The sequence below is a fragment of the Bacillus sp. X1(2014) genome, from assembly GCF_007678255.1.
In genome coordinates, this window is record NZ_VEED01000009.1 from 1 (window position 1) to 57,671 (window position 57,671).

Sequence of the window (57,671 nt, forward strand, 5' to 3'; positions counted from 1 at the left end):
AGTACACAAAAAATAAATCAGCTGCTTAACATTGTTTTTCATCAGGAATGAATTTACACATAATAATGGGCTTGACTAATTTTTATTAAAAATGGCTTAAATAGGCGGAGAGATTCCGCCTATTTACTCGAAAAATTCGAAAATGTGAGATTTTGCTTTGCATAACCGGAAAATCTCCCCTTATTTACCCCGAAACGAGCTCCATTCTGCATTTAACCGGAAAATCTCCGCTTATTTTACTTTTGCTGGTTAAGCACCTCAAAACGGTGCCATTTGATAAAAAATCAAGAAGTTCTTTTCTCTACAGCTCTTCTCCCCGAGTCTCAATAATATGCTTATACCAATGGAAAGAAAGTTTTTTCTTTCGCTTTAAGTGATCCTTATGATCCACGAAGATAAATCCGTATTGTTTTTTATACCCGTTTAACCAGCTTAATAAATCTATCACAGACCAGGCATAATACCCTTTTAGATGGATGCCTTCACTTATCGCACGCTTAACTACTTTTAAATGTTCTTCAATATATTTAATTCGAGGCACATCGACAATTTCACCTTCGATTATCGGATCTTCATCACCCAGGCCGTTTTCAGTTACATACATTTTAATATCACCATAACGCTCTTTTAACATATGGAGCCCATCTAAAAATCCTTGCGGCGAGATTTCCCAGCCCCATTTTGTATAGGTTTTATCCTCCATCTTCACAGTCCGATAAAAATTATCAAAAGACGGATTTCCTGGAGCTAATGTAGATGTTTCTCTTGAATGTTCCAATGATGATGCAGACTCGTGATTCTTTTCAACTCTAATCGGCTGATAATAATTTAGTCCAATAAAATCATTTTTACTTGCATTTCTTTTTAACGTATCGAGTTCTTCATCCGTCCAATTTGGCGTCCAGCCATTCTCCTCTAACTGCTCAACAACATATGATGGATATTTCCCTTTTAAAATTGGGTCATAGTACCAGAAGGTTTCATATTCATTGGCGTGACGGGCAGCTGCTACATTCTCTTGCTTATCATCTACACTGTATGCAGGTAAGAACACATGGGTAATTCCAATTTCTCCGTACTGATTCAATTCTTTATAGATTTCAACCGCTTTTGCATGGGCATAAAACACATAATGTGTCGCTTGGAAGTATTTCTTTTCATCGTTTTGGATACCAGGTGGATGTGCTCCTTTTAAATAGCCTAATCCCGTAAACATAACTGTTTCATTGAACGTGATCCAATGTTTGACCCGGTCTCCGAATGCCCGAAAACAAACTTCTGCATATTTAACAAAGGCTTCAGCAGTTCGCTTATTGGTCCATCCTCCATCTTCTTCAAGTGTCATTGGCAAGTCCCAATGATATAGTGTAACAAATGGAACAATCCCAAACTTTAAACATTCGTTAATTATATTATTATAAAATTCTAAGCCATTTTTATTGACTTCCCCGTCCCCTGTTGGCAATATCCTTGCCCAAGAAATCGAAAACCGGTAGGATTCCAGACCCATTTCAGCCATTAATTTTATATCTTCTTTGTAACGATGATAATGATCAATAGCTACATCACCGTTCGTCCCCTCATACGTTTTCCCTGGAATCTTTGAAAAGACATCCCAATTGGTGACACCCTTCCCATCCTCATTCCATGCACCCTCTATTTGATACGAAGCAGACGCGGCTCCGAATAAAAAATCATGTGGAAATTTCATTTTATATCCTCCTTTCATCAAAATATGACTACACAAATCTTATAAAACATAAGGATAGTATCTACAGTAATGGAGTACTTTCATGCTATTTCATCCTCATTAATTGCTGTGAAACATTAATTTTCCTTCTACTGTTGTATCGCAAAGTCTAATTAGGAAATATTAAGTTTAAATTATTAACACTAAGTGGAGGTCATACTATGGCAAGAAAAAAAGACAAATTTGCCGTTTATTTGGGTGATATTGCAACTAATTTAAAAGAGAGTGCAAACTATTTCGCTGATTATAAACTAAAAAATGTAAGCGACCTGAAGATTTTTTCCGAAAAAATGAAGGAATATGAGAACAAGGGAGATTCGTTAGTTCATGATGTGACCAAAGATTTACATAATGCCTTTATCACTTATATTGAACGTGAGGATATTTTAACCCTGACGATGAGCATGGATGATGTTTTAGATGGGTTAGAACATACTGCGGCCTTGTTTGAAATGTATTCGATTATAAATGCCGATGATTATATGCTTAGGTTTGTGGAAGCAATCCGAAGCTGTACAGTTGAAATTGAAACAGCAGTTGAAATGCTGGCATCAAAAAAATTACTAAATATGAGGGAGCATGCAATTACCATAAAAGATTTAGAATCAAAATGTGATGCTATCTTACGTGAATCCATTACACATCTGTTTGCGAACGAAAAAGACCCTATTCGTATCATTCAATATAAAGAAATCTATGAAGAACTTGAAAACATTGCAGACTTCTGTCAAGTGGTCGCAAATACACTGGAAAGTATTATCATGAAAAATGCGTAATCACTTTCCTGATAAAACCTAGATAACTTCAAGTCAGTACATTTTGGAGGTACAAATGACGATTATCGTTATCATCCTTATTCTTGCGTTAATCTTCGAATTCATCAATGGTTTCCACGATACCGCTAACGCAATTGCAATGTCAGTTTCTACAAAGGCCTTATCACCGCGATTTGCTGTTTTTTATGCTGGCGCCTTAAACTTTGTTGGTGCTTTAACTTCACAAGCGGTTGCGAAATCAATAGGCGGAAAGATTGCCGATCCTTTTCAAATTGATAATGGATTGTTAATCGTCATTGCAGCACTGATTGCTGCAATCTTTTGGAACCTTTTAACCTGGTACTATGGGATTCCTTCTTCATCCTCCCATACCTTAATCGGTTCAGTAGCAGGTGCGGTTATCTTTGGATCCGGTTTTGATTCTATAAACTGGGAAGGTTTCACCGATATTATTAAAGCCCTAATCATTTCGCCCTTTTTAGCATTTGGTGTCGGATTTGTTATCATGAAAATATTAGCGATAGTCTTTAAGAATGCAAATCCATACCGGGCAACGCGCGGTTTTCGGAGCTTCCAAATCATTGCCTCTGGGTTAGCAGCTTTTTCTCACGGAGGAAATGATGGCCAAAAAACGATGGGGATCATTGTCTTCGCCTTGGTGGCAGGTGGTTTTCAATCGACATTAGATGTGCCATTTTGGGTACAAGTACTTTGTGCTGCAACGATAGGGCTTGGTACCATGATTGGTGGAATGCGGATTATAAAAACCGTTGCTAAAAGAATCTTCAAAGTAAAACCGATCAATGGATTTGCCGCAGATTTAACCTCATTTGCCGTTTTACAAGGGGCAACCATGTTTGGACTCCCCGTATCAACGACCCATGTGTCGTCATCTGCGATATTAGGTGTCGGATCATCTAAGCGGTTTAAGGGTGTGAATTGGGGAGTGGCGATTAGAATTGTTACCACGTGGGTAATTACACTGCCTATATCAGCATTGATAGCTGGATTGATCATGATGGTTTTGAAGATTTTTATGTAGAAGGTATATAATAATTATCCTTCGCATAATTTTGTAAACATGAAAAGAGAAGTAAAAAACACTTGAAAATCAGTTGTTTTTGACTTCTCTTTTTTAAATTGTAAATACTTAAGGAACCTGTCCCTAAATAGCTATAGTGTTTCCGTTTCTAGTCGAAATCCTTCCACGATCACATCTTCATCAATCTCTAATAATAGGCATCGTTTTCCTTGGTACATAATATATTTTATGTTTTTGAGATCTTTCGGATCGATAGATAGATTTGCTACATTTGTATCAATTTTTATCTTTTTAGGAATTAAATTGCTTGCTTTGAACTCATGGGTTTCGTCAGCTAGAACATCTTTAAAGGCGTGTTCCACTTTGGCAGTATCTACGTTTTCGACCCCGCTTACTTCTAAGATGCGTCCAATGTCTTTATAATCCAACATGGGAGCTTCACTTTCTTCGTTTTCTTCATTCTCTTGGATCACTTTATCAATTTCCTCATAGACATTGGAAATGATTTTGGAATCCACTTGATCCCCAATTACTTTCTTTAAAATCAGTTCAAAACCATCTTTATCTTCGTCAGCCGTGATGATTTCTTCACAATTAAGGACCTGTTCGATAAACGTAAAACTCGGTTCATTGGCTTTCCCGGCACAATAAAGAATATGGTTCACGTCTGAAGAATTGTCATTAAAAGCAGGGAAAAGAAAGCCAGACAATGGAGATTGCAAATTAATGATTGGATCAAAGACCGTATTCGATTTAAATTCCTTCTCGACATAATCAAACAGTAAGGCCTTTTTCGGCTGATCCGTTTTATTGAGACTGCAAAGAATAAAATGGTTGGAATAGACTTCGTCATCCCCGCCTTCTTCTGATTCTGAATCCCTCTTCCTAGTCGGTTTACGATATTCTCCCCGGATAAACGTCACGACCGTATCAAATTCGTACACCGTATGAGCAAACATTTTTCCGACGATTGCAAACATGTATTCTAACCAATCTTCGGTTGTGTCTGCCTGTAAACCATCAAAAAGGATGGTTTGAGTACTGTCTTCAGCTTCACGTTGGAATTTTAGCTCGAACAGTTTGGAATCTAGTTGACCGGTCAAAACCTTTTTAAAATTTCCTAAAAACAATTCTTGTGTTTCTAGTTCTAACATTTGAAACGGTTGACAAACATGATGATAAATCTCACCTGATTCTTTTTGCACATAGACATTGTAAATTTCACGAATGGCCAGGAGATCATTATTTAATTTAAATTGCTTCCGAATATTAGCGATATCGTTTTTATTCATCTTTCTCAACTCCCATCCCTGATTATACTGTGCAGACACAAAAATAGAAATACATACAACTTCTTAGGTTAGCATTTTGGAAAATTAATGTATTAAATCGTTGAGAGTCTTGAATATCTTTAATTAGGGATCATTAGCGATTTTTACAAAATCCAAATCCTAGGAGGTTTCTAAATGAAAGCTATTGTAACAAAAAAATATGGTCCACCTGATGTACTTGAATTAACGGAGGTAGAAAAACCGATACCAAATGATGATCAAGTCCTAGTAAAAATACATGCATCCTCGGTGAATTTTGGCAACCTGGTCCTTTTAAAAGGTGAACCGTTCCTAGCTCGATTTGCTTTCGGCCTCCGGAAACCCAAATACCCCATCCCTGGTGGTGACATTGCTGGCCGGGTGGAAGCAGTTGGAAAAAATGTTACAAAGTTTCAACCTGGTGATGATGTGTTCGGAGATTTATCAGGTTCTGGTTGGGGTGGTTTTGCTGAATATGTATCGGTTCCCGAAAATGCACTTGCATTAAAACCAGTCAATCTGTCTTATGAGGAAGCCGCGGCAGTTCCGATGGCCGGAGTCACAGCCTTGCAGGGTCTTAGGGATAAAGGTAAGATCCAGCTAGGACAAAGAATACTAATTAATGGAGCTTCAGGCGGTGTCGGCACATTTGCTGTACAGATTGCCAAATCCTTTGGGGCTGAGGTAACAGGAGTATGTAGTACAAGAAATTTAGATATTTTACGATCAATTGGAGCCGATCATGCGATTGACTATACCCAAGAAGATTTTTCCCAAAAACCGCAAGATTATGACTTGATTCTTGGCGTTAATGGTCATAAACCTATTTCTGCTTATAAACGGGTTTTAACTCCTAATGGTATCTTTGTTCACGTCGGAGGTTCCGAGGCACAAATGTTCCAAGCTATGGTCTTCGGCCCTTGGGTATCTATGACCAGCAAAAAGAGAATGGGCACCTTTTTACAACGTCCTAAACAGGATGATTTGATTTATCTGAAAGAACTTATTGAGAATGGCAAAGTAAAACCGGTGATTGATCGAAGTTATAAATTGAGCGAAGTCCCCGAGGCATTCCGGTATTTTCAAGAAGGACACGCACAGGGGAAAGTTGTGATTACGGTGTGAAGACTATTACTTAAAAAAAATAGAGCTGCGGAAACAGCTCTATTTTTGATACTTATTTGCTTTGCACTGTTGCAATATATTTTTTAACTACTTCATAAACATAGTCTTGATTGGCTGAAGCTGTATTTGGGTTGTAAGTTCCACCATTTGTTTTATTATTAGAAAGAACGCGAATTCCCAAGAATGCGACATCATACGCATCCGCAATTTGTGCTGCAGCAGCACCTTCCATTTCCTCTACAGATGTACCGTAATTTGTATGGAACCATTTAATCCGATCGACTTCATTGTTCCAAACGTCTGCTGAACCGATGGTCCCCTCAACTACTTTACCTTTGGTATACGTATCCTTTACGGCATTAGCTGCAGCAAGAAGATCCTCGTCACCCTCGTAGTAACGGACTTTTTCAGCATTTGGATCTGACCCGCTGCCTTCTGAAGCCATTAAGTCCATTGGTTTCCAATTAGTTGGATCCATACCTTGGTCTTCTCCTATACTTCCTGTTTTTAAAGAACCTATGTTTGTTGTTCTCTTTCCTAAAACAATATCAAAAACGTTTAAACTTGGGTCATGGCCGCCCGAAGTCCCTTGATTGATAATCGCAATAGGGTTATATTTTTCAATCGCTAATGCTGTTGCTGCAGCGGTATTTTCCATTCCTTTACCTGTTTTAGCAACGATGACAGGATAATTGTTTACCTTTCCTTTGTAAAAGACAAAGGTCCCTGACTTTTCTACTTTCACTTTTTCTAGTCTTTGAGCAAACTTCTCAGCTTCAATAGGCATTGGACCTTGTATGAGAATAGGTCTTGCAGCCCCTTCTACTTTTTCTTCTACTAGTAAAGTAGAATGTTGAAATGCAAGCAACGAAAATAATAGAACAACAATAGCTGCTAATGGAGCGAATTTCTTTAACATTTTGTTTTTCATAAAAACCTCTCCCAATTCTTTTGATGTTTGATCCACTCGGGTAGTCTTGTCCAATGAAAAAGGTCTAGAAATGTAGAATAATTTCTACCTTCTAGACCTACGAAAGTCAAAGTATTGATAATCCAGCAAAAAGCAAAGTCTCTGCTAAATTATTGTATGGCTAAGGCACAAAGTCGCCTAATATAAGCCGAATACTTTAACTCGTAGTCTAGTTCTTTTAGTGGGAACCAGGTAGAAACACTCAGACCATATTACCGAGTATATACGAGTAATGAAATATATAATTATTACTTTTTTAATATAACAAACTTCAGATAGATTTACAACAGAAAAGGTGAATGTTTTTTGTCAAAAAATTGATAATGTTCGTGTTTTAGGGGTTTTTTCAAAAATACGAGGCTAAATACCTAATAAAAATCGAAAATTAACTAATAATATTCACGAAGACAAAATCCTAAATTCAAATTATGTCTTCGTGAATACTTTCTCTAATTCCTTGAAGTTAAAATTTCTTGCATCTTCCGCGTTACGAGGGGATAAAAATTGTTAATGGCATCAGTGGTGGAATTTCCACCGAAAAACGCTGTACCGGGGCAAGTTTTTACATTATAATCTGGACCTTTATCCAGCACCCTTTCCTTCGTTCTTAGATTCCACCAATGATGATAGGTAATCGTGTCAATGGAAGGCGTTAGCCCGAATTTAATCGAAAGGACGGCAGTAATATACACAATCGTTTCCTTCTGTTGCGCTGTCATCACATCATGACCTTTATCGAAGTTGCCTACATTTTCGATAGCAATTCCTGTTGCGTTCGCTCTTGGCCCGATGGTACCTTCGGGGGCTATGTTAAAGGGCCTGGATACGGCAATTTTTCCATCCGGAAAGGTGGTTATATTTTGAGCAATATTTATCCAGCCCATTTTTCGTTTATGGAAATTTTCCATCCCTAGTAACATCCGAAAATGATTGGATCCATTAAATTGCTTGTAGGACGGTAACCAGGTGTGATGCTGTTGGATGAGAGTTACTTTCCTATTAACACGAGTATTAAATAACCAATCCCTAAATTCCTCCCGTGTCATCAAGATATGCTGACCTTGCATCGTCATTTTTTTGGGAGGAATCTTGAGCACTTGCCCGATATATAGTTGATCAGTTGAAAGTTTATTATTTGCTTTAATTTGATCGACTGATGAATGGAAGGTTGACGCGATGCCCCTTAAAGTATCCCCAGGAACCACTTCATACGTAATTGTTACCCACAATTTTTGGCCAACTAATATTGTATTCGACTGCAATCCATTGGTCAGTTTTAAATCATTGACGGAAGTTCCAAATTTAATTGCAATTTGCGGCAGCGAATCGCCATGCTTAACAACATAAATATTACTCTGCTTATACTCAGTGGCATGGACAGGAATATTAATAAATAGGATGCAAAAAATCAAACTGCATATAAACACCAAATGTTTTCTCATGTACTAAATCCCTTCACTCTATTTCTGCATTCATAGTTTGCAGAATAGCCTTGGAATTATTCTTGGCTGATTTGAACGCTGTTCCTTTTCTATTTCGGATCCACTTCTTTTCCTGTCTTAATATCTAATACTTTTGTAGAATCTTGCGGGGTGGAAATGAATTTACTCTTAGGTGCTTTTTTATGATGTTCAACCCAATCGACGAGTAAGTCAAAGGCTTGATGTGCGTAGGGAAGCAAAGGCTGCAGCTCTTTATTCGGATCTGTTGGATTGTTCCAGACCAAGCTGTCGACATGGTTTCCTTTTTCAATGGTATAGAGTCGGTGTAATTTGCCTTTTCCTGCTTTGTTTACAAGCTTGTCATAAGCATCCGCATGGATGGACGGAAAAATTAACGAGTCCCAGGAACCAGTTATGCTGATCAACGGCACATCAATATCGCCTGTATTTTCAATCGCTTTTACATTTTGTTTGACTTCGCTTGGGCGTAACTTATAATTGTAATCTTTAAAGATGGAATCGTATGTTCGATCACGTATACCACCGTTAAAGTTCAAATAGTTTCTCCAATCGATTTGGTTCGGAGCGCTTGGATCCAGTTCATCCCGATAAATATTTAAGGTGAGGAACCAGTAGACTTGGTCATGATAACCCCAGAGCTTTTCAGAACCGATCGGCAAACCAGCTTTATACATTTTTTTCATTGCTGTATTCTTTTCTTCTCCTGTACCATAAAGGGCTTTCTCAGCATTATTGACGACTGGAGTTAACGAACTAATTAAATTCGGTTCATTCGCTCTCCATAAAACGCCTTCCCAATCCACTCCGCCATCATATAGTGCTGGTTCCCCTGTCTTTTCAGGACCGTCATGTTCAAGGGCATAACGGACGACATAACCGCCATTAGAAATTCCCATCGCATAGGTTGGGACTTTGTGTTTTTTTGTAATCAACTTGCTGGCAGGATTTTTCTGATCACTCTCTTTAATCAGTTGATCCCGATAATTTTCAGTTAAGTATTTTTGTGCTGCGATGGTCAATTGTCGAAAGCGCTGATTCCATTCAGAGATGCTGTCATCCTCTTCAACTAAGGCGTTCTTTGCTTTGGCGAATGGATCGGCAGTGTCAACTTCCCCTTGTGTCCCTTTATCCGTAGCCGCAAACGCATATCCTTTTGCTAAAACATAATCACTAAACAATAAATCGGTCGCTGTTTCATTTCGAGTCGCGGGTATCCCCCCTACGACTAATTTTCCATTCCAGTTATCTGGTACACGAATGACAAATTTGGCATCATCAAAGATACCGTTGACTTGGACGCCTCTTACTGGCGCAGGTTTGTACATCTTATACCAACCAGTTCCTTCTTCTTGATTCCCCCAATTAAAAGGAGCCAGTCCTATATTCCCAAAGACAGTGGCTGCTGCAAATTGGGTCGGATTTTTTGTTGTTAACCAATTTCCGTTTGTTCCATCAAACTTGCTCACCTTAACCTCTTCTGCCCCCGGTACTTCTGGAGAATAGGAAGCGGAAACACTTTTTTGCAAGAAATTCTGAGGAGCAAGCGGAAACAATAAAGCAGAAGCAGCAGCTATCGCTAAGAATTTACCTTTCACCAAAAAATCCCCTCCGATTCTAAATTCTGAAATAATGGTTTTTAAAACATCTCATTACTCCGAAAAACTATTTACCAGCAATTCCGGACAAATTGTAAAAGAAGCTTCTGTTTTTCCCTTCACTTCTTCAATGGAAATCCCTTCTTGTGTTTCCACTAAGACCATTCCTTCAGGCGTAAAATCAAATACAGCTAAATCAGTGATTAAGCGATGGACAACCCCTTTTCCTGTGAGAGGAAGGGTACATTCTTCTTTAATTTTAGATTCGCCATATTTATTGACATGTTCCATAATCACAACAATGCGTTTAGCACCATTTACAAGGTCCATCGCTCCGCCCATACCCTTAACCATTTTCCCTGGGATCATCCAGTTGGCAAGATCTCCGTTTTCTGAAACTTCCATCCCGCCAAGAATGGCTAAATCAATATGCCCGCCGCGAATCATAGCAAAGGACTCGGCACTATCAAAATAAGAGGCTCCATTTACAGCTGTGACCGTTTCTTTCCCTGCGTTGATTAAATCAGGATCGACATGTTCCTCATCAGGATAGGGCCCGATGCCCAACAGACCATTTTCTGATTGAAGCAAAACACTGTATTCAGCAGGTATTTCATTTGCTAATAGCGTTGGTATTCCTATACCCAAATTTACATTCATCCCATCTTGTATTTCCTGCACTGCCCTTTTGATAATTTTTTTACGTACATCCATGGATCATTTCTCCTCTCTATGCTTGAATAACTGTCCGTCTCTCAATTCTCTTTTCATAACTTTCCCCTGCTAAAAGTCGCTGAATATACACGCTTGGTGTATGGATGTGGTCTGGATTTAGTTCACCAGCCCCGACAATTTCTTCTACTTCTGCTATTGTTATTTTTCCAGCCATTGCTGCCAACGGGTTAAAATTTCTGGCAGTTTTGTGGTAAACTAAATTCCCTAACGAATCTGCTCTCCAAGCCTTAACTAAAGAAAAATCACCAACAATGGCTTTTTCAAGGATATAGGTTTTTCCGTCAAAATCTTTATGTTCCTTTCCTTCAGCGATTGGCGTACCCACTCCTGTAGCAGTATAGAATCCTGGAATGCCGGCGCCGCCTGCACGGATTCGTTCAGCCAAGGTACCTTGTGGCACGAGCTCTACCTCTAATTCCCCGCTTAAAAATTGTTGTTCAAAAATCTTGTTCTCCCCAACATAGGAGGAAATCATTTTTTTAATTTGTTTATTCGCAAGTAATAGTCCAAGACCCCAATCATCGACACCACAATTATTGCTGACAATTGTTAAGTCTTTAACGCCTTTATCTCTTAAAGCAAGAATAGCTTTTTCTGGTATCCCGCAAAGACCAAATCCTCCAACAATGATCGTGGCTCCGTCATGGATATCCTCGATGGCTTTATCAAACGAATCAATTATTTTTCCATTCTTCATTCTTTTATCTCCTTTTTAATAGAATCATGCCTCCGTAAAATGTTGATGATTATTCCGATTACGGATTCATTGATCGACATGAATATACTTTAAAACCTTCTAACAGAAACCGTTTACAATATTTCAACCTCCTATTCTATAGCGTGGATGATAAACATTAAGTAGCAAGTTTTATGCCAAATATATTTCATTATTCAGAATTAATAAAATAGGTAGAATTTCATAAGTATCAAACATTTTTCTATGTTCTTAGTTAAATAATTTCCGTTTTTTCGGAATTAAAGCTATACAGCTTTTCCGGAAAACGGGAATCTTCCGGTTTTTCGGAAATAACTTTGACTAGTAATCCGCCTAGAAGAAATCAAAAAAGGGGTTAGTCCCTCAAAATAATGAGAGACTGACCCCAATGTTTTTGTCTAATCTTAATCGTGCTTAGAGGAATTGCGGTATCCATACATAAAAAAACCTCCTCAAACGAGAAGGGCTTACTCTTTCTCCGTAATAAACCAACCCTCAGGTTTTTTTTCTAAAGTAAAAATATCTTCATCAAATTTTTTACGTAATTCTTTATATTCCTCATTTTCAATTTTAATCTCAGAAACTCTGATTTGTTTTAGTGTAATTTCGGGCTTTTTGAGTTCAAATATCAAATCTTTAAAAATAAAAAAGGTTCTTTGTCGTTTCATTCTCTTCACTTCCTCCTTTAATATTTCCTACGTATAGAATTTGGCAAAAATGAACGAAACCCTATCAAAATTCTTTGTAAAATTATGATAACAAAAGAATCTCTATTCATTCAATAAATATATATCAAGGAAGATATCTAAATATTAAATATTCTCGGAGAAAGTAAAACCAATCATTAATCATTCCGCAATTTTCGGAGCAATTGAAAAATCTGACCTCTATGATGGGATTCATGTTCAATCAAATGATACACAACCCACTCAGGTGTGACATCATATTGTTCCAGTACTCTAGGATTACGCCAATCTGTTATGTCCATTGAACGAAAATGGGAAAGAAATACTTCTCGAACGCTTTTTAGGCGTTGAAAATGTTCTTCTAAACTTTGTCCTTCTATGTGGGCTAAAGAGCCATCTTCAGACCGATGTTCTATCGGAAACAGTGAACGTATTTCGGGATCCCATTCGGTAACAAGGACCTCTTCATATAACCAATCTGCCTCGATTAAGGCAATGTGATACAACAACGAGCCAATTGTTTGTCTTTCATCCTGTTTGGTATCGAGAATCGTTTGGCTACTACCAGATAATTCTGTTAAAAGCGTACGGCGAACATCCTCTAAACACCATAGCCATCGGCCAATTTCTTCATTAAATCCTGGTAATGGAGATACTAGTAAACTTCTTCTATCCAATAAGATCATCCTTCTCTTAATTTTTTGTTGTTTCATTCATTTTTGAATTTGTGAGACTTATGAGCGAATTTTATGCATCAATGAGCGAATTTTAAAAACACCAATCTATTTACCCCAATCTTTGATAGTTAACTACATAAAATTCCAATAGGTTTTACTTGAAATTACTCTTCATATAGATAGTAATCCTGGGAATGGTAACTTTTAAATCCACACGATTCGTACAACCTTAGAGCATGGGCATTTTTGGCCTCTACCTCGAGAAAAATAGGCAATCCTTTTTGGTGCTCCCTGATAACTACATTTGATAAGGCTTTTCTTCCGATTCCTCTTCCCTGAAGTTCAGGAAAAACCGCAAAACCATAAATCCATGCTTCTCCATTTGATTCGGAAACTCGCATTTTCCCAGCTGTTTTTCCTTCTGATTCAATAATGAAACGTTCATCACTGCTGGTTTCCCTGATCGTTTGGTTAAACTCCCGTGCTGCCTCTTCGTTGATTCCGAACCCCATAACTTCAAGTTGGATTTCTGCTTCCCAATCTTCTTCCGTTTGAGACTGTCTAAGGGTAACGGACTGATCTTCAGTCATATCCTTTTCCTGCCATTGCATTTGATACTCTGCAACTGAAAAGGCACAAGGAATATTTTTTAAAAACTGCTTGGCGGATTGAGATTTTGTAGGAGCATTTAACAAAATCGTTGTATATCGTTTTTTCGACTCTACTAATCCCGTTTCCATTAACTCAGAAAAGATCCCCTTTCTTCGGTAGTCGGGGTGCACCATTCCACATAATTCAACTTTATCTCCAAAACCATAAATACCAAGAAAGCCGACAAGCTTACCGTCTTCATAATAAAATAAGTCTTCCTTTTGTTTTCCAATCCGATTTTCTAACATATCAAAATTAAGCTTCAAGTCGAATCCGCCCTCTTTTTCGCAGATTTCCTGAAGTGCTTTTATTTCCAATATATTTTCTCTTGTTAGCATGCAGTTCACCCCTGTTCATATTCACCTATTCCTATTCTTGACCGTGTCATGCCATTCCTTCTTTTTTTAAAATTTATATATAAAAAAAGCCACCTTAATGGCAGCTTAATTAAAGAACGCTATCTGTTCCATTGTTACCTTTTTAATTTCAGATAGGTGCACGATCCGTCTTTTCATTGCTACATTTGAAAAATACTAGTATATTCAAATTTATAGGTATGAAGTGAAAAGAGTGATACCAATGACTACTGCCCACCATCAAAAAAAGGAATCTATAAAACCACGTAACATGAGGTTTGGTTATGTGATTGCTGTAATTCTCACCATCGTATTTGGCCTGGCCTCAAGAAAATTCTTTCAACTGCTTCCGATCTTTGTTGCGGAGAATGCCGGGGATATATTCTGGGCGATGATGGTTTATTTTGGATTCCGTTTCTTGCTAGTGCGAAAGAGCCTCCTAACAGCAATCTCCCTTAGTTTTTTATTCAGTTATGGTATTGAACTTAGTCAACTGTATCAAGCAGAATGGATTAATCATCTGCGCGGTACATTGCTCGGAGCATTAATACTTGGTAAAGGATTTCTTTTGGTAGACTTGATTCGATATGCAATTGGGATTATGGTCGCTGCAGTCATGGATAAAATGTCGCTTATTGTAAGGAACCGTATATCTTAAAAAATAGTGCCTTAGTTATCTAAGGCAATTGGAATTTCTAACGTATTTATTTTTGAGCCATCTTTTGCGGAATAAACAAATAATTCTAATTTACTGGTATTTGTAGATACTAACTCCTTGGCAAAAGTGATTTCAAATTCTCCCCAAGCTGGTGCACCGTCTGTTTGATAGTTCCCTTCTTTAACGACCTTTTCTCCATCATAAAGAGCATATTGAAAGACCCCTTCAAAGACTTGGGCTTTCCCTGTTACAATGATTGTATCTGCTTTTTTTGTAACGACAACATCTTTAAAGACTTCATTCTGATATACTTCTTCCTCTGGTTCTTCTGAAACTGGCCCATTGGGAGTTGATGGATTTTCTCCGTCTGGTTCTGATACTGGTGGTTTTTCATTTACCACTTCCTGTTTTGGACTACAAGCAGTTAACCCCATTGAAACTAACAATAAAAAAAACAAAAAAGACATCTTTTTCATCATGTGATCCCCGCCTATTTATCTTTTCATTTATTATATTTTATTAAACTTTCAATTATCCGGTGTGCTGAGAAAATAATAAAAAGACGGAGCTGGATCTTCCTTTTGCGAAGCTCAAGTCCGTCCTTTTTACAACAGAATCCGTTTAACTATATTTCCTTTTAGGTTTGAAGGTTTTACAACAAGTTTCGGCTGAGGTACCTGCCGTATCGACATGATTCTTTTCACCTAATTCGGAAGAAAATTCTGTATCATAGCGTGCATGGTTATCTATTTCAACCATAATTTTATCCGCTGTACAAACATTTCCTTCTCCATAAAACGAACAGTTGGCGATTGAACAAGCTACTTCAACTTTAGGCATGGCAATACCTCCTAGTTAATGACCTGCTGCTTTTTTATTTTTTGTAAAAACAATTATTTCATTCACTGGATTACGAGTATTACAAAAAATGAAAGCGAAAGCAGATTGAAACCAAAAGATAGTTCCTTCGTCTATATTTTTGAGGTGGTTAAATGAGGAAAACCATGAGTTTGTTATTTTTATTAATAATCGTTCTATCAGGCTGTCAGACACATGGACAACATGCTGTCATTGATTGGGTGGATTTTATTAAATGGGACGATAAGGAGTATGATGGAATCTATTCTGGTGTAATCGCGGATGAAAAGTACATCGGACAAAAGCTTGGCGAGGTAAAATATAAGGTAGCAGACAATGTTTCCGACCCTGAATATAAAATAAAAAATGGTGACGCTGCTTTTCATGAAAAAGGAACAGACATTTTTACGATTAAGGGAGAACCAAATCTGATTGCGGTAAAATCCTCCCGGGCCATTAATGGATACGATATTTACTATTCAAGAGATGAGGAAAAAAACCATTGGCAATATAAAGAAATGCCTGCCGAAAGAGTCAATCGAATTGAGATTTATCAAGAGTATACAGCAGATGATACTAAACGAATCACAGAAATAATCAATCCTGAGCAAGTTAACCTTTTTCTTCAATTACTAAATAACAGTAAGGACACTCCAAACTTTCAACCGAATATGGAAAAAGGTGATCCTGATATGTTTCAAATTATCCTATATACAGGTGACCCAGTGGCTTACATGTTTCCCCTCCAATACGATGGGCACAACTACTTTTGGTTTCCTTCAGACACATCCATTTTGTCTGATGAAATTCAGGCATTTATACCAAGATGAGTATCCCGCAAGTGGAATCAATTTATGTACTTACGGACAAAACTGGCTAAGTAAGATTATGAAATGTCTGTAATAAGGGTTCTTACGGACAAAACTGGCTAAGTGAAAACTTGAAATGTCCTGAAAGTTCCAAAGGTAAAACACATCCTGACAATCAAATTTTACAAACGTTAATTAGTTTTGTTTGTTTATTTATTGTAAATGAACTTATCCCCATATACATACCATCCAAGAAAGTTATACGTGTTTCTCCCAAATAACGAAAGGCAGCGGCCCCATATAGGGACGCTGCCTTTTTTAGAAATCAAACTATTAACTTGCTCTTGTCTCCGGTGAAAGGTTGTGAACCTTCCCATGATTCCTTTTTTCCTTCGTTTTCGGATTTCCAACATTCGGTGCTTTAATGGTCATGGCGATGAGTAATGAGACAACGCTCAGTACTGCAATAAGCTTAAAGGTAGGAATGAAACCACCTAAGGCAGAAGCAATAAATGATCCAGAAATCGCTCCAATTCCGAAACCTTGATAAATGATACCGTAGTTTTTGCTTTGATTTTTCAAACCAAAGAAATCAGCTACAATGGCAGGGAATATTGTAATATTACCGCCAAAACAGAAGGCAATCCCGGCAACACAGGCGAAGAACAACGCATAATTAAGTTGGACAAAGCTTAATACGGTCACAGCTGCTGCAGTAACAAGAAGTGCAAATGATACTACTTTTAAACGGCCCACTTTATCTGATAAGGCCCCGAGAATGATGCGGCCGCTTGTATTAAAGATGGCAACCAATGCCACAGCATTACTGGCTGATTCAACATCAAGTCCTGCCATTCTCACTCCAATATCCTTCACAATTCCAATTAAAAATAATCCACTCATGCACGCGGTGAAGAAAATGACAAATAATAAATACGCTTGCTTGGTTTTAAGCATTTCTTTAACAGTAAAATCTTTTTGGACACTGGCACTAAGCGGTTGTATTGTTTCTTGACTTATTTTTGCTTCCCGTACAAGGAATGAACCACCCACAACCATAATGAGGACAATTAAACCCCAGTAAAAAAAGGCTTGAGTCACTCCCACTGACTGGATCAGTGAACCGTTAATGAATTTGAATAACAAACTTCCTGTACCGTACGCACCAACAGAAATTCCAGAAATAAGTCCTTTTCTCTCTGGAAACCACTTTATTAAATTAGATAATGACGTAATATAAGCAGTACCGTCTGCTGCCCCAACAACAACACCTACTAATATATAAAGCATCCATAAAGATGATACTTGGGAACTAAGGATTAATCCTGCTCCGAGTACAAGACCTGCAACACCAATTAAACGGCGAAGCCCCCATTTATCCTGCAGCTTTCCAGCAAACAATGTAGAAAATGCCAAGGCGAAGCTGGTAATAGAGAACGTTATTGCAACTGAATTTAGCTTCCAATGAAAGAGTTCTACCAACGGCTGATTAAAAAGACTCCACGTATAAATGGTACCTAATCCCATCTGTACAATAATCGTTCCTAACACGATCAGCCATCGACGATCTGTTCTTGATTTCATTGCGATCTCCTCTTTTCTTCCATGTAAAAATGATAATGTTCAACATAATAATCTTTAAATGATTTTGTTTACATCATCATCATAGCATCGAAAAAGAGAAAGAAATCGGTTTCAGAACGAAATGCCTGTTATTCGGAATGAATGGCGGTTAGAGATGCATAATTTGTCGAAACTCTTTTACTTTGCTTCTGCTTACCGGAATTTCTTCCTGACGGTCTTTCAATCGCAGCATGTATGTTTGATTAAACCAAGGAACAATTTCACGGATTTTGGTTAGGTTAACCGTATAAGAACGATGACATCGAAAGAAAAGGTTCTCTGGTAAAAGTGCGCCAAATTCCGTTATGCTAAGCGGCATGGTGTACTCCTCCTCTTGCGTATAGACCAAAGTAACTTTTTCTCTCGCAATCGCATAATAAATATCATTTGCATCTGTAACGATAATTTTATCGTTCTTTTTCAAATTGATTCGATTAGAAGCCTGCGAGGGGATTTCTCTTTGCTGTACTTGCGGATTCAGGTGTGTTTCGAGTTTTCTATCCTGGATTGTTATTTCGGTATGATCTCGTTTAAAGGCAGATTCCAGCCTGCTTAACATTGCCGCAATCCGCTTCTCGTCATAAGGCTTTAAAATATAGTCAAAGGCTTCTAGTTCAAAGGCTTGTGCTGCATGCTCTTTGTAGGCTGTGGTAAAGACAATATATGGCCTTTTTGAAAATTTACTTATAGTACTCGCTAACAACATTCCATTAAGGGAAGGAATGTTAATATCTAAAAAGATTACATCTGTTTCATTCTCCTGCAAAAATTTTAAAACATCTAAGCCATCATCAAAGAAATGGGTCACTTCAATTTTACTATAGGCTTCAACTAAATACTCCAGTTCTTCACGAGCAGGTATTTCATCCTCTACAATAATTGCTCTCATAGGTTCTCCTTTACGATATCAAAAAAGACTTCTGTTCCAGGTGACAGTCGGTGAATGACCAGTCCATGTCCATAAATGAGTTTCACTCGCTGGTGAACATTATACAAGCCGATTTTGTTGGCTGGTACATTATCATTCAGCAACTGATGAATGACATGCTCGCTAATTCCGGCCCCGGTATCCTTCACACTAATTCTTACCTTGTTTTCCAAATTCTTGACCGAAATGGTCACCACTCCGGGTCCTTTGATCTTTAAGATTCCATGGATAATGGCATTTTCGACTAAAGGCTGAATAAGAAGACTCGGTATATGCACATGTACATCATCAACCTCATATTCCACTGTTAAACGGCTGCCAAAACGCGCCTTTTCGATTTCCACGTAATCTCGGACTTGCGCCAATTCTTTATGGATATCAATCAATTCATCACTAACTTCTAAATTGTAACGCATATAGCCAGACAGATTGATAATCAATACCCGCGCTTTGTCCGGATTCCTGCGGGTAGTGGAGGCAATCGCATTGAGTGCATTAAACAAAAAATGCGGATTAATCTTCGTTTGAAGTGCCTTCAATTCCGCCTTGTTCGCTGCTTCCCGAATCTGTTCAATCCGGGAAACCTCCATTAGGGTGGAGATGATTTGCGATAATCCGATCGCCATCGTCTGTAGTGAATAGGTCATTTTATAGGCTTTCCGGTAATAAATTTTAAGAGTTCCTGTTACCTCTTCATGTTCCTCAAAAGGAACAATGAGCAGGGAGTGAATTTGCGGTGTATGGTGATCCTGAACTTGATTCCGAATAATAAATTTACCACTGTGAATGGCCTCTTTGGTCAAATCACTAATGATTTCCTGCCCAATGACATATCGCTCTTCTCCAAAGCCCACATAAGCGAGCACATTATGGGTATCTGTAATCGCTACAGCGTCGGCCTTGATATCGTCTTTTATAATACGACAAATCTCCGTCAAGGACTCCGAATTTATAGACCGAAAGTAAGGGAGTGTCTTGTTCGCGATATCCAATGCTAACTTCGCCTGTTTCGCTGCAATCATTTCCTTTTCACCTTCGACGCTCATCACAAGCAACACAATTAAACCAATATTAACCTCTCCTATAATCATCGGGAAAGCGATTTTTGATACAATGTCCAAACCTAGCTCAAACGGATTTGCCATCAAAAGAATTAACACCATGGTCAAAATTTCCGACAACATTCCGGCTGCTATTCCATAAATCCAGCGCAAAGACCGCTTCACTCTTCGATTAATATACCCCGAAACAATCCCTGCAAAAATGCTCGTAATAAGACATGGAATTGATGTGATCCCACCAATATCTATTAAATAACGATGGACTCCTGATACAATACCGGTAATAATTCCTACCCAGGGACCGAATAATATTCCCCCCGAAACGACAGCAATTATCCTGACATTCACAAGTGACCCTTCCACATTGATCCCTGAATACGTACCAAATATGGCAAATAAGCAAAACACAAGTGTAATGACAACACGCTCTGTGGGAGAATGCTGGTCTTTTTGAAGCGATTCCTTAAATTTCGGTATTCTTATCATAAAAAATAGGCAAATCAAGAGTAAAGCCGCCCGTTCGAATAAATCGATTAGCATTTCTAACGATGTGTTCATCTAATATTCCTTTCTTCTGTATGTAATCTTAAACTTCATCATAACTTCAATATTATACTACTAGCTGGTTTAGAAATTAAAAAATTCGCAATTAACTAGTTGTGTGAGTGACTTTGTTGACAAGTGCTTATGGGAAATTAATTTAGGCTTGCCTATTTTTCACTTGAATAATATAAACAGGCTAATTTATTAGGACAACGTCTTCCCGTGATACATATACATGCAGTGTATATATAATTACTCAAATTAAAGGGGAGAATTTTTATGGATAAAGACATAATGAAAGATTTCATAGGCAAAGTAATTAAGATTGATAGAGGAGGACCAGAATCTAAAATTGGCATGTTAATGGATGCGGGCGACGATCATATCGCCATTCTCACGGAAGATGATGGAATTGTTTACTACAATACGAATCATATTAAAAGTTTTACAGATAACATAAAAGAGAATATGCAATTAGACATTGACGTACCTGAAAATTTTACATTTATAAAAGGTGCTAATTTCCAAGAACTGCTTGGCTCAATGAAATACAAATGGATTAAAATTAACCGTGGCGGACCTGATGCCATTGAGGGCGTACTCACAATGGCAGATAATGATTCTATTTTTTTAATCAATGGTCAGGAAATCGTTCACCTTTCCATGTTTCACATTAAAAGTATTAGTTATGGTTTAAAAATTGAAAAGGCCAATGAAGAAAATTCAGATTACCAACATTCAGAACAAAAAGACGAAAAATCAAATAATAACAGTCAAACTAATAAAAATAGCAGTAAGAATAGCAGTAAGAGCAGCAGTAAGAGCAGCAGTAAGAGCAGCAGTAAAAGCAGCAATAAGAGTAGCAGTAAGAGCAGCAGTAAAAGCAGCAGTAAGAGTAGCAGTAAGAGTAGCAGTAAGAGTAGCAATAAGAGTAGCAGTAAGAGTAGCAATAAGAGCAGCAATAAGAGCAGCAGTAAGAGTAGCAGTAAGAGAACTTCACAACAAACAACCGAAAATGATGCTGAAATAAGTACAGCATACCCATTAACGTTAAGTGGAATTTCGCTTGGAACAGATGTTGAAAAGGATGAAATAAATTTATCAATCCCTAAATTCATAAATGAATCTTCGCAAGTAACTCCTGTTGAAGAGGATGAAATTAATCTATTAAACCTTAAATTCACAAATGAAACTTCGCAAGTAACTCCTGTTGAAGAGGATGAAAGTAATCCAGCAATTCTTTTATCGACAATGGAAACTTCACAAGAACCTGCTGTTGAAGAGGATGAAATTAATCTCGAAATTTCTTTATCCGCGATCGTACCTTTCCAGGAAACTACTAGTGCAGAGGATGAAAGTGATCTCGAAATTTCCTTATCCGCGATGGTACCTTTTCAGGAAACCACTGGTGAAGAGGATGAAAGTGATCTCGAAATTTCCTTATCCGTGATGGTACCTTTTCAGGAAACCACTGGTGAAGAGGATGAAAGTGATCTATCAATTCCACTATCCATAATGGAAACTCCTCAAGAAACTTCAGATGAAGAGGCCAAAAGTAATCTAGGAATTCCTTTATCAACTATGGAAACTTCAGCAAAATTAGCTGATGAAGATGCTCAAAGTGATCTGGTAGAACTCTTTGCGGTAATGGAAAAGTTTATACGAAAATATACTAATAATAACCAAAATTAAGCATTTATTGATCCTCTGATATCGAAATTTATGGAGTTTTTCACTATAACCAAAAACATAAAAATAGAAAGACCCTCATTTGTGAGTCTTTCTATTTCTATGTTGCTATAAATCGATTTTTCAATCGTACGAACCCATTGGTTGAAATAATTCTTCACTTGATTGTGGAGTTACATAAATGGTGCGGCTTGGAAAAGCAACTTGAACTCCCTCTTCTTCTAATATAGCCATAATGGCTAAGTTGATTTCATGTTTAATTTTAACGTGCTCTGCCCAAACAGTAGAATTGGTGAAGAAATAGATAAGAATATCGAGACTACTCTCATTATAATGATCAAATGCAACCATGATTGTATCAGGATGGATTTCTTCATGAGTCGTCAATAACTGTTCAATCCGTTTAACAACTCTTTGAATTTGTTCTTTGGTCGTTTGATAGTTAAGTCCTAAGTGAAAAGAAATTTTTCTCTTCCCCATTCGACTCCAGTTGGTAATCGCTTCATTTGCAAGGGTGGCATTGGGGACGGTAACTAGAGCTTGACTAAACGTACGAATTTTCGTGCTTCTGAAATTAATATCTTCAACTATCCCCTCTACGCTAGGTGTTAAGATCCAATCTCCAATCGAAAATGGTTTTTCAGTTACAATGACGATTCCGCCAATTAGATTACCTACCGCTTCTTTTGCGGCTAAAGCAAAGGCTAGCCCACCTAACCCTAGACCAGCGACCAGTCCGTTTACATCGTAATCAAATTCCTGGCCAATAATACTAATACTGATGGCTATAATGATGACACGAATCGTTCTTGAAATGAACGGTAATAGAATTAAATCAATCTTATTGTTGATCTTTTGATTAACACTAATTAAGATCCCTTCTGTTGGGGATGACAAATTAAACAATCCCCAAGTAATTAATACAATGACCATGGAACGTAGAAATTTTAAAAATAATGCATTATGCTGTTCGATAAAAGGGAAATAATCCATGGCTAAATACAAACCAACAATGATAAAGAACCAGCCTAAAGGACGTTCAAACCCTAAACAAATTTTAGTAAAAACATCAGTGGGTGTTTTCCTAGATAATTTTAATATCAACTGAAACACATACTTTGTAAATAGGTTTCTGAAAAGGATAAATAATACCAAAATACCAATAGAAATTCCTACATTTTTTAACATGTCATAGTCTAATCCCGCCATTGAAAAAGCCATGACAAATGAACCAAAAGACATTCTAAAATACCTTCTCTCTTTTTACGAATATATTTTTTGCAGAATTACATTTTCATATAATAACTGCTTAAACAAAATTTTTAAATACAACTATAGTCTTAGATTAAAAGAAATTAAAAGGATGAAGACTGGTGCCTCCATCCTTTTGCCATATGATTAATTTTGTTTTAACGAATCGTTTTATTTTCAATCCTTTGTAAAATACCCATTGGAAGATACGTAATGAAAAAAACAATCAATGCAGCAACCTCAAGATAAATATAATACATAATCCCACTGCCAAAAAATGTGAGGATCGTTTTTGCTTCTGTTGGACTCGCTAAGTAGAAAAAGTTCGTGCCAAGCAGCAAATTTAAGAAAAAGATGGGGACGGCAATCAGGTTCACGGTTAAGAAGCTGGATATAATCGCTTTCTTTGGAACCCTATAACCTTCATAAAGAATAAAGTAAAATGCGGCTAACGGAATAACGGAATGATGGAGGAAATATTCAATATAGCGAAAATGAGGGAAATTGTAGGTCATTTCAGGTGTAACCATTGCTAAAATGGGAGTTAAGGTACCAAAAAAATACAACAAATAAAACACCCTTTTGCTCTTTTTCAAGAATAAAAATATCGCTAAAAACGAACTCAGCGAACACAATTGTAAAGGAAGATCCTTCACGTTCCATTGATTGGTGAGGATTAACCATAATTGCAAGGAGATCTCACAGGCAGGCAACAGTATAAACAAAGTCCATTTAAAAATCTGTCGGTATCGCTTATGTTGATTTCTGAAATACACCAAAGCACCACATGCAGCAATGAATAGTCCTAGCGTAACAATATGGACTGTAGAAAACATCTCGAATCCCTGCATTCCCGTAGCAGAAAACATGATGCCGTCACACCTCTCACAGTACATTGAAATGCTGTTATTCTTAATTGTATTCCACAACTGAAAAAACTGACACGATATTATTTGATATCCGGTTTGTGTTATAGGATTTACCTATTAAGCCTCGATACATAAAAAGTTGGCACTCTAACATCGAGCACCAACAAATTCTCTTTATTTATTTTTCTAATATGATAATCCTAAATCATATATTTTCACATGCACCTAAAAGTTTCTCCGTCTGTTCCAGTACTAAGAACAATTCCTCCCAAGAGTTTTGTGTAGTCAAGTTCTGGGAATGCGCCAAGTTGTTTCGCAAACCTTCTAATTGTTTAAAGTACGATTTCCCTTTGCTTTTTGATTCAATTCCTAAAAGTTCCCGTAATGAACTGTCATTCAGGACAATGTCCCGTTTATCGCAAATCTGTAAACAATCACATAATTGAATGGCTTCATTCCGTGACTTTCTAAGAGAAAATAACTCCTCAGCAATTTGAATTCGATGGCGATTTAAATGTTTTTTCCAGGTATCCTCAGGAAAAAAATTATTAATAATCCGATAAAGATGCATCTCTAACAAAGAAATCAACCCAAATAATAACATTCTAATCGGAGGTTTCTGGAGATCCGCCAGCGTTACCACTTTTGTAACACTATTCCCTTCCAATATAAATATTCTATCTTTCTCTTTTAAGAAAAATAACGTATCGATCAGTGGTGTTGATTCCGAGACAAGTTCCGTCGGACTAAAACTTCGATAATACTCCTGACAGATTCCTTCCTTTAATTCATTTCTTATAACATACCCGATAACCACTCCATGATCTTCTACACCCATAACATCATAGTCTTTAGTATCCATCAGGTTTTTAATATGTAAAGCATCATCAGTTAGATGACACGTATCCATTGTTTCAGAAATACTGTTCACCGTAATGTTTTGCTCGTACAAAGACCGAAGATTTTTATAGGAACTTACTTTATCACTGTGTTTTTTTGAAAGTAATGTCAAATAATTCTCCTCCCAGTAAGCTCTTCTTGATGACCTTTAACTTTAGATTTAAGAAAAAATACACCAATGTTGGTGTATTTTCCGCTTAATTTAACCCAAATTCCTTTATTTTGTTATACAATGTCCCTCTTGAAATCCCTAACAGATTAGCCGCTGCACTTTTATTTCCATATGTTTTTCTTAATGCTTCCTCAATCTCTATGACTTCAGGATTGATTACTACCTCTTCCTGTGGAACGAATTCTCCTTTTTGACTGGTAGATAGTTTCGCCAGCACATTACTCTTCATATTTTCTGGTAAATGTTCATCAGTAATGACTGATTGGTCTGTAAGGAGAACCAACCGCTCGATTGTGTTCCTTAGCTCGCGGATGTTTCCTGGCCAGTCGTAGTTCACCAACTGGTCCATAGTCTGAGAAGAAATCTCTGGTACGGGCTTTTTATATTTAGAACTGAATTCTTGAATAAATTTCTTTGCATTTGCTATGATATCCTCTTTTCTGCTTCTTAATGGCGGGATATCGATGGTAATGACAGATAAATGAAAATAAAGCTGCTCGCTAAAATTTCCTTGTTTCACGAGAATTTCAATCGATTCTGAGGTGGAAGTAATAATTCGTGTTGGTGAGGTGATTTTCTCTACCCCGCCCACCCGGTAAAAACTATGATCGACCATATAATTTAATAGTTTCCCTTGAACTGGAAGCGGCATCTTATCAATATCTTCTATGAATAACGTACCGCCTATAGCTTGCTCAATCCGGCCGACTTGTAAAGTTTGCTGTTCCTCGGTAAAGGTTTCCCTATGAAAACCGAAAAGTTCCATTTCCAACAAGGCAGGAGGGATGACCGAACAGTTAAGGGTGATAAACGGACCTTCGGCTTTCGTGCCTCCATAATGAATCGCTTGTGCCAGCATTTCCTTTCCAGCCCCAGGTTCCCCTGTTAAATGGATCGGGATATCAGCATGAGCAACCTTTTGCGCAATCTTCAAGGATTCCTGAAATTTAGAATTCCTGCTTAACATAGTTGAAAAGGGATTGGACTTTTGAACAAGTAAGGAAGAGTTTGAATCCAATTCTTCGTTAAGCCGGATAATATTCGTGATATTTTGTTCAGTCGCTACTCCGCCAATGATTTTATTTTCGATCATTATTGGTGAAGCATTGATGAGAACGTGTGTATCCCGATCAGGTCGATGATATTGCCCTCTAACTGGTCGTCCTTCATTTAAAATACGGTGGAGGATAATCGATTCATCACGAAAGTGTTCCCCTATTTTTTTTCCGAGGATGTACTCTTTTTTAATCTTATAGGTTTCTTGTGCCGTTGTATTCCAATAGACGACATGTCCTGCTTGGTCAACCGCTGTAACCGATTCATTAATCGTCTCTGCTAAGGTCTGAAAATAAGCAGAAATTTGGCGATTTTCTTCTTCTAGCATTTCCATCCGTTTTTCAACTGGAAGAACACCAATAATTTCCTTTTCGTTTTGAACAAGAACCGGTCTGCGCCAATCAACATCAGGATTGACTAGATTGACATCAGAAATCACGGTTGATTTCAGCCAATGGAGCTGTTCGAGCCACTCAATAATGGGGATGGAGTCGTCGCCTAAGGCCATCAGGCTGTTTTCATAATTCGAAATAATAAAGTATGTTCCACCTGATACAATAACAAAATTGTACTCGTTCAGTTTCTTTTTTATTTCTAGTAATGGTATATGTTGATTTACAATTGTAAAGGAGTCATCCAGTATCAATTGAACACTTTTGAACATACTAAAATCCTTTCATGCCTTTTTTTTCACTTTAACATAAATTGAACGTGTATTCTAGCAAACCAGCCCTTTTAAGTCCGATATAACATTGGGGTTGGTGAATATGAATAAAAAAAGCTGATCCCGTAGTTCATTCGGGTTTTCAGCTTTTTCATAAACATATTCTTTAAAACCTTTAGATCAAAAGGTTTATGCCGAGTGTTTATATTGGTCAAATTCTCTTTGTAATTGCTCACTCGGTTCCGGAGTCATCAAGCTGACAATCCAGATGGCAGCCAAGCCTACAATGAATCCTGGGATGATTTCGTATAAACTATTTTTTAAGACTGGGATACTTGCCCAAATGATAACCGTTACGGCACCGCCAATCATTCCGGCAAGTGCACCCCATCTGTTCATCCGTTTCCAGTAAAGACTCATAAGAATGACAGGCCCAAACGATGCTCCAAAGCCAGCCCAAGCGTATCCAACCAGCGATAAAATGGTTCCATTTTTATCAAAAGCAATGACAACAGCAATGATTGAAACAACTAGCACCGAAAGTCTGCTAATAAACATGAGTTCTTTATCTGTAGCTGAACGGCGGAAGAACGTCTTATAGACATCTTCAGTAAGAGAGCTTGCGGTTACAAGAAGTTGGGAAGAAATCGTGCTCATGACGGCTGCTAATAATGCGGCCAGTAAAAATCCAGTAATCAATGGATGAAATAATATTCTACTTAATTCAATAAAGACGGTTTCAGGATCTGCTAGTGTGAGTCCTTGTTTAGAATAAAAGGCCAAACCGATGAAACCAGTAAACATCGCACCACATACAGAAAAAATCATCCAGCCCATACCAATCTGTCTAGCTTTTTTAATTTCTTTCACGGACGAAATCGCCATAAAGCGGACAATAATATGCGGCTGGCCAAAGTAACCCAACCCCCACGCCATCAAGGAAACAATGCCTAACACGGTAGTCCCTTTAAAAATATCGAATAACTTCGGATCGATTGCCTTTATTTCCTGAAATGCGGGACCAATTCCGCCTACTTCCATGATGGTCACAACTGGTACTAAAATAAGAGCGGTTACCATAATTAAACCTTGTACAAAATCGGTCCAGCTTACCGCCAAAAACCCGCCAAATAACGTATAAGCAATTACGACAGCAGCGATAATCCAAAGTCCTGCCTGGTAATGCAGATTAAAGGTTGATTCAAACAGAACCCCGCCTGAAACCATGCCCGATGATACATAAAAAGTAAAAAAGACAATAATGATGAGTCCAGAGGTCAAACGCAGCATATTCGAACCATCAGCAAAACGATTCTCCAGGAACGCAGGAATGGTCATCGAATTGTTGGCGTTCTCTGTATAAGTTCTTAAACTTGGTGCTACATAAAGCCAGTTGATATAGGCTCCAATAGTTAAACCGATGGCAATCCATGAGGCACTCAAGCCTTGAGAAAACATCGCCCCAGGGAGACCCATAAGCAGCCAGCCGCTCATATCAGATGCCCCTGCACTTAGTGCAGTAACAGCAGGCCCCAGCCCTCTTCCGCCTAACATATAATCTTCTAGATTAGACGTACGCTTGTACGCAAAATAACCAATAATCAGCATACCTACCATATAAATACCGATAGAAATAAGAATCTGTATATTCAAGGCCCATCCTCCATTCTGTTTTTAAATCCCAAAATCATATGAAGCGCTTACATTAAAAGATTAAACACAGTTGCTTTTAGGAGAATTCCCCCCTCTTGATGAGGGGGGTTCCCCGTTTATACTATTATTAAAGTTTTCTAGATTTCAGTTTAGCTTGAGTAAACAACAGCAAGTAATCGTATCCGCCAGCTTTTGAATCCGTGCCTGACATGTTGAATCCGCCAAATGGATGAGCACCCACTAATGCACCTGTACACTTTTTATTAATATAAAGATTCCCGCAATGCATGTTATCTAGGGCATACTGAATTCGTTCCTCATTCTGGGAATGATAAGCCCCTGTTAATCCATAATCGGTATCATTGTAGATTTCAATCGCTTCCTGCCAGTCAGCTGCTTTCGCAAGGGCAAGGACAGGGCCAAAGATTTCCTCTTGCATGATCCGGGCTTTTGGTTGAACATCTGCAAATACAGTTGGTTCGATGTAGAACCCGTTCCCCTCTGCTCTAGAGCCGCCTGTAAGCAATCTGCCTTCTGTTTTACCTATTTCGATATAGCCCATGATTTTATCCATTGATTTTTGGTCGATCACTGGTCCCACCGCATAGTTCTCTTCTGGAAGACCAACTGTAAGATTTTTCGTTAATTCGGTTACTTTCTCAACGACTTCATCATATACCGATTCCACAATAATTGCTCGAGAGCCCGCGGAACATTTTTGTCCTTGGAAGCCAAATGCGGAAGCGACAATCGCCGCTGCTGCTGCATCTAAGTCGGCTGTTTCATCAACAACAACTCCGTCTTTACCGCCCATCTCAGCAATGACACGCTTTAACCACAATTGACCTGGATGTACCTTTGAAGCTCTTTCATAAATACGGCAGCCTACTGCACGAGAGCCTGTAAAAGAGATAAACCGAGTGCTTGGATGTTCAACCAAATACTCACCTACATCAATTCCATCGCCTGGTAAATAGTTGAGGACGCCTGAAGGAAGACCCACCTCTTCCATTAATTCCACAAATTTGGCAGCAATCACTGGAGTAGCATCTGCTGGTTTCAAAATCACCGTATTACCTGAGACAATCGCTGCGACAGTGGTTCCCGCCATAATCGCCAATGGGAAGTTAAACGGAGAAATAATTATCCCTACACCAAGAGGAATATACGAAATTTGATTATCTTCTCCTTCAATGTTAACAAGTGGCTGATGATTACTTGTCTCGCTTAGGCGAATCATTTCTCTCGCATAGAATTCTAGAAAATCGATGGCTTCTGCTGTATCAGCATCTGCTTCAGCCCAGTTTTTCCCAGATTCATAGACAAGGTACGAAGAAAATTCATGCTTGCGCTGTCTCATTAAATTTGCTGCTTTGAATAGATATTCCGCACGCTCAGCTGGAGCAACCTTTTTCCAAGTTTCAAAGGTTTTTAACGCTTCTTGCATTGCATTTTCAGCTAATTCTTTATTGCCTTTGCTAACGGATCCGATGACTTCATCCACATTTCCCGGATTAATAGAAATCGTTTGTTCCTCAGTAAATAGCTTTTCATTGCCAATTACTAGCGGGTACTTCCTGCCTAACTCCGTTTTCACTTTTGCAAGCGCTGCAACCATCAATTTCTTATTTTCTTCCAGAGTAAAATTGGTAAAAGGCTCATTTTTAAATGGTGCATGTTGTGTTACGGTTGTCATAATATTCCGTCTCCTTTTTATGTAAAATTTTTATTTTAATAGATTTTTTAGTACAAACCATACATTGGCAGGTCTTTCTGCCAACCGTCTCATAAAATAACCAAACCAGTCTACCCCGTAAGGCACATAAACTCGGACTCTGAACCCTTCTTTTACAAGTCTAGCTTGAATATCCTCACAAATTCCATATAGCATTTGGAACTCAAATTGGTCTTTAGCTATTTGGTATTCATTTACCAATGTTTTTGTATATTCAATCATCGCTGCATCATGGGTTGCTACCGCTGTATAGTTCCCATTTAATAGATGTTGCTTAATAATCTTTTTGAAATTCTCATCGACATCTTTTTTCTCCGGAAAAGCAACTGTTGGAGACTCTTTATATGCCCCTTTTACGAGACGCAGGTTTGCGTTCAGATGATTTAAGTCTGCAATATCCTGTTCTGTTCTGAATAGATAGGCCTGAATAACAAGTCCGACATTGTCATATTCCTTCCGAAGCTCTTTATAAATATCCAATGATATTTGACAGTGATCATAATCTTCCATATCGATTCTGACAAAATTTTGATGGAGTTGAGCTCGGTTAAGAATTTTACGCATATTCTTCATACATAACTCTTTGCTAATATCAAGGCCAAGCGATGTCATTTTAAGAGAAAGATTGGACTTGACCCCTGCTTCGGCAATCGCATCGAGAGTTTGAATGCACATGGCAGTGGATTCCTGCGCCTCTTCTTCTGTGTAAACAAATTCCCCAAGGTGATCTAAAGTGACCATTTTCCCATCACCGTTCAACTTTTTCACGGAATCAATCGCTGTTTGGATCGTTTCCCCCGCCACAAATCGCCCGGCACCAAATCTCAAACCGTATTTTTTTGCTAGTTTGTTAGCTGAGGTATTCTTCCCAAGTGATTGAAACATATTTCTCATTAATAATTCCATACTTCAAACCTCCTTAATTGAATGAACAGTTTTGTTTATTATGTAATTCCCTGATCCAATCTTATAACACATTATACATAAGTGTCCATATATTTTTAAAATTTAAACATATTTGTTAACTTGTTAACCTAATTATACTTTTTGTTCAATCACTATTGAACAACCTTGTAAGGAAATCAGACATGGTTTTTTTCTGATCACTAATAGGAACAATATATAAAAAAGAATCTCTGATAAAGGGAATTTGTGTAATTACTTTAATGGTAGTTTTCTTTGAAAAATGCGCTAGGAACAAAGTCTAAAGGAAATTTGATGGATTTACTTTCCACTTGTATTTCTTAAAAATAAAAAGGAGAAGATTCTGAAAGGTTGTGTTCGGATAAGATGCTTTATATACGGGATATTGAGAAAATCATTGAACATACATTACAAGAGCACAAATTAACTATTGATTATGAGATTAGCAATAACCTGCCCGCACCTATGAGTTTTAACGTCTCTACAAATACGCTGAAGTTTAACTATTTAAAAATTAATGGATACATAGCAAATTTTAACTTTAAAATTAAAGAAACAGATGAAGATTGTGTTAAAATTATCCTATATCATCAACTCGGTTATTTTTTAGATTTTAAGAAAAACAAACATGATTTAAGGATCATCAAGTATGGCGAGGATGATGAAAAAGCACAACTTTTAACAAAAATAGAAACGAATGCATGGGATTTTGGCAGAACCTTGGTACCTGAGAAACTATTAAATTCCTATGATAAAGTCCGTCAATTAGATAAAATGCTGATAAAAAGCTATTAATAAATATATATGATCTGATAGATAAGGAGAAAATAAATGATTTGGTTAATTATTTCCACTTTACTAGCTGCATCTGTCGCTTGGTTAACTTTTGTTGTAAAAAAGGAAAAGGCTAAGCAAAAAGAAATGAGAAACGATCATTACCAAGAATTAGAAGCGCTCAAAGAAATACAAAAGGCATCAATGGAAACGGCAGCAACGAAGTATGATGAGAAGATTATGGGATTGAGCGAATCTTACCAACGAGAAATTGAAAAACTAGTGATCGAAAAGGAAGAAATACGGAAAAATTATAAAAACCAAGGGGAAATCGTCACCTACCAGATACTAGAAAATTTCAAATCTGATTTAATTCGAAAAAAAATCATTCCACCAGATGAAATGATTATTATGCCGAACATTTATATACCAGATGGAAACGGTAAAACTCGGCAAATTGACCACCTTGTCCTTTTATCAACGGGGATCTATGTCATAGAAACTAAATACTGGAAAGGCCACATCGTTCTAGGATTGACAAGAAGTAACAGCCAGAGGTTTTCTTTTTTAGCAGATATAGTAGATAGTGAGAAAGAGGAAACGCTGATCTTTGGTAAATCGGAGACGGGAGAATTAACGGTAAAAACGTATGAAAATCCAATATGTCAGGTTCAACAGACTGCCGTAATCCTATCTAATTATTTGCAAAGTCAAGATGTTCCCTCTTGGATCAACACCTTATTATTCTTTAATTACGATGTAAAAGAGCTTCACGATTGGTCGGATAACAGCATAGTGAAGCGTGTTGCCAACAAAGAACAGTTACACCAGTTTTTTATCAATGAGCTTACATCCAAAAATAGAATATATGGAGCTTTTCAGCTGAATACGATTAAGCATCTGATTGAAAATGCTAATTTTCATTGAGTTGTCGTATATAAAATTACAAGTAAACAAAAAAGGAGAACACTTTCATAGCTTACCGAAGAGTGTTCTCATTTAAATTCAAATATCGATGAAATTGAGATATAGTTTTTTCAGGATTCCATTTCTTCATCAACTAGTACGTAAGTGTTTTTTTATGTATTTCATTACTCCAAAGCCCGTTCATATGCTTTTGGCGGTGATTCTAACCAAGCTTTTTGAATCAAGATATTCATACCATCATCAACAAATGCCCCAATGTTGATAAGAGTTCTTATATACAACATATCGATATCTCTTCGTGCCGTTACCGCCAATGAGTTTCCAAATGCCCTTACCTTCATCGCAAACATATCCACTTTATGAAACAACATGATTTTATCGGAGAAAGGTGGATAGGTAGATGTGGTAACCAAATGGTCTAGGTAGTCAGGTGAATGTATACTTTCAACGTGAAGTTTTTCCTTATATTGTTTTACAGCTTTATCCGTCATTTCTAAACCTCTTTTAAACAAAGCCCTTATCTTGTCATCTTTAACGGTCTGATGAAAGCCCAATAATAAAGCCATACTTGTAGTGTTATTCTCTATATTATCCCAAAGATGAATGATTTCTAATGCCTGTAACGGGCGGACATCTCCCATAAAACCGTTTAAGAAACTTTGTTTATCAACTTTTTCAATTCCATCTGGTATGGGAATGGTGGGAGGATTAGCAATAAATTTATTTTCCATTAAAACATTATTAATTTGCCCTAACAGAACAGTAGTACATTGATTACAATAAATAAAGAACTCTCGTACGTCCTCCCTCATGATCAATGGTACTGCTACGGCGTAAAGGCTCATACCTGCCTTTGCAGCATATTTTAAATAGTGAACATAAAATTCATCTTTGTATAAACGAGGGGCACCAAGATTGACATCATCTTTCGTAAATCCAATTGGGATAGGAAAATTCTCCTTTTTAAAAAACGCTTCGATCCTAGTCATGAAATCCTTGGATAAAGCTAAGCCATTTTCTAATAACATCTTAATGTCTTCTTCCTCACAATGTTGATGAAAATAACTTAAAATTTGAATGGACATGCTGTTTCCCATATAAGTAGCCCAGAGTTTACCTATTTCAAAGGACGAAAAAGGCTGGGTCTCATCTAATAATTTTGGATTAATATTCAATGGTTTCATCACATTCATAGGATTTAGGTCTTTATCCGTGGTCATAACTAATCTCCTTTTCCCGCATTTTGCTTATCTTTTCCATTGAAATAGAATTTAATTCCAACAAATATAACCCTAAAATCAACATTTTCTGAGAATCATTGCCCTCTGTACATTAAATGAATTTGATTCGCGATATAATCTGAACTAAAGTGAAGCCCCTTCTTTACCCACCACATGATGATGCCTACCAATGAGGCTGTTTTAATATCAATCGCAACATAATCAGCAGGTAAATCCTCCTTGATTTTCTTCCTTCTTGTTCCTACTACCTTTTTTAATAATAAAAACAATTCTTCCTCAAACTGATTCATATTAAATAAAATAAGTAAATAATTTCGATGGATATATAAATAGTCAAGCAATTGGGTTAGCTGTTGTTTTTCTGATAAATCTTTTGCATGAATTAAAGGATCAAACTTATCAGATAGCTCATTTAAAATCTCATTCGTGATTTGGGTTAGTAAATCTTGAATATCCTGATAATGTAAGTAAAACGTTGTTCGATTTAAACCTGCTTTGGCTGCGACTTTCTGAACCGTTAAATTTGAAATAGACGAGTTCTCGCTTAAAAGAGAAAAGACAGCATTTTTAAACATTTCCTTTGAACGCATGGTACGGGGATCTTCTTTTTTAGGAATAGACATTATTAAACTCCTTTATAGATTTTCCTTTGACTTTCACAACAGTACCGATAGTCTATGTTGATTAGTGGACATTTCGAATAAAACTGTTCATGGTCAGAAACCTATTTTCTTGTTACTATGAATTTTATCGACACATTGTTGAGAATTCAAGTCTAGAAAAAAGGGTAAATGAATGAATAATGAAATAACAGAAAGTAATAAAAAAATCTTATTAATTGTCCTGATTGCCGGCTGTTTTTTATCGACGTTAAATCAAACGTTATTAAATGTGGCATTGAGCAGTTTCATGGACTTTTTTCATGTAACTCCGGCCACTGTTCAATGGTTGTCTACGGGGTTTATGCTAGTAAACGGTGTTTTAGTGCCAATTACAGCGTTTTTAATGAAGCGTTTTACAACAAGGCAGCTATTTATTAGTTCGATGTTCTTTTTGTTGATCGGTTCTATTATTTGTGCCTGCGCAATGAATTTTGGCATGCTGTTAACAGGAAGAATGATTCAAGCCGTAGGTGCTGGAATTATTATGCCGCTCATGATGACTGTCATTTTATATTTATATCCTATTGAAAAACGTGGAAGTATTATGGGAACCATTGGTTTTGCAATCATTTTTGCTCCCGCCATTGCTCCAACATTATCTGGGTTTATCATTGAATATGTATCATGGAGATGGCTATTTATTGGGTTAGCTCCATTTGTATTCATTGCCATACTTCTCTCGTTTAAATATTTAATGAATGTTGCGGAAACAACAAAAGCAAAAATAGATATGGCAAGTGTCGTTTTATCAACCATTGGCTTTGGCTGTATTTTATATGGATTTAGCAGCGCAGGCAGCAAGGGATGGGGTCATCCTATTGTCATTTCAACCATCGTCGTCGGAATCATCGTTACGATTTTATTCTGTATACGCCAATTGAAATCCAAAGATCCATTATTAAATTTATCCGTATTTAAGTATAAAATTTTCACTCTGACATCGTTCATCAATATCCTAAATACGATGATTATGTATGCGGATTTAATTCTTTTACCCATTTATTTGCAGAATGGACGTGGATTTACAGCTTTTGAGGCAGGCCTGCTTTTATTGCCTGGAGCGATCATTAATGCCTTCTTATCCCCTGTTACTGGTAGAATGTATGATAAATACGGTGCTAAACCACTCTTTATAATAGGTTTACTTTTTATCATTATTTCCATGTGGGGAGTCATTGATTTGTCCGAATCCACCACCTATATGTATTTAATGTTTCGCACGGTCATTTTACGGATTGGATTAAGCTTCATTTCTATGCCATTAAATACTGCAGGGTTAAATGCTTTACCAAAAGAATTGGGTTCACATGGTTCAGCAGTTAATAATACGATTCGCCAATTGGCAGGTGCAATTGGCACAGCTGTTGTCGTAACAGTGTATACGATTCAAGCGAAATCTCATGCCACTGAACTCTCCATGGAAAACGGGAGAATGACAAAGGTGCAACTATCAAAATTAGCTTCTATATATGGTGCAAGTGATGCCTATACATTTATGCTAATCTTAGGATTTGTGGCGCTCATTGTTGCATGCTTTATGCCTAAGAAGCAGCTATTCAAGAAAGTGGACTTCAAAAATCAATCACCTGAGATATTTTATAGACATAAAATATCTATAAATCCGCAGAAAATAGTGATTGAATGCCTGTTGTTATAACCGGATTGGATAGTGTCATCTATCAAGGCTTTCCTACTCCCCTTTTTGGAGACTGGGGTCTGCCTATTATGGGGAGCCCCCTCATTATTACTATTTAATTGGACATACCAAATATTATATAAGCCCAGGATTAATACCTATGTTTCCCTATTGGGCTCCATTTCGCTGTTACACAGTGTAACAGCGAAATGGCGAAGCCTTCTTAAGAGCCCTGGAAAAACGATGTATATTCTTATTTTTTTAAATGGTAAGGAACGGTCGTGATAATCACGTTTTTCCGAAACAACAAATAGGCACGAATCAGTAAACTCGATTGATTATGAAGAATGTTGTGCCATCCCTTCTTTGGGATAAATTGCGGAATGATTACGGTGACTCGATAGTTTGCTTCACTCGCTTTATGTTCAATCGTATCAACAAATTTGGTAAGAGGATTAATGATACTTCTATAATGCGAGTGGAGCGTCACCAGTCTTACATCCGGCTGCCACTTCTTCCACTTTTCTTCAAAGTTTTTTTCGTCGTCTCTTTCAAAGGAAACATATACGGCAATAATATGTTCTTGAGAAAGTGATTTAGCATAGTTTATCGAATTCGCTACCACATTTGTCATACCAGCCACAGGGACGATTAGTACATTCCCTTCAATAGGCATCAGAGGTTCACAAGTGGTGAGCCTAAGTTGGTCACCAACAGCTTCATAATGCTTTCTAATTCGGTAGAAAAAAAAGAGAATAATAGGTAAAAAGATTAATACCGGCCATACTTGAGTGAACTTAGTTAAAAAGAACATCATGGTGACAATAAAGCTAATCAATGCCCCTATTGTATTAATGATTAGTTTGGGAAGCCAGCCTTGTGGCCTCTCTCGAACCCATTTAACGATCATTCCCGTTTGGGATAAGGTAAATGGAATAAACACTCCGACTGCATATAGAGGAATTAAATGCTCTGTCTCCGCTTGAAAAGCAATAATTAACATGATTGACGTGATGGCAAGCATGATAATGCCATTTGAGTACCCCAATCTGTCTCCTCTAATAAGAAACATCCTTGGTATAAACTTATCTTTGGCAAGATTAACTGCCAGTAATGGGAATGCAGAATAACCAGTGTTGGCAGCAAGGATTAAGATTAAGGCTGTCGTACCTTGAATAAAATAATACATGACATTCCGCCCGAAAGTTTCCTCTGCAATCTGTGATACTACCGTTACCTCTGCCTTTGGAGTAATCCCATAATAGTAAGCTAAATAAATAATCCCAGAAAATAATATACCAAGTAAGGCACCCATCATCATTAACGTTTTAGAAGCATTATTAGGTGCTGGATCCTTGAAATTAGGTATGGCATTGGATATTGCTTCAACCCCAGTTAAGGCGGAACTTCCTGAAGCAAACGCCCTCAAGAGAATAAACAAACTGATTCCTGTTACAGGTGTCCCAATTGGGTGATGTAATTCAGGTGATACTCCCCCTGATAGAATATGATAAAGACCTACACCAATTAAGATGAATAATGCTAATACGAACAAGTACACGGGGTAGGCTAATATGGATGCAGATTCCGTTACTCCTCTTAAATTTAAAATGGTAATTAAAATCACGAATACAATGGCAATTTCAACATTAAATTTATGCAAGGAAGGAAACGCAGATGTGATAGCGTCTGTACCTGCAGACACACTAACCGCAACAGTTAAGATGTAGTCTACCAAAAGTGAGCCCCCAGCTATTAAACCAGGATTTACACCTAAGTTGTTTTTTGAAACCACATAGGCTCCCCCGCCGTGAGGATACGCAAAGATGATTTGCCGATAAGACAGTATAAGAGCTGTTAAAAGGATTAGTACACCCACTGCGATCGGAATCGAATACCAAAATGCTGTGGCACCTACAGTAACTAAAACGATAAGTATTTGTTCAGGACCATATGCCACCGACGATAGTGCATCAGATGAAAGGATCGCTAAGGCTTTGGTTTTGTTAAGTTTCTGTTCTCCTAATTCATTGGATTTCAATGGTCGCCCAATTAAAAACCTTTTTAATGATGAAATCATTTATTACTCGCCACCTACTAGTTTAAAAGTTTACTATTACCTTTTTTTAATGTGAATTTCCCAAAATGAGATTTATTTTACATAAAAAAAAGTGCCTACAAGTCATAGTAAATAGACCTGTAGACACATTAATTTTCTCGTGTCACAAGCTCCACCTTCCTTCTCATATAACGCTTACGAGGTTAGCTGTCGGATTCGGACCTTTGAGTAGCCCTACCTTAAAAGGATTCACCCCTTGGGATAAGTAATATCCCGCAAAAATGGTTCCCCCGTACCTAATGGTTTCAGCGATTTAGAAATTTGAAACTGTGTTAATATTACTCCTATGTTCAGTGAATGTAAATGAATTTTTTTCCAAGTGATTAAATTCCATAAAAATGGAAATGTTAAAAACGTAGTATGCTATAGAAAAATATTATTGCTTATCGCATAGGAGGATTAACATGTTTAAAGACAACAATCCCTTTTTTTCTGATGAATATTTAGAGGAGTTAGCGAAAGAAATCGATGAGCAATATGGTGGTCCCATAAAAGAACAAATGATCGATCCATTAGAAAATGATTTAGAGTAACTCCATTTTAGACCGCTTTTTATGCGGTTTTTAATCAATCAAAATTCTCGGTACCCCAGTATAGCCTGTTCGTTTACAAATTCCTCATTTAAAATTCCCATTTTACGAATATGTGCGCGAGTTTTTTCATCCCCCAAATAATGTAGTAAGGAATAGATTAGCAGAATACGTAGATCGTATTCTTTATTTTGGGGCTGATGATGATATTCAAGATATGGAATGTGGGCTCGAAAATAACTTTCCCAATCTGTTTCCTCGGTTTTATCAAACAACCGTTTTAAAACAGAAATTTCTCTATCCGTTGCTTCAATCCTAAAATCCCATTCCGATCCATCAGGTTCACTAAAAATCTCGTGTGATTGAATATTAATATAGTAGTTGTGTCTTAGTTCATCCATACGACCATCTCCCATCCTTTTTTTTTATGTATACCACAACTCTGAAAGTCCCAAACGTATAGGAGAAATGGTTTCATTAATTAGTAGAAATTTAAATTTTTACATTTCCAGCCTATTTTATTTGTATTCAGCACTTGTCCCATTCAGTTTTTATTTGGAGTACATATATTATTACTACCAAACATTTAGAAGTACCTCCTCCAGCGTTTGCATATTTGCAGACGCTTTTTTATATTTGGCTATGTTAAACTTGCCTGTTGATTTCCGCAACAGGCACTCGCTTTTCCGCGACCCAAAAAAACTTTTTAAAAATAAGTGAAAGCGTTCACAAATAATTGTGGTAATCGCTTACAAAATCATATATAATTATATTAAAATTACAACTTGTGAGGTGAAACACATGAAAGAATATATTTTTCTTCTAGAAGAACCTGTTGGTACGAGAGAAATTAAAATTTTAGCATCAGGAATGATGGATGCCTTCAAAAAGGCAAAGGAATTTCGAAAAAATATTGTCCAAGATACTAAATCAAAGGTCAATATGATCCTAAAAGGTGTTAGATATACGGATTAACCTAATAAAAATATATTGAAAGGAAATATCCTAACCTATATGTTCTTATTAAGATTAATAGTAGACAAATAAAGGAGAACACATTCGCAGTTTAACGAAATGTGATCTCCTTTTAATTTATATCTTTAGATACTTGGTTTCTTGACTGAGTATTTTTCACCCGATAGTTTGATCCTTAGCGAAGATTTTCGTACCAACACAAAATAAGAAAGGAAAGCTAGAATACTTGAGCACATGATGATGACACCCATCGGAACGCCTGTATACGCCCCTGCTATTCCCACAAGTGGAGCACTTAATGAGCCAAGTACAAATGGCAATACGCCTAATAATGCAGAGGCACTACCCGCAATATGGCCTTGCGTTTCAATCGCTAAAGTAAATGACGTGGTTCCAATCATACTGATGGAAGAAATAAAAAAGAAAATCGGAACGACAACGGCGAAAAGTGGTGCGTTTAATAGTAAAGCGATGAGTAAAACGGCACCAGCTATATTAGCGATGACTAACCCTATTTTTAAGAAAGTCCGCTCAGAAATGATATCTGCAAAGCGGCCAACCAGCTGACTTCCAATAATTAATGCTAATCCATTGGTCCCGAATAATAAACTAAATTGCTGCGGTGTGACATGATAAATATTCTGATAGACAAATGGAATCCCAGATACATAGGCAAATATACCTGCAGTAGTAAAGGCTTGAGTGAGTGCGTATCCCATGAATGTTCGATCTCTGAATAATGAACCGAAATTGCTCATGATTTGTGGCAAATTGCTTGGAACACGGTTTTCATCTGGCAGGGTTTCTTCTAATTTGAGTGTAACCGTGAAGAGCAGCACTGCACCAATACAGGCCAAAGCAACAAAAACCCCATGCCAATTGGTAAACGTAAGAATCCCGCCTCCCACAATCGGTGCAGCGATTGGCCCGAGGTTACCCACTAACACCATCAGCGTAAAGAACTTGGTCAGTTCCTTTCCACTAAAAAGATCTCTGACAATCGCTTTAGAAATCACAAGTCCTCCAGCTGCAGCAAACCCCTGAACTAGACGAGCAATAATAAGGAAATAAATATTCGGCGCAAACGCGCATGTAATAGAAGCAAGTAAGTACAAGGTGATAAAGATGAGCAAGGGTTGCTTCCGGCCCTTCACATCACTCATCGGACCAATAACCAATTGCCCTAGTCCTAGGCCTAATAAACAGGAGGTTAAACTAATTTGTACAAGTGAAGCCGTCGTATCAAAATCTTTTACAATCGTTGGAAAAGACGGTAAATACGTATCGATTGTAAATGGCCCTAACAGTCCAAGTGATCCTAAGAGGATGGCAAGCTGTATTCGTTTCTTTCCAGTAAGTTTATTCAATTTCCATCGCCTTTCTATATAAATCGTATTTTTTACATTTATTTCGATATCCTAAATTAATAAATTTTATTATACCCTGAACCTTGCTCAAGGGTAAACAATTAAAATCAGGGAAAGCGGTTCCAATTTTTCGAAACTTGGGTGAACAGGGGGAAAGTGCTCTTGGTCCAGCGCCATTCTTTTTGACCAAAAAGGTAAATTAACAGCAAAAAAGGCTGATGATGAGTTGTTTCACAAAACAACCATTCTATCAAGCCTTATGTTCAAGATTCGTAATTGCTAGCGCTCGTTACCTCAATAATTTTTATTTAACCTTTCTTACATAAACCCACCTCCGCTCATTGAATACCAAAGCATTAACAGAATTCTAATAAATTGAAAAATAGACCATTGATTGAATGCAGATGAACTTCATGAAGAAAAAAACTGTCCCATATTTCTTATAAAGGGTTCCGTTTTGAGGTGCTTTTCACTTTAGTCGAGTAACCAGCAATAGTAAAATAGGCGGAGATGTTCCGGTTAATTTCACAGTGGAGCTCGTTTCGGGGTAAATAAGCGGAGGTTTTCCGATTATGTAAAGCAAAATCCCCCATTTTCAAATTTTTCGAGCCATTAGGCGGAATCTCTCCGTCTATTTAAGCCCATTTTAATAATAATTAAAAATAGGCGGAATTTTTCCGTCTATTTAGCAGCTCGGCTGCTTCACCTGTTCCCCCACCCCATAAGTGCGGACCCTTAAATATTAATGAAGTTTTTAGGATACAGGACAGTACTTTCTCTCAACGATTCTTTCAGCAATATGGTTAAATAATATACCTGTAATCATTTTTCAAAACTGTCAGATTCCATTTGAAAATGAAATTCGAATTTAGGCCAAAGTAGTATTTTTTTTTTTAAAAGTCCTAATTTTAGAAATCAGGTAGTTTGTCCAATCTCACTTAATCCTTTTCCATAGACTAATTAAAAAGGAGATGAGATAGTGAAGAAATATAAAGGAGAATTACTCACAGATTTCTCAAGAAATTCTAAAAATGAACCTTTAATGGAAGAAAAAGTATATCAATCATCGGCACACCAAGAGTGTGTTGACCGTGCTTATCGTATTCCCATATTTTTAAGTACGACAACTCATTTAAATGAAAACCAACAACGGTTTCTAGACCGTCTAATTTTAGAGATTGAGAGTGCTTTACTTTTTCCGCGTACTTTACCTTTAAGCGAAAGTTATCCCGAATCCATTTTAACCGATATTCGTCGGTTAGTTTCATCAAGCTATGGAATGTTGGCAGTAAACCTTCGTCGTTTTAAAATTCAAACAGTTGACGTCAATGCAGGACCCCTTCCACCATCCACTCCTTTCTGGATAGGATCAGTTTATTCACAAGTAGAACCTTCAATGGCTTTTCAATTTGGTCTCCCCTTATTATTAGTAAGGGAAGAAGATACTGACGCAAATAATGGAATTTGGGCAGGGGGAATTGCCCCACTCAACCTATTTATAGTTTGGCATTCTGAAACTCAAACTGTTGATCAATTTTTTAACACTCCTGAATGGAGATCAGCCTTTGCAAATTGGAGTGCACTAGTAAGAAATGCTTTTTATATTCAGACAGAGCCTAAGTTCAAGTATAGATGTGAATGATAAACTGGTACTTTACCATCAAAAAGAATATTTTTAATAAGTTGAAAATATACAAGAATTTATTCACCTTTATATATTTTTGGCTTATTTACATAAAAATAACATTTGCATAAATAAAACTTTTTAGTTTCCACATACACTTACTTCTTAAGCTAACCTACACGTTAGTCAAGATAAAAAGGAAACAAGCTATCCAAAAACTACTTTTTGGTTCATTCCACTTCTCTAATAAATCCAATTTCATTTATTCCTACAAATGTTTTTTTACTTTTTTATATTTTACAAATAAAATGAAATTGATTGTTGCCAAAAAGTCAAGATTTGACAAATTCTCAACTTAACAGAAATTCTATACTCACTAGCAACGGTAATGACTGGAAAAGTCAATAAAATCAACAAACTTTATATGTTTCTAATCTCTTATGTATTTTGTTACACTTCCAAGAATGTAGAAAATGTCGAAATATAAAAACTAAAACTGGTAAATTTGTTGCTATCATATCAAATGAGTTTAAAAGTATTCCTTTTTAAGAGGATCATTACATATTTGAAATGGCTTCACTTGTTGTCCATGTAGCACTACTGAAAGCTCGGTAGTTTGTAACAGCAGCTTGAAAATCGTTTTCACTTATAGTGGCAGTTGCATCGTAAACAACAGCTGTCTTGAAACCATTTTCGATTAAATCTCTCATATGCGATTCAACACATACGTTTGATAATACCCCAGCCAGAATTACTTGTTCTTTTCTGCGTTGCCTTAGTTGATAGACCAAATCATTTGTCTGAGGACTGGCCACCTTGTGCGGTGTAGCAATGACAGATGTTTTGTCCCAGATATACGGAGATAAAGTTGGAACATAATCTGCTTCCGAAGTTGGCGGACTATATTGATTTAATTTCTGATAAACACGCAAACTAATCAACATCTCCTGTTCGCTACCTGTAAACTGCCAATCATAGTCATGTGGATATAAAAAGTGCGGGGAAACAAAGAGTTGATAACCTTTACTACGGGCAGTGCTTAATAGTAGTTCCAAGTTGGCTAACGTATTATTCTGTTTAATGTTAGCCTTTGTCAAATGGTATCCTCTTCCGCCTGGAGACAAAAAGTCATTTTGAGGATCTGTAATAACTATTGCAGTATTCGCTGGGTTTGGTTTAAACATAGAATTATTCCCACCTTTTTTATGTTTTCACTTATCGATTATATGAACTACATTGATTAAAAATTACTTAGGAAGAAATTTTGAATTTAATGAGTGACAATTACGTACGGATAAACAAATACAACTCTTGCACAGAAACCCCATTTCTTTTTTTGTATGATTTTCTTCCAATAAACATAAAGAAGAGGCTGCTCCAATGGAAGCGCCAATCGTACGATAACTATCATTGCCTTCTAAGTAGTGATGAACAGCCGCTAATTTATCCTCCGCACTAAATTTAGCCATAAAAAACACCCCGTAACTGTTAGGATGGTGTCTAACAGTTACGGGGCAAATCAATTTCTCAATGGACAGTTTTTTCTCCCAACGATTCTTTCAAGAAGGTGGTTATATAATCGACATTGGTTAATTTTTTGTTACATTCTGTGCTATCAAAGCAAATATAGTTTCCGATCGCTTTATAGTAATCAGGATTCTTAGCCTTTTTTGCTTTTGTAACAGTGGAGATATAGGCAACCTGGCCAAATCGATTACAGAAGGAACAGATATTATCCTTTGGAAGCAAGTTGTATTTACATTCTATTCCAACCATCTTCTCCTCTAACTCATACACAATAAACTTCTTATTTGTGCTGATATCAACCCAACTTAAATAAGAAAGTTGATCTAGATGTATTTTATCTAAGTCAGGAAGCTTTAATTTTTTATTTTTGGGAAACATCTTTTTCAATTGTGCCTCAGAGATCTTAGGAAATGGCAGCAGATAGTCCTGAAGCTGTTTCATGTATTTGTCATATTCCTGCTCAGTTTTAAGCGCAGAAAGATCCAATATTTCCTTTTGTTCGTTCGTTGCATTTGGAAATAGTTCGATGATTTTCGTGTTCGCTAAATCCCTTACGGCCTGAATTACATTTGGGGCCACATTCTTTTTGTAGCTATCTTTAATCAGGGTAACCTGATTTTGAATAAAATTAAAATCCGCATTTTTAATATACTTTTCGGTCATATGTTCACCCTCCTTCCATTTATTTTAAAGAATAACGTTGGATGAGAAAATGTAAAATTCAACTTAGAAATGTTCTATACATAAAAAACGCACGGACAAAATCACCCGTGCTTTGAGTAGACTATTTTTTTGATGGTTTCGATTGAAAGGAAATATTCTTCCGCTAAATCCTGAATACTTGTTCCGCTCATAAAGGCGCTTTTTATATCAGAATTTCGCTGATCAAGGAGCTTTCTCCCACCGCTTAGAGTGCCCCATTTACGAAAAGTCGTTTCCGGTTTAGGGATATAAATCGTTTCACCCTGTACATATTTTTGAATTTCTCTTATAAGATTCTCAGGTAAAATGTTGCTTGCATTTACATATTTCAAGACTGCCAGCTCCTTATTTATGAATCGATTAAATAAGGTGCAAAGCCATGTAATGAAATAGGCGATATGAATTTAATTTAGTTTAACCCCACGCAAAGTATCGCCTTTCCATAGTAGGCTTTGCATGAGTGGCAGAAGTACCAGACAATCTCGAAGGATTCTCCAACGTTACGCACCCCCTTCTTGACACAATTATAACAATACCATCAGGGTGATGGCGATTAATTTTGTTAAAAGTTTTTACAAAAACTATTGAGCCTTATTGTAAACAATTGAAAATCTTTTTTCACCCAGCCACTTTTCTCCGTTGTAGTCTATTGTAATGGCAGCCGTATAATCCCCTTCCATTTCGAATTCAGCTTGTCCAACATACATACCCTTCCCTGTTTCCTCCATTTTCATGGAAATATCTCCATGGCTCATCCCCTGCATATCCAAATCTGCGCTTACCTTAGCACCTTCAACTGGTTTCCCTTCTCGGTCTAAAATCTCCATTTGAATGGGAGTAGCTTGATCAGATGTAAAGGACTTGGGAGTAATTAACTTGATCTCAAAATTATTTGAACTGCAGCCTGTCATAAGAATTAATATGAGACTAATAAGTAAACTCGTAAACTTGTTCATAACACTCTATCCTTTCGATATTTCATCTTGTTTAAAATACTTCACTTTAAAAACATACCATTATTTAACACAAAAGTTTACTATATTTTGCTATACTTTAAAAAAGATCATTGTAGATTAATTTGACTAGAGGTGAATCAACATGTATTGGACTCCATTATTTGAAAATGATGTACCAGTAGTACACTTCTGCTCTTAATCGAGTGAAGGTGACTACTACCTCTCTCCGTTAGGGCATTTTCAACCTAATCATAATACGGAGGGAACAAAAAATGAAAAACACCTTATTAGGTTCTTTATATTTAATTCTAGCTTCCAGTATATGGGGCGGAATGTACGTTGTTGTGAAGGTGGTCGTATCGGTCATACCCCCCTTGGAACTTGTATGGATGCGATATTTGGTAGCGATTGTCGCACTTCTCATAATCGGGGTTATTACAAGACAAAAATGGCGAATTGAAAAACGTTATGTCTTGATCATCATCGCCATTGGAATCATTGGTAATGCCATCTCCATTGTGGCTCAGGAAACTGGTACCATGCTATCTACTGCACAAATGGGTGCCATAATCACTTCTTCAACACCGGCATTTATGGTGATTTTTGCACGCATAATTCTTAATGAACGGTTTTCGTTAAAAAAGAGTATCTCTGTTTGTTTAGCGACAATTGGAGTACTTCTCATTGTTGGAATTGGTGATGTGAATATGTCCAGTAAACTTGGAGGTATTGCACTAGTTATTGCCGCTTTAACATGGGCACTTATGTCTGTACTCGTAAAGCGGCTGCCAAGTGATTATTCACAAATCGTCATAACCACGTATTCCATCCTGGTAGCCTTAATCGTATTAACGCCATTTGTTTTGCCACGATTACAAGCAATTAGTATCTCTCAACTAACTCACCCAACTATTTGGAGCGGAATCTTGTATTTGGGAATTATTTCAACGGCATGTGGATTCCTAATTTGGAATCGTGGATTACAGATGCTTAACGCCTCAAGTGGAGGAATCTTTTTCTTCTTTCAACCCGTGGTTGGCACATTACTTGGATGGCTCATATTAGGAGAGAAAATTGATGTAACATTTTGGATTGGCTCTGCCCTGATTTTCATAGGTGTTTTATTCGTTATCATCGAAAAAAAATAGTATGTAAATACCCCTTCAACTGTTGAAGGGGTTTACTAGTTAAAACAGATTATTTTATTAATAACAGATACTTGGTAGAAAAAAATCGAATGTTTGTTCTGCATTTTAGTTAAAATAGGAAAATGCATATAACTCAATTAGTTATAAAAGAACATTATCCTCTACACTTTAATATAGCTCCAATCCTTAATATATGTTGTATTAGATACCGGGACATATCAAAAAGACGACTTCTTAAAGTAATACTTGAGGAGATTTTAAAAGGGTTAACCTTATCATGAATTTAACTTCTGGAAAATAAATTTTTTTAACAAAAGTCCTAATGTGATACCAAAAATTATGGCACTCAAAATATGGGAATAATAATCATTTATGGGTCTAATAGGGATATACTTACCTTCTACTGTCGCTGTGAATAAAAGTTCACATACTAACCAGGACAGTAAACTGCCCAAAGTAGTTTTAATAACTAAATGGCATGAACCCAACTTTTCAAATATAAAGTAAAGTAAGATTGCAAAAACACTGCCAACTAAAAAATCTACAATTAATCCTATGGTAAATACAGGCCTGTTAAATGTAATTATTAGACTTGATAATTCATAAATACCATACTTACCAATGCCAAAATAAACAAATATCCTCGAAGCAATCTCTCCTGGTATTGTTGACAGAACACCTAATAAACCGACTACTAACACCTTATCTTGGATCATATTATCGATTCCTTAATCTTAATGTGGATAAATTTAGTTTACAAATTTATATATAATTTTATACGTAATAAAAGAAGAAAATTTTTAATTCAAGAAGGCACCCGATTGGAAAATACGAAATCAAGTCAATAAGGTCCTTAATTTTTACTAAAGCTACCCGTTAGCCACCCATGAATGCAAAAATCGGCTCTTCAACTCAAAGAATGAAGTTAAAGAACAACCTTGTTTCTAATCAATGTTTCTTTAAGAAGTTTAGCATTTCATTGAAAGCGTTTTGGGATGATTTTTCATTAAATTTTGTAGAGTATGGGTCACTAAATCCGTGTTGTCCAAAACATTTATATATCTCTATATTCTTTTTATCTATATTTGAAATTAACTCATCCACACTAAAGGATTGTTCCTCTTGAGGAAAGAATAAAATTGTAGGACATAGTGGTTCTATTTGCGTGAAATTCCTAATTCTCGAACCATAGTATCCCACAACCCCATCAAGGCACTCTTCCTCACTACACAACCAAGCAACAGTTGCCCCAACACTAAATCCAATAATATATATTTTTTGGTATTTATTTTTAACACCTAATAATAAATTCTTTATTTTATGTACAGTACCAGAGAACCCTACATTTTCCATAAAATTGAGATAGGCAATCTCCTCTTCTGAATAATCAAATGGGTGTTCTCGTTCTAATAAGTTCGGACAGATAACATCAAAATCCTGTTTTGATAATAAATCACAAAAATTCTTTATATGTTGATTAATGCCATAGATTTCGTGTATCACAATAATCAATTTACCTGATTTTTTCAGTATCTGAAGCATTTTTATCCCCCCTTAAAAGTGATTCTAAATTATATAAACAATATAAATTATATCATTTCTTATTGAACTATCCTGCTCCGTTAGTTCAACAGCAAAGAAACAATCCTTTAAATCGGAGCACCTCTTACTTTTGCACCGTTCGTATAAAGTACAACTAAATATTGTAAAATATTCCTCCTTCAGATTGGCACGAACGTTCATTCGTGTATAATTATAATATGCTTATCAAAGGAGGAACTTTTATGAATTCAATTGAATTAATTATTTTAAACTTAAGTGAAGTTAGAAGAAGAAGCATAAAAGTCTGGAGATCTATTCCTGAAGAAAAACTAAGTTGGAAGCCAGATAATGAAGCAATGAATTGCCTAGAAATGGTCAGGCATGTACTGGAAAGCGAACATTATTATCACCTGGCACTTAAAAATCAAGGAAGTTTATCCGTTTTTAATTCCCCTTTTGAAAACAGACCTTATACTTCTGTAAATTCTGAATTGGAATATGCCGAACCCTATCGTAATCAATTCATAAATACAATTAGATCATTTTCTGAAGAAGACTTAACAAATATAAAGATTGACCGTTCTGATTCAGGATACATAAGAGACCTAGGGGATATGCTCCTACGCATTGCGTATCACGAATCAGTACATACTGGTCAGTTATTAGATTATTTAAGAACCGCAGGTGTTCCTAGAATCCGTATCTGGGATTAGTGCGTAATATAGGTGCTTTCACTGTTGTGAAGCACCATTTTTATTGCGTCTTTGTTTTTTTAAAGTCTTTCTTCTTCAACTATATTGCCACAAAAGTTTAAGTGCAATTTTTTACAATTTTACACTTTGATAAAAATAAATAACTAGAATTTATTAGTAATCACTCTACTTAACGAATTGATTTATATAAAATTCCTTCTGCAAAATTTATTAATAAACTGTTATTTAAATCAATTTTTGATAAATCATCTTGATAAAGTGAAATTCTCACAGAATCGAATTTAACTGTATGTTTCTTCAATTGGATATGACTTATATCTTAAATAAAAAAGGGATTGGAACTTGCCAATACATTAGTGGAAGCTATCCCTTTTCTTAAACTATCTAGGTCATAAACCCAACCCAAGCTTTGACCTTGAGCATAACCTGGTTATAAGTCTAGTTTCAATAAGTGAGCTTTGAATTATTGGATATATGCAACAAATGTCTCCCTATGCCCAGAATCCCTGGGGTATTCAACATTGTTTGTATCGTTTCACGTATGTCAATTCCCCTAGACCTTTCTTCTGGGAATGAATATGCTCTAAAGTAAAATAAAATGAGGAGGATCATTGTGATTCCATATAAAAATGAATATCATATTGCTTATCCAAAAGATGAAAGGATTTATTCAGGCTTTGGTCTGGGTGGAACAGGCTCGGGTTATGGTTTCTATCCTGGTCTAGGATTTGGTGAACCTGGACTAGGTTTATGGTTTTATCCAGGCTACGGATTAGGTGGACCAGGTTCAGGTTTTGGTTATTTTCCTGGTCTCGGTTTTGGGGCACCTGGCATTCCACATCCATACCCACCCTACCCAGTACATCTTCCTGCTCCACCACAGGGAGTGCACCTTCCTGCTCATCCGCAGCCACCACAGGGAGTACATCTTCCTGCTCACCCGCAGCCACCACAGGGAGTACATCTTCCTGCTCATCCGCAGCCACCACAAGGAGTACATCTTCCTGCTCATCCACAGCCACCACAAGGAGTACATCTTCCTGCTCATCCGCAGCCACCACAAGGAGTGCATCTTCCTGCTCAACCACTGCCACCCCAGGCATCACTGTATTAAACCCTTTAATTCAACAAGAAACAGGCGATTCTACTCTTGTAGAACCCCCTGTTTCATAGAAGTTGGTATTTTAATTTAGACTCTTTTATCCTCTATTTATAATAAAAGTAGTAGTTGGTGTATATGGATATGGCTATAAAGAGTAATGCTACATCTGTTTGTATTTTAATCAAATCGAATTGTTTGTTGTTCAACTCCCATTTACTTGAAAAACGATAATAAAATCCGATATTTCACAAACTGGATAATTTTTCTCTGTTATATCAAAAACTAATTATAAAAAAGGCGGGCTTACATGGATTCGGATATTTATGTGATGCTCTTACTATGGATAGCTTTACCTTTTATTCTCTGGAAAGTTACCCCTCGAAATCGACTTCGGGAAGTAATTGCTACCCTATTGTTTTTTCAGATGTTAACTTGGTTGGTTAGCATTTTTCTTACATATTTTGGTTTGTACGATCCTCCATTTAGACTTTTCAAACATGCCACTAAAATTGCTGTTGGATTAAACTTATTAGAATATCCAGTTCGGGAACTCGCGAAAGTGAATGGAACCAGTTTTTTATATGAGTTCTTTTTATTTCCCGTGGTCACTATCTTCTTTTGTATCTATTACCCACAAACGAGTAAAAGGTGGAAAAAGTTTATATATATAAGTGCATTTAGCACAGGACTCACCATACCTGAAGTGATTATTGTACAATATACGAATCTCATCAAATACTTAAAATGGGAATGGTATTATACTTGGACTTCCGTTTATGCTACCTTATTTTTAGCGTGGGTGTTTTATAAATGGTACTTTAAGTTAAACAAACGTAAAAAAATCTTGTTTCACTAACCAGCCCAGTTAGTGGAACAAAAATAAGGACCGCCGTAGCGATCCTCGTAACTCAACTCTATGTCCTATATGTTTAGTGAGAATATTGTCCATAATATATTATTATGGGTTTCTTTTAACGACGCAGGTATATAGTTATTTTTAATGACTTTTTACCACCACATCTAAGTATTTATTATCACTTTATTACAGTAATTTTCCTAAATAATACGGCATTTGGCGTCGCCACCAAATCCAATCATGCGAAACATCTTCGCCCCACTCATCAAACAATGCTGGAATTTGTTTTTCTCCAAAGGCTTCTTTTAATGTATAGTAGGAAGGCAGTCCTTCCTGTTCCCAATCACCCAGCCCGGTACAAATAATGATATTTGCTGAACGGTATCGATCAATAAACCAGCCATCATTTTGATTCCATATGTAATCACTCGGCGAATTTTCGTAGACAAGCGGATCATTTCCGTAATCTCCAAAAAAGAAACGCACATCGTATACCCCGCTAAGTGCAACGGTTGTTTGGAAGACATCCGGATGTTTCAAGAAAAAGTTCACCGCATGATAGGCCCCCATACTACACCCTGTTGTCATCATTGGGTCAAACCAACCTGTTTTATGTTTTATAAATGGAATAGCTTCTGAAATCACATATCGGTCATATGCCGAGTGGGCTAATGCACGGTCATGTGCCGGTTTTGAGTCGTGCAGCCAACTTTCGCTATCGATACTAGCCAATGTAAAAAACTGAACTTTTCCGGATTCAATAAATTCATGACACACATCAATCATTCCAAAATCATAGTATTCAGTATGCGTCCCTCCAGATGAAGGAAAAACTACAATTGGCATGCCGCTGTGCCCATATCTGTTCAACACCATTTCACGGCCTAATTCGCCACTCCAATGTTGTAATTGTTCTATATGCATATAAAAAATCTCCTATCCCTATACGTTTACAATGATGTAATTTTTTCGTTCATGTACAAAATGGATAATCTCATCGACTTCTTCCTGCGAATCTGCATTAATCGCATAAAATTGATTTCCTTGGAGTTCCGCAAACGCATCTGGCATGCGCTGTTCAAACTTCACACGGTCGCCAAATCGTTCAGAAATAGCTTTCGTATCATGTTTATACTCATATGCATCACGCTGTGTTATGCCGACACAAAACTGGTTTTCGACATCGGGCTCTTTGAATTCTCCTCCTATTACAAGAGAAGCATACTGAGCAAATAAATCAATGGAGTACGCGAAATTGTACATATCAACAGTGTAGCCGCCAGCCAAGCGGTTATTGTATTCAAGTGCAACATAATCCCCATTTTCTAATTTAAAAAACTCAATATGGAAAAAGCGTTCTTTCATGCCAAAAGCTTTCACAATCGCCTTCCCATAAGTTTCGAGCTTCGGATCAATTTCTTTTTGAATCACATAAGCTAAATCCAGCTGGCCATTAACGAGTTCCAGAGTTGGTACATTATAGGTAAAGCTTGTTTGGAAAACAATGTTCCCTACCTGATCCAGTAAACCATCAAATGTACAAAGCACGCCTCCTTCGACATATGGTTCTAAGAAATACACTTGCGCTTCTCCCCATTTATCTTCAAAATGACGTACATCCTCTTCTGAACTTAATTTAAAGGTTGCAGCTGATCCCACTCCATTATCCGGTTTTGCGATAACTGGCAGTCCTAATTCATCAATGGCATTAGATAAATCCTTTTTAGTTTTAACGATTCTTCCTTCTACAACAGGCACACCTGCTTTTTTAAACAGCTTCTTCATTTCGGATTTATACTTAACTTTTTTCAAGTCATTCGATTTATTGCCGTACACGTTAAATTGCTCACGCAACTGCGCATCAAGTTCTAACCAGTGTTCATTATTGGATTCAATGCGGTCAATTGGACCATGTTTATAAAATAAAAATGCAACAGCACGTTTCACTTCTTCGACATCTTCTAAATTATTTACACGATAATATTCTGTTAAAGAGTTTTGTAATTCGGAACCTAATTGTTCATATGGCTCTTCGCCAATTCCTAAAACATTAACACCTGCGTCTTTTAAACGATGAGCAAATGGCTGAAAATTACCTGGATAATATGGTGATATCAAAATATAATTCATATTAAAAAGCCCCTTTCACAGAATCAAAAAATTCATTATTTTCTCAACTAGGGTACAATTATTTCAATTAATATTCAATCTAAACTTTTAAAAATATTCAAAAAAAAGCGATAGATTCCTCCCGTGGTCAAATTCAGCTGAAAATAATTATTAGTTCATTCAAGACCACTTCTCGCTTAAAAATCGTAAACATTCCGGCAAGTGTTTTGCCCAAGCTTTTTCATTATGTTCTTCATCCGCAAAAATATTTAAACGAATGCTATCAATTGGAACAGAGCCTTTTATCAGCTGTTTATAATACTTAAGCGAGCCATCGATATAGGCCTGCTTCATATTACCATACATCAATTGTCGATCAGTATCATCGCCTTCCTGAGTCCCAACTTGAATGTACACGCGTTGTTCAGGATCCAACTCCTTTCTAGCAATATAACTGTCAAAGGCTTTACTTGTAATCCAATTCGCTAAAGAAAAAATGCCTAAACCACCAATTTGATCTTTATATTCAATTCCCATAAAAGCCGAAATATTTCCTCCAAGTGAACTGCCAATCACCGCTGTATGATATTTATCCGATTTAGTTCGGTAATGCTCATCGATAAACGGCTTCACGACTGTCATGACAAACTCAGCAAACTCCGCACCTTTTCCACCTAATTCAATATCTTCAGGAAGTGGACTTTCAGTAATTTTCCAAGGCGTATATTCATTAATTCGATCTTGTCCAGCGTTATCGATCCCCACAACAATCATCTTCGGTAAATCGGGGTTTTGTTTAATTGCGGGAATAACTTTCCATGAATATCCGCTATAAGCTTCACTACTGTAGAAAACATTTTGTCCATCATGCATATAAACAACTGGATAATGTTTAGCCTCGTCTATATCATAATTTTTCGGCAATAACACACGCACGCGACGTTCTTCATTTTTATAAGACATATGTAATAGATGTGTTTCTAGTTTTAAGTAAAAATAGGATTGATTCATATTACTTTGTTTTGGAATTTCTTCATCTAATTCTTCCCGCATTATAGCTCACCTCATTAATTCTCCTTTCATTTCTAATATTAATTCAACAAAATAGAGCCTATTTCCTCCTAGAAATAATACTCTTCCACATCTGACTTATGAGCTAATCTGCCCTTTTTTGAAGAACAAAAAAGATGAGATCGCCGCAGCGATCCTCGTAACTTAACTCTAGCACCCACTTGCAATCCCTCATTCAATTGATATTCTTTAAGTTTGTTTAAATATAAAAATTGTATTTATGTTTTGGGTATAGGTATTTATAATTTGGATATTTTAACATTTTTACATAAAATTCCAATTATTCTTGTTCCAATTAACTGCTCCGTTAGTGGAACAAGGAAAAGCGCTGCTTTTTCATGTTGTTGCAGCACCCAAATTAAAGCAATTTGATTAATCTTTACAAAACTACACAGTATAAGTTAAAGAGGTGTAGTGATGAAACCATCAAAATTATTTTTATTAGGCATTCTTATCTTTCCGTGGCTAACCGTACCTTTAATGGGGAAAGAATCCTTTAAAAGGTTTCTCCCTTCTGCTTTATTTATGTGTACTTTTTCAATGGCATTAGAACAATACGGCGAAAAAAAGAATTGGTGGCGTTTTTATAAAGGGATTCCTCCATTGAACAGCATGAGTTTTTTTAATTATGGTCCATATATGGTTTCAAGTTTATGGATATTAAAATGGACCTACGGGAAATTTCCCCTCTATTTCTCCTTAAATACGGCATTTCATATTTTATATACCGGCTTTGGAATCGACTATAACAAACGTAAAAAAATCGCTGCCTTAGTCAAAATGAAAAAGCTTCCGTATTTCTTCATTCTTTCTTTTAGAGCAGTCCTTTTATATGGATTCCAGTTCTTAACGGATTTATCAAAGAGAAGCCACAAATTAAATTGAAGTGAAAAACAGCTGAATCCAATGGATTTAGCTGTTTTTCACTAGAAGTGTTTTTTGCTCTGATAAGAGTCCAGAACCCTGACAGTCTCGCAACCTGTCAAGAACCCGCCCTTTTAATCATTCTGAATAGAACCACAATTTTCGTCTTTGTTTCCATTTGATTAATTAGCTACACTAGCCTTCACTTTGTTTGAATAATCACTTGATTGCTTCTTCCAGAACAATGTAAGAACGATTCCCAGAGCTAGGATCACAGTCGCAAAGTAGTAAGGGTAGTTAATATCTATATCAAATAATATCCCCCCTAGAATGGGTCCACTAATGTTCGCTAAACTTGTAAACATAGAGTTCATTCCACCAACGAAACCTTGTTTGTTCCCCGCGATATTTGAAAGATAGGAAGTAACTGCTGGACGGAATATATCGAATCCTACAAAAACAATAAATGTAACAAGTAAAATAGAGAAATAGGAATGAACAACAGTCATTAAAAAGACAACTACGGCTGATAATATTAAGCTATATTGGATCAGTTTAATTTCACCCCAAATTTTTGTCAGCCGATCAAATAAGATGACTTGTGATACTGCACCAAAAATGGCTCCACCTGTGATAACAATGGCAATATCGGATGGTTTAAATTGAAATTTATGGTCTACAAATAGACTAAAGAACGATTCAAAAGCTGCTAAACCAAACGAGGCAATAAAAATTAAAATAAACGCAAGGAAATATTTTGGGGAAAAAATTCGTTTGAAACCAATCTTATCATCAGAGATTTGTTCATTATGATCTTCTCTACGATTCGGCTCAGATAATAATATAATAGAAAGTATAGCCGCAATGGTACCAAGTGCTCCTGCAAAGAAGAATGGTATCCGTGTTCCAAATTCCGCTAAGAATCCACCTATACCAGGACCAATAATAAATCCTGTACTAATAGCAGCTGACATAAACCCCAGTGCTTTCGGGCGAGTATCCAAATCTGTAATATCAGCTATGAAAGCTGTAACTGCTGGCATAATGAACGCTGCACTAATTCCACCTAAAACGCGTGAAATAAATAGCATGTCGATTCCTTTTCCGATCCCGAATAAAAATTCTGAAATGCCGAAAATAAATAAGCCAATGACAATCATAATTTTCCTGCCGAATTGATCTGCCGCTTTCCCTGCAAACGGTGAAACAATCAATTGAGCGATGGCAAAAGCTGCCGTTAAATAACCCACAGTTTTCCCAGTTATCCCTAATTCATTCATCAGGGTAGGTAAGACTGGAATGACAAGACCAATTCCCAAAAAGGCTATGAATAAATTCATTAATAATAATCCTAAGGTGACTTTATAAGTCTTCATTTTTTACATTCTCCTTAACAATACAAATTACTTAAACAAATTTGAAATTTTTTCATTTGTTTACAATTTCCATCGTAGTGTATATAGTAACTATATAGTCAAGGGTGGTGCTGTAAAAAATGGAAAAAATAAATGGAAAGTATTTAACTACGGGGGAATTTGCGAAGCTTTGTAAGGTAAATAAACAGACACTCTTTTATTATGATCAAATTGGACTTTTGTCTCCCCTATTGAAAAATGAAAAAGGGTATCGTTATTATTCAATTCACCAAATAGAGCTTTTCTTTGTTATAGATTTATTAAAGGAACTTGGGATGTCACTGAACGATATTCAACAATATACACAAAATAAATCGCCTGAAAGTTTTTTATCATTAATGCATCAAAAAAAAGAAGAGATTGTAAAAAAGCGTCAGGAGATTGAAATGAAGGAAAGAATGATTGATGCAAAAATAGCATTGATGGAAGAAGCATCATACCTTGATTTTCAACAAATTACGCGTAAAGCCTTACCGGAAGCAACACTTTATCTTAGTAGAAACATTGAAAATATAACGGATGAAGAATTTGTAGAAGTTATTTCAGATTTTATTAATGAATTGAACA

56 protein-coding genes and 2 riboswitches (1 of these 58 running past the window's edge) are annotated in these 57,671 nt (G+C 36.7%); of the genes, 18 read left to right on the forward strand and 38 right to left on the reverse strand.

All coding sequences use genetic code 11. The annotated features are described in order from the left end of the window. Nucleotides 1-301: 301 nt before the first annotated feature. Nucleotides 302-1,711, reverse strand: coding sequence for a GH1 family beta-glucosidase (locus FS608_RS16885; protein ID WP_144553103.1), 1,410 nt, complete (start codon nucleotides 1,709-1,711; stop codon nucleotides 302-304). A gap of 200 nt (nucleotides 1,712-1,911) precedes the next feature. On the opposite strand from FS608_RS16885, the gene FS608_RS16890 reads away from it, so the two are divergent. Both FS608_RS16890 and FS608_RS16895 read left to right on the forward strand, forming a co-directional pair. Beyond that, nucleotides 1,912-2,526 (forward strand): DUF47 domain-containing protein, encoded by a 615-nt coding sequence (locus FS608_RS16890; protein WP_144553105.1) that lies wholly within the window; start codon nucleotides 1,912-1,914, stop codon nucleotides 2,524-2,526. 55 nt (nucleotides 2,527-2,581) lie between these two features. Next, nucleotides 2,582-3,568: an inorganic phosphate transporter gene (locus FS608_RS16895; RefSeq protein WP_144553107.1), complete on the forward strand. Its 987-nt coding sequence runs from the start codon at nucleotides 2,582-2,584 to the stop codon at nucleotides 3,566-3,568. 131 nt (nucleotides 3,569-3,699) lie between these two features. Here the strand turns inward: FS608_RS16895 and FS608_RS16900 are convergent, their stop codons facing one another. Beyond that, a complete protein-coding gene (locus FS608_RS16900) occupies nucleotides 3,700-4,860 on the reverse strand; it encodes a DUF4317 domain-containing protein (RefSeq protein WP_144553109.1) in 1,161 nt (386 codons plus the stop codon). Between the two features lie 174 nt (nucleotides 4,861-5,034). Between FS608_RS16900 and FS608_RS16905 the strand changes: the two genes are divergently transcribed. Next, a complete protein-coding gene (locus FS608_RS16905) occupies nucleotides 5,035-6,003 on the forward strand; it encodes an NAD(P)-dependent alcohol dehydrogenase (RefSeq protein ID WP_144553111.1) in 969 nt (322 codons plus the stop codon). Between the two features lie 52 nt (nucleotides 6,004-6,055). Here FS608_RS16905 and FS608_RS16910 read toward each other — a convergent pair whose 3' ends face one another. From FS608_RS16910 to FS608_RS16945, 8 genes are all read right to left on the reverse strand, one after another. After that, complete coding sequence (locus FS608_RS16910) at nucleotides 6,056-6,934, reverse strand: 5'-methylthioadenosine/S-adenosylhomocysteine nucleosidase (RefSeq protein ID WP_186328777.1); 879 nt, start codon at nucleotides 6,932-6,934, stop codon at nucleotides 6,056-6,058. A gap of 184 nt (nucleotides 6,935-7,118) precedes the next feature. Then, nucleotides 7,119-7,222: riboswitch (purine riboswitch) on the reverse strand. A 200-nt stretch (nucleotides 7,223-7,422) separates the two neighbouring features. Continuing rightward, nucleotides 7,423-8,415, reverse strand: a complete 993-nt coding sequence (locus FS608_RS16915) for a peptidoglycan recognition protein family protein (protein ID WP_144553113.1) — start codon at nucleotides 8,413-8,415, stop codon at nucleotides 7,423-7,425. A gap of 89 nt (nucleotides 8,416-8,504) precedes the next feature. After that, nucleotides 8,505-10,031 carry a tannase/feruloyl esterase family alpha/beta hydrolase gene (locus FS608_RS16920; protein WP_144553479.1) on the reverse strand — a complete coding sequence of 509 codons (1,527 nt, stop codon included), beginning with the start codon at nucleotides 10,029-10,031 and terminating at the stop codon, nucleotides 8,505-8,507. A gap of 54 nt (nucleotides 10,032-10,085) precedes the next feature. Further along, nucleotides 10,086-10,745: a 3-oxoacid CoA-transferase subunit B gene (locus FS608_RS16925; protein WP_144553115.1), complete on the reverse strand. Its 660-nt coding sequence runs from the start codon at nucleotides 10,743-10,745 to the stop codon at nucleotides 10,086-10,088. Nucleotides 10,746-10,761: 16 nt separating this feature from the next. Next, nucleotides 10,762-11,463, reverse strand: coding sequence for a CoA transferase subunit A (locus FS608_RS16930; RefSeq protein ID WP_144553117.1), 702 nt, complete (start codon nucleotides 11,461-11,463; stop codon nucleotides 10,762-10,764). Nucleotides 11,464-11,948: 485 nt separating this feature from the next. Continuing rightward, nucleotides 11,949-12,149 (reverse strand): hypothetical protein, encoded by a 201-nt coding sequence (locus FS608_RS16935; RefSeq protein WP_144553119.1) that lies wholly within the window; start codon nucleotides 12,147-12,149, stop codon nucleotides 11,949-11,951. 176 nt (nucleotides 12,150-12,325) lie between these two features. Continuing rightward, a complete protein-coding gene (locus FS608_RS16940; protein WP_144553121.1) occupies nucleotides 12,326-12,844 on the reverse strand; it encodes a DinB family protein in 519 nt (172 codons plus the stop codon). Between the two features lie 164 nt (nucleotides 12,845-13,008). Then, nucleotides 13,009-13,833: a GNAT family N-acetyltransferase gene (locus FS608_RS16945; protein WP_144553123.1), complete on the reverse strand. Its 825-nt coding sequence runs from the start codon at nucleotides 13,831-13,833 to the stop codon at nucleotides 13,009-13,011. A 241-nt stretch (nucleotides 13,834-14,074) separates the two neighbouring features. On the opposite strand from FS608_RS16945, the gene FS608_RS16950 reads away from it, so the two are divergent. After that, nucleotides 14,075-14,509: a ribosomal maturation YjgA family protein gene (locus FS608_RS16950; protein WP_222127370.1), complete on the forward strand. Its 435-nt coding sequence runs from the start codon at nucleotides 14,075-14,077 to the stop codon at nucleotides 14,507-14,509. Between the two features lie 11 nt (nucleotides 14,510-14,520). Here FS608_RS16950 and FS608_RS16955 read toward each other — a convergent pair whose 3' ends face one another. Both FS608_RS16955 and FS608_RS16960 read right to left on the reverse strand, forming a co-directional pair. After that, on the reverse strand, nucleotides 14,521-14,988 hold the full coding sequence (locus tag FS608_RS16955; RefSeq protein WP_144553125.1) for a Gmad2 immunoglobulin-like domain-containing protein: 468 nt from the start codon (nucleotides 14,986-14,988) through the stop codon (nucleotides 14,521-14,523). 142 nt (nucleotides 14,989-15,130) lie between these two features. Then, nucleotides 15,131-15,349, reverse strand: coding sequence for a DUF1540 domain-containing protein (locus FS608_RS16960; protein ID WP_144553127.1), 219 nt, complete (start codon nucleotides 15,347-15,349; stop codon nucleotides 15,131-15,133). Between the two features lie 152 nt (nucleotides 15,350-15,501). Here FS608_RS16960 and FS608_RS16965 point away from each other — a divergent pair, with 152 nt between their 5' ends. Continuing rightward, the gene (locus tag FS608_RS16965) at nucleotides 15,502-16,197 is read left to right on the forward strand and encodes a hypothetical protein (RefSeq protein ID WP_186328778.1); all 696 of its coding nucleotides are present in this window, start codon (nucleotides 15,502-15,504) and stop codon (nucleotides 16,195-16,197) included. 312 nt (nucleotides 16,198-16,509) lie between these two features. Here the strand turns inward: FS608_RS16965 and FS608_RS16970 are convergent, their stop codons facing one another. The 3 genes from FS608_RS16970 to FS608_RS16980 all read right to left on the reverse strand — a co-directional run bounded on the left by FS608_RS16970 (nucleotide 16,510) and on the right by FS608_RS16980 (nucleotide 20,346). Then, complete coding sequence (locus FS608_RS16970) at nucleotides 16,510-17,760, reverse strand: L-lactate MFS transporter (RefSeq protein ID WP_144553131.1); 1,251 nt, start codon at nucleotides 17,758-17,760, stop codon at nucleotides 16,510-16,512. Nucleotides 17,761-17,908: 148 nt separating this feature from the next. Continuing rightward, nucleotides 17,909-18,688 carry a LytR/AlgR family response regulator transcription factor gene (locus FS608_RS16975; protein ID WP_144553133.1) on the reverse strand — a complete coding sequence of 260 codons (780 nt, stop codon included), beginning with the start codon at nucleotides 18,686-18,688 and terminating at the stop codon, nucleotides 17,909-17,911. Further along, on the reverse strand, nucleotides 18,685-20,346 hold the full coding sequence (locus FS608_RS16980; protein WP_186328779.1) for a sensor histidine kinase: 1,662 nt from the start codon (nucleotides 20,344-20,346) through the stop codon (nucleotides 18,685-18,687). The genes FS608_RS16975 and FS608_RS16980 overlap by 4 nt, the downstream gene beginning before the upstream one ends. A gap of 264 nt (nucleotides 20,347-20,610) precedes the next feature. Between FS608_RS16980 and FS608_RS30365 the strand changes: the two genes are divergently transcribed. Beyond that, nucleotides 20,611-22,023: a hypothetical protein gene (locus FS608_RS30365; protein WP_186328780.1), complete on the forward strand. Its 1,413-nt coding sequence runs from the start codon at nucleotides 20,611-20,613 to the stop codon at nucleotides 22,021-22,023. A 120-nt stretch (nucleotides 22,024-22,143) separates the two neighbouring features. Here FS608_RS30365 and FS608_RS16995 read toward each other — a convergent pair whose 3' ends face one another. The 7 genes from FS608_RS16995 to FS608_RS17025 form a co-directional block, all read right to left on the reverse strand. Continuing rightward, a complete protein-coding gene (locus FS608_RS16995; RefSeq protein WP_260871718.1) occupies nucleotides 22,144-23,262 on the reverse strand; it encodes a mechanosensitive ion channel family protein in 1,119 nt (372 codons plus the stop codon). A gap of 167 nt (nucleotides 23,263-23,429) precedes the next feature. After that, a complete protein-coding gene (locus FS608_RS17000) occupies nucleotides 23,430-24,140 on the reverse strand; it encodes a YwaF family protein (RefSeq protein ID WP_144553139.1) in 711 nt (236 codons plus the stop codon). A gap of 205 nt (nucleotides 24,141-24,345) precedes the next feature. Continuing rightward, nucleotides 24,346-25,152 (reverse strand): hypothetical protein, encoded by an 807-nt coding sequence (locus FS608_RS17005; protein ID WP_144553141.1) that lies wholly within the window; start codon nucleotides 25,150-25,152, stop codon nucleotides 24,346-24,348. An 85-nt stretch (nucleotides 25,153-25,237) separates the two neighbouring features. Next, nucleotides 25,238-26,932, reverse strand: a complete 1,695-nt coding sequence (locus FS608_RS17010; RefSeq protein ID WP_144553143.1) for a sigma-54 interaction domain-containing protein — start codon at nucleotides 26,930-26,932, stop codon at nucleotides 25,238-25,240. A gap of 189 nt (nucleotides 26,933-27,121) precedes the next feature. Then, nucleotides 27,122-28,585: a sodium/proline symporter PutP gene (gene putP, locus FS608_RS17015; RefSeq protein WP_144553145.1), complete on the reverse strand. Its 1,464-nt coding sequence runs from the start codon at nucleotides 28,583-28,585 to the stop codon at nucleotides 27,122-27,124. A 127-nt stretch (nucleotides 28,586-28,712) separates the two neighbouring features. After that, nucleotides 28,713-30,281: an L-glutamate gamma-semialdehyde dehydrogenase gene (pruA, locus tag FS608_RS17020; RefSeq protein ID WP_144553148.1), complete on the reverse strand. Its 1,569-nt coding sequence runs from the start codon at nucleotides 30,279-30,281 to the stop codon at nucleotides 28,713-28,715. 30 nt (nucleotides 30,282-30,311) lie between these two features. Beyond that, nucleotides 30,312-31,226 (reverse strand): proline dehydrogenase family protein, encoded by a 915-nt coding sequence (locus tag FS608_RS17025; protein ID WP_144553150.1) that lies wholly within the window; start codon nucleotides 31,224-31,226, stop codon nucleotides 30,312-30,314. 384 nt (nucleotides 31,227-31,610) lie between these two features. On the opposite strand from FS608_RS17025, the gene FS608_RS17030 reads away from it, so the two are divergent. Further along, nucleotides 31,611-32,039 (forward strand): hypothetical protein, encoded by a 429-nt coding sequence (locus tag FS608_RS17030; protein ID WP_144553152.1) that lies wholly within the window; start codon nucleotides 31,611-31,613, stop codon nucleotides 32,037-32,039. Between the two features lie 36 nt (nucleotides 32,040-32,075). After that, the gene (locus tag FS608_RS17035) at nucleotides 32,076-32,945 is read left to right on the forward strand and encodes a nuclease-related domain-containing protein (RefSeq protein ID WP_144553154.1); all 870 of its coding nucleotides are present in this window, start codon (nucleotides 32,076-32,078) and stop codon (nucleotides 32,943-32,945) included. A 164-nt stretch (nucleotides 32,946-33,109) separates the two neighbouring features. On the opposite strand, the gene FS608_RS17040 is transcribed toward FS608_RS17035, so the two are convergent. Both FS608_RS17040 and FS608_RS17045 read right to left on the reverse strand, forming a co-directional pair. Then, on the reverse strand, nucleotides 33,110-34,165 hold the full coding sequence (locus FS608_RS17040) for a DUF3231 family protein (RefSeq protein ID WP_260871719.1): 1,056 nt from the start codon (nucleotides 34,163-34,165) through the stop codon (nucleotides 33,110-33,112). A 95-nt stretch (nucleotides 34,166-34,260) separates the two neighbouring features. Next, nucleotides 34,261-34,809: a TetR/AcrR family transcriptional regulator gene (locus FS608_RS17045; protein WP_144553157.1), complete on the reverse strand. Its 549-nt coding sequence runs from the start codon at nucleotides 34,807-34,809 to the stop codon at nucleotides 34,261-34,263. A 172-nt stretch (nucleotides 34,810-34,981) separates the two neighbouring features. On the opposite strand from FS608_RS17045, the gene FS608_RS17050 reads away from it, so the two are divergent. After that, nucleotides 34,982-36,505, forward strand: a complete 1,524-nt coding sequence (locus FS608_RS17050; RefSeq protein ID WP_144553159.1) for a DHA2 family efflux MFS transporter permease subunit — start codon at nucleotides 34,982-34,984, stop codon at nucleotides 36,503-36,505. Nucleotides 36,506-36,737: 232 nt separating this feature from the next. On the opposite strand, the gene FS608_RS17055 is transcribed toward FS608_RS17050, so the two are convergent. After that, nucleotides 36,738-38,564 (reverse strand): APC family permease, encoded by a 1,827-nt coding sequence (locus FS608_RS17055; protein WP_144553161.1) that lies wholly within the window; start codon nucleotides 38,562-38,564, stop codon nucleotides 36,738-36,740. Between the two features lie 155 nt (nucleotides 38,565-38,719). Then, nucleotides 38,720-38,864, reverse strand: a riboswitch (cyclic di-AMP (ydaO/yuaA leader). A gap of 143 nt (nucleotides 38,865-39,007) precedes the next feature. On the opposite strand from FS608_RS17055, the gene FS608_RS17060 reads away from it, so the two are divergent. Then, complete coding sequence (locus FS608_RS17060) at nucleotides 39,008-39,136, forward strand: hypothetical protein (RefSeq protein ID WP_144553163.1); 129 nt, start codon at nucleotides 39,008-39,010, stop codon at nucleotides 39,134-39,136. A 38-nt stretch (nucleotides 39,137-39,174) separates the two neighbouring features. On the opposite strand, the gene FS608_RS17065 is transcribed toward FS608_RS17060, so the two are convergent. Continuing rightward, nucleotides 39,175-39,534 (reverse strand): hydrolase, encoded by a 360-nt coding sequence (locus FS608_RS17065; RefSeq protein WP_144553165.1) that lies wholly within the window; start codon nucleotides 39,532-39,534, stop codon nucleotides 39,175-39,177. A 400-nt stretch (nucleotides 39,535-39,934) separates the two neighbouring features. Here FS608_RS17065 and FS608_RS30370 point away from each other — a divergent pair, with 400 nt between their 5' ends. Next, nucleotides 39,935-40,108, forward strand: coding sequence for a hypothetical protein (locus FS608_RS30370; RefSeq protein WP_186328781.1), 174 nt, complete (start codon nucleotides 39,935-39,937; stop codon nucleotides 40,106-40,108). Nucleotides 40,109-40,233: 125 nt separating this feature from the next. On the opposite strand, the gene FS608_RS17070 is transcribed toward FS608_RS30370, so the two are convergent. After that, on the reverse strand, nucleotides 40,234-41,475 hold the full coding sequence (locus FS608_RS17070; protein WP_144553167.1) for a Bcr/CflA family multidrug efflux MFS transporter: 1,242 nt from the start codon (nucleotides 41,473-41,475) through the stop codon (nucleotides 40,234-40,236). Between the two features lie 1,042 nt (nucleotides 41,476-42,517). Here FS608_RS17070 and FS608_RS17075 point away from each other — a divergent pair. After that, the gene (locus FS608_RS17075) at nucleotides 42,518-43,117 is read left to right on the forward strand and encodes a hypothetical protein (RefSeq protein WP_144553489.1); all 600 of its coding nucleotides are present in this window, start codon (nucleotides 42,518-42,520) and stop codon (nucleotides 43,115-43,117) included. A gap of 539 nt (nucleotides 43,118-43,656) precedes the next feature. Here the strand turns inward: FS608_RS17075 and FS608_RS17080 are convergent. The 5 genes from FS608_RS17080 to FS608_RS17100 form a co-directional block, all read right to left on the reverse strand. Continuing rightward, nucleotides 43,657-44,283, reverse strand: a complete 627-nt coding sequence (locus FS608_RS17080) for a cysteine hydrolase family protein (RefSeq protein WP_144553169.1) — start codon at nucleotides 44,281-44,283, stop codon at nucleotides 43,657-43,659. 63 nt (nucleotides 44,284-44,346) lie between these two features. Further along, the gene (locus FS608_RS17085) at nucleotides 44,347-44,568 is read right to left on the reverse strand and encodes a transposase (RefSeq protein ID WP_144553171.1); all 222 of its coding nucleotides are present in this window, start codon (nucleotides 44,566-44,568) and stop codon (nucleotides 44,347-44,349) included. Between the two features lie 58 nt (nucleotides 44,569-44,626). Then, entirely contained in the window at nucleotides 44,627-45,289 is a 663-nt protein-coding gene (locus tag FS608_RS17090; protein WP_144553173.1) for a FusB/FusC family EF-G-binding protein, read from the reverse strand. 101 nt (nucleotides 45,290-45,390) lie between these two features. Then, complete coding sequence (locus FS608_RS17095) at nucleotides 45,391-45,660, reverse strand: CD3324 family protein (protein ID WP_144553176.1); 270 nt, start codon at nucleotides 45,658-45,660, stop codon at nucleotides 45,391-45,393. A gap of 249 nt (nucleotides 45,661-45,909) precedes the next feature. Beyond that, nucleotides 45,910-46,284 carry a FixH family protein gene (locus FS608_RS17100; RefSeq protein ID WP_144553178.1) on the reverse strand — a complete coding sequence of 125 codons (375 nt, stop codon included), beginning with the start codon at nucleotides 46,282-46,284 and terminating at the stop codon, nucleotides 45,910-45,912. A 272-nt stretch (nucleotides 46,285-46,556) separates the two neighbouring features. On the opposite strand from FS608_RS17100, the gene FS608_RS17105 reads away from it, so the two are divergent. Continuing rightward, nucleotides 46,557-47,432, forward strand: a complete 876-nt coding sequence (locus tag FS608_RS17105) for a DMT family transporter (RefSeq protein ID WP_144553180.1) — start codon at nucleotides 46,557-46,559, stop codon at nucleotides 47,430-47,432. Between the two features lie 275 nt (nucleotides 47,433-47,707). Here FS608_RS17105 and FS608_RS17110 read toward each other — a convergent pair whose 3' ends face one another. Beyond that, nucleotides 47,708-48,148, reverse strand: coding sequence for a hypothetical protein (locus FS608_RS17110; RefSeq protein WP_144553182.1), 441 nt, complete (start codon nucleotides 48,146-48,148; stop codon nucleotides 47,708-47,710). A 232-nt stretch (nucleotides 48,149-48,380) separates the two neighbouring features. After that, nucleotides 48,381-48,974 (reverse strand): dienelactone hydrolase family protein, encoded by a 594-nt coding sequence (locus tag FS608_RS17115; protein ID WP_144553184.1) that lies wholly within the window; start codon nucleotides 48,972-48,974, stop codon nucleotides 48,381-48,383. A gap of 242 nt (nucleotides 48,975-49,216) precedes the next feature. On the opposite strand from FS608_RS17115, the gene FS608_RS17120 reads away from it, so the two are divergent. From FS608_RS17120 to FS608_RS31775, 3 genes are all read left to right on the forward strand, one after another. Continuing rightward, a complete protein-coding gene (locus tag FS608_RS17120) occupies nucleotides 49,217-49,687 on the forward strand; it encodes a DinB family protein (protein WP_144553186.1) in 471 nt (156 codons plus the stop codon). Between the two features lie 613 nt (nucleotides 49,688-50,300). Continuing rightward, the gene (locus FS608_RS30375; RefSeq protein WP_186328782.1) at nucleotides 50,301-50,801 is read left to right on the forward strand and encodes a hypothetical protein; all 501 of its coding nucleotides are present in this window, start codon (nucleotides 50,301-50,303) and stop codon (nucleotides 50,799-50,801) included. A gap of 412 nt (nucleotides 50,802-51,213) precedes the next feature. After that, on the forward strand, nucleotides 51,214-51,645 hold the full coding sequence (locus FS608_RS31775) for a CBO0543 family protein (protein WP_395947785.1): 432 nt from the start codon (nucleotides 51,214-51,216) through the stop codon (nucleotides 51,643-51,645). 186 nt (nucleotides 51,646-51,831) lie between these two features. Here FS608_RS31775 and FS608_RS17130 read toward each other — a convergent pair whose 3' ends face one another. From FS608_RS17130 to FS608_RS17140, 3 genes are all read right to left on the reverse strand, one after another. Next, entirely contained in the window at nucleotides 51,832-52,569 is a 738-nt protein-coding gene (locus FS608_RS17130) for an esterase family protein (RefSeq protein ID WP_144553188.1), read from the reverse strand. An 18-nt stretch (nucleotides 52,570-52,587) separates the two neighbouring features. Next, the gene (locus FS608_RS17135) at nucleotides 52,588-53,775 is read right to left on the reverse strand and encodes an ATP-grasp domain-containing protein (RefSeq protein WP_144553190.1); all 1,188 of its coding nucleotides are present in this window, start codon (nucleotides 53,773-53,775) and stop codon (nucleotides 52,588-52,590) included. Nucleotides 53,776-53,934: 159 nt separating this feature from the next. Beyond that, nucleotides 53,935-54,807, reverse strand: a complete 873-nt coding sequence (locus FS608_RS17140) for an alpha/beta hydrolase (protein WP_260871720.1) — start codon at nucleotides 54,805-54,807, stop codon at nucleotides 53,935-53,937. A gap of 435 nt (nucleotides 54,808-55,242) precedes the next feature. Here FS608_RS17140 and FS608_RS17145 point away from each other — a divergent pair, with 435 nt between their 5' ends. Continuing rightward, on the forward strand, nucleotides 55,243-55,710 hold the full coding sequence (locus FS608_RS17145; protein WP_144553192.1) for a hypothetical protein: 468 nt from the start codon (nucleotides 55,243-55,245) through the stop codon (nucleotides 55,708-55,710). Nucleotides 55,711-55,871: 161 nt separating this feature from the next. On the opposite strand, the gene norA is transcribed toward FS608_RS17145, so the two are convergent. Then, nucleotides 55,872-57,065 (reverse strand): multidrug efflux MFS transporter NorA, encoded by a 1,194-nt coding sequence (norA, locus tag FS608_RS17150; protein ID WP_144553194.1) that lies wholly within the window; start codon nucleotides 57,063-57,065, stop codon nucleotides 55,872-55,874. Nucleotides 57,066-57,184: 119 nt separating this feature from the next. On the opposite strand from norA, the gene FS608_RS17155 reads away from it, so the two are divergent. Beyond that, on the forward strand, nucleotides 57,185-57,671 hold the 5' portion of the coding sequence (locus FS608_RS17155; RefSeq protein ID WP_144553196.1) for a MerR family transcriptional regulator. It continues 347 nt past the right edge of the window; only the first 487 of its 834 coding nucleotides appear in the window; it begins with the start codon at nucleotides 57,185-57,187; its stop codon lies beyond the right edge, outside the window.

Bases quoted from the DNA above. Each gene is read 5' to 3' on its own strand.
- FS608_RS17110 (WP_144553182.1), bottom strand. From the start codon at position 48,148: ATGATCCAAGATAAGGTGTTAGTAGTCGGTTTATTAGGTGTTCTGTCA.
- FS608_RS16900 (WP_144553109.1), bottom strand. From the start codon at position 4,860: ATGAATAAAAACGATATCGCTAATATTCGGAAGCAATTTAAATTAAAT.
- FS608_RS16995 (WP_260871718.1), bottom strand. From the start codon at position 23,262: ATGTCTTTTGGTTCATTTGTCATGGCTTTTTCAATGGCGGGATTAGAC.
- FS608_RS17075 (WP_144553489.1), top strand. From the start codon at position 42,518: ATGGAAGAAAAAGTATATCAATCATCGGCACACCAAGAGTGTGTTGAC.
- FS608_RS17010 (WP_144553143.1), bottom strand. From the start codon at position 26,932: ATGTTCAAAAGTGTTCAATTGATACTGGATGACTCCTTTACAATTGTA.
- FS608_RS17060 (WP_144553163.1), top strand. From the start codon at position 39,008: ATGTTTAAAGACAACAATCCCTTTTTTTCTGATGAATATTTAGAGGAG.
- FS608_RS17145 (WP_144553192.1), top strand. From the start codon at position 55,243: ATGAAACCATCAAAATTATTTTTATTAGGCATTCTTATCTTTCCGTGG.
- FS608_RS16930 (WP_144553117.1), bottom strand. From the start codon at position 11,463: ATGAAGAATGGAAAAATAATTGATTCGTTTGATAAAGCCATCGAGGAT.
- norA (WP_144553194.1), bottom strand. From the start codon at position 57,065: ATGAAGACTTATAAAGTCACCTTAGGATTATTATTAATGAATTTATTC.
- FS608_RS16895 (WP_144553107.1), top strand. From the start codon at position 2,582: ATGACGATTATCGTTATCATCCTTATTCTTGCGTTAATCTTCGAATTC.
- FS608_RS30370 (WP_186328781.1), top strand. From the start codon at position 39,935: ATGAAAGAATATATTTTTCTTCTAGAAGAACCTGTTGGTACGAGAGAA.
- FS608_RS16905 (WP_144553111.1), top strand. From the start codon at position 5,035: ATGAAAGCTATTGTAACAAAAAAATATGGTCCACCTGATGTACTTGAA.
- FS608_RS17050 (WP_144553159.1), top strand. From the start codon at position 34,982: ATGAATAATGAAATAACAGAAAGTAATAAAAAAATCTTATTAATTGTC.
- FS608_RS17085 (WP_144553171.1), bottom strand. From the start codon at position 44,568: ATGGCTAAATTTAGTGCGGAGGATAAATTAGCGGCTGTTCATCACTAC.
- FS608_RS17055 (WP_144553161.1), bottom strand. From the start codon at position 38,564: ATGATTTCATCATTAAAAAGGTTTTTAATTGGGCGACCATTGAAATCC.
- pruA (WP_144553148.1), bottom strand. From the start codon at position 30,281: ATGACAACCGTAACACAACATGCACCATTTAAAAATGAGCCTTTTACC.
- FS608_RS16960 (WP_144553127.1), bottom strand. From the start codon at position 15,349: ATGCCTAAAGTTGAAGTAGCTTGTTCAATCGCCAACTGTTCGTTTTAT.
- FS608_RS17120 (WP_144553186.1), top strand. From the start codon at position 49,217: ATGAATTCAATTGAATTAATTATTTTAAACTTAAGTGAAGTTAGAAGA.
- FS608_RS16915 (WP_144553113.1), bottom strand. From the start codon at position 8,415: ATGAGAAAACATTTGGTGTTTATATGCAGTTTGATTTTTTGCATCCTA.
- FS608_RS17100 (WP_144553178.1), bottom strand. From the start codon at position 46,284: ATGAACAAGTTTACGAGTTTACTTATTAGTCTCATATTAATTCTTATG.
- FS608_RS16955 (WP_144553125.1), bottom strand. From the start codon at position 14,988: ATGATGAAAAAGATGTCTTTTTTGTTTTTTTTATTGTTAGTTTCAATG.
- FS608_RS17130 (WP_144553188.1), bottom strand. From the start codon at position 52,569: ATGCATATAGAACAATTACAACATTGGAGTGGCGAATTAGGCCGTGAA.
- FS608_RS17105 (WP_144553180.1), top strand. From the start codon at position 46,557: ATGAAAAACACCTTATTAGGTTCTTTATATTTAATTCTAGCTTCCAGT.
- FS608_RS17115 (WP_144553184.1), bottom strand. From the start codon at position 48,974: ATGCTTCAGATACTGAAAAAATCAGGTAAATTGATTATTGTGATACAC.
- FS608_RS17090 (WP_144553173.1), bottom strand. From the start codon at position 45,289: ATGACCGAAAAGTATATTAAAAATGCGGATTTTAATTTTATTCAAAAT.
- FS608_RS17140 (WP_260871720.1), bottom strand. From the start codon at position 54,807: ATGCGGGAAGAATTAGATGAAGAAATTCCAAAACAAAGTAATATGAAT.
- FS608_RS16950 (WP_222127370.1), top strand. From the start codon at position 14,075: ATGACTACTGCCCACCATCAAAAAAAGGAATCTATAAAACCACGTAAC.
- FS608_RS17080 (WP_144553169.1), bottom strand. From the start codon at position 44,283: ATGTTTAAACCAAACCCAGCGAATACTGCAATAGTTATTACAGATCCT.
- FS608_RS16910 (WP_186328777.1), bottom strand. From the start codon at position 6,934: ATGAAAAACAAAATGTTAAAGAAATTCGCTCCATTAGCAGCTATTGTT.
- FS608_RS16980 (WP_186328779.1), bottom strand. From the start codon at position 20,346: ATGAACACATCGTTAGAAATGCTAATCGATTTATTCGAACGGGCGGCT.
- FS608_RS17135 (WP_144553190.1), bottom strand. From the start codon at position 53,775: ATGAATTATATTTTGATATCACCATATTATCCAGGTAATTTTCAGCCA.
- FS608_RS17030 (WP_144553152.1), top strand. From the start codon at position 31,611: ATGCTTTATATACGGGATATTGAGAAAATCATTGAACATACATTACAA.
- FS608_RS17035 (WP_144553154.1), top strand. From the start codon at position 32,076: ATGATTTGGTTAATTATTTCCACTTTACTAGCTGCATCTGTCGCTTGG.
- FS608_RS17065 (WP_144553165.1), bottom strand. From the start codon at position 39,534: ATGGATGAACTAAGACACAACTACTATATTAATATTCAATCACACGAG.
- FS608_RS17045 (WP_144553157.1), bottom strand. From the start codon at position 34,809: ATGTCTATTCCTAAAAAAGAAGATCCCCGTACCATGCGTTCAAAGGAA.
- FS608_RS17040 (WP_260871719.1), bottom strand. From the start codon at position 34,165: ATGACCACGGATAAAGACCTAAATCCTATGAATGTGATGAAACCATTG.
- FS608_RS17025 (WP_144553150.1), bottom strand. From the start codon at position 31,226: ATGGAATTATTAATGAGAAATATGTTTCAATCACTTGGGAAGAATACC.
- FS608_RS16975 (WP_144553133.1), bottom strand. From the start codon at position 18,688: ATGAGAGCAATTATTGTAGAGGATGAAATACCTGCTCGTGAAGAACTG.
- FS608_RS16945 (WP_144553123.1), bottom strand. From the start codon at position 13,833: ATGCTAACAAGAGAAAATATATTGGAAATAAAAGCACTTCAGGAAATC.
- FS608_RS16890 (WP_144553105.1), top strand. From the start codon at position 1,912: ATGGCAAGAAAAAAAGACAAATTTGCCGTTTATTTGGGTGATATTGCA.
- FS608_RS16885 (WP_144553103.1), bottom strand. From the start codon at position 1,711: ATGAAATTTCCACATGATTTTTTATTCGGAGCCGCGTCTGCTTCGTAT.
- FS608_RS16925 (WP_144553115.1), bottom strand. From the start codon at position 10,745: ATGGATGTACGTAAAAAAATTATCAAAAGGGCAGTGCAGGAAATACAA.
- FS608_RS30365 (WP_186328780.1), top strand. From the start codon at position 20,611: ATGGATAAAGACATAATGAAAGATTTCATAGGCAAAGTAATTAAGATT.
- FS608_RS31775 (WP_395947785.1), top strand. From the start codon at position 51,214: ATGTTAACTTGGTTGGTTAGCATTTTTCTTACATATTTTGGTTTGTAC.
- FS608_RS16970 (WP_144553131.1), bottom strand. From the start codon at position 17,760: ATGAAATCAAGAACAGATCGTCGATGGCTGATCGTGTTAGGAACGATT.
- FS608_RS17000 (WP_144553139.1), bottom strand. From the start codon at position 24,140: ATGTTTTCTGCTACGGGAATGCAGGGATTCGAGATGTTTTCTACAGTC.
- FS608_RS16935 (WP_144553119.1), bottom strand. From the start codon at position 12,149: ATGAAACGACAAAGAACCTTTTTTATTTTTAAAGATTTGATATTTGAA.
- FS608_RS16965 (WP_186328778.1), top strand. From the start codon at position 15,502: ATGAGGAAAACCATGAGTTTGTTATTTTTATTAATAATCGTTCTATCA.